Source organism: Polaromonas sp. OV174, from assembly GCF_900112285.1.
In the GTDB taxonomy this organism is placed as follows: Bacteria; Pseudomonadota; Gammaproteobacteria; order Burkholderiales; family Burkholderiaceae_C; genus Polaromonas.
Map to the genome: position 1 here is coordinate 56896 of NZ_FOKZ01000014.1, position 56942 is coordinate 113837.

Consider the following 56942-nt stretch of genomic DNA (forward strand, 5'->3'; position numbering starts at 1 on the left):
GTGCAAGTGCTGGCGCGCACCGAGGCGATTTTGCTGGACCCGGTTTATACCGGCAAGATCATGGCCGGCCTGATGGGGTTGGCGCGCAAGGGCTTTTTCCGTGCCGATGAAAACGTGCTCTTCATCCACACCGGTGGCGCGCCTTCGCTGCATGCCTACGAGGCGGAAGTACTGGGTTTGACCGAGCTGACAGCCTGAGTCGGAAAGAGGCGGCGGGCGTTGGCCCGCTGCCGGATCAGCCTTGCTGGCCGCGTTGCGCCCGAGCGCGCGCCAGGGCTGCTGCTATCACGGCCCGTTTTTTATCGATCACGGCCGGATCGGTGTGCTGGGTCTGGGCCGGCAGGTCGGCCAGCTTGGCCTCGGCCTTTTCTTCAAGCCTTTTAGCGGTTTCATCCTTGCTGCGCATGCGCTGAAGGCTATGAATTTCGTAGCGCGAGAGGGCCATCTGGGCTTCTGCGTCCGACCAGGCGCTCCAACCGGTGCGCGTGCCGCTGACGTTTTCCAGGCTGATGCAATCGACCGGGCAGACCGGCACACAGAGTTCGCAGCCGGTGCAATAGGGCTCTATCACGGTGTGCATCATCTTGTTGCTGCCCAGGATGGCGTCGGTGGGGCAGGCCTTGATGCACAGGGTGCAGCCTATGCACCAGGCCTCGTCGATGACGGCCACGGCACGCGGGCCTTCACTTCCGTTAGCGGGGTTGAGCGGCTGCACCGGCAGGCCGGTGATGGCGGCCAGGCGCTGCACGCCTTCTGCGCCGCCGGGCGGACACTGATTGATGTTGGCCTGGCCAGCGGCGATGGCTTGCGCGTAGGCCGCGCAGTCGGGGTAGCCACAACGCGTGCACTGGGTTTGCGGCAGCGCGGCGTTGATGCGCGCAAACAGCGCGGGCTCAAGAGGGGGGAGGTCGGCGGAAAGAGTCACCCGCCTATTGTCCCGCCTTTGCCACTCACCTGCGGCGGGAGGCCTTCTTGGCAAGCGTCTTTTTGACTGCCGGTTTGCGGGCCGGCGCGGCGTTAACTGCCGATGCCACTGGCTTGTGAACCGCTTTGGGCGCTGGGGCTTGGGCTTTCACCGGTGCTGGTGCCGATACGGTGACCGGTATGGTGACCGCTGCCGCGACTGGTGTGCTAACCACCTTGGTAACCGGTGCGGCTGCGCTGACCACCACAATAGGGCTTGGTTTTGCTATGGTTTCAATAGCTGCTTGCGCATGTTCTACGGGCGCTGGAAGCTGATTGTGCTCAAGAATAAAGCTTTTCACGGCGGGATAGGCAATCTCGCGCCAGCGGCGGCCGCTGAAGATGCCGTAATGGCCCGCGCCCTTGACTTCCAGATGTTTCTGGCGCGTCTTCGGGATGTTGTAGCAAAGGCCGTGGGCGGCTTCGGTCTGGCCAGAGCCGGAAATGTCGTCAAGCTCGCCTTCTATGGTGAAGTGGGCCGTGGTCTTGATGTCCTCGGGGCGCACGCGCTCCAGCTTGCCGTTGACGCCCATGACGTCCCAGTTGCCATTGACCAGCTTGAACTCCTGGAACACGGTCTTGATGGTGTCCAGGTAGTAGTCGGCGTCCATGTCCAGCACCGCGTTGTACTCGTCGTAAAACTTGCGGTGGGCCTCGGTGCTGGCGTCATCGCCCTTGATCAGGTCCTGGAAATAATCGTAGTGGCTGCTGGCATGGCGGTCCGGGTTCATGGCGACAAAGCCGCTGTGCTGCAAAAAGCCGGGGTAGACGCGGCGGCCGGCACCGGGGAAGTTGCTCGGTACGCGGTAAATCACATTGTTCTCGAACCACTCGTAGCTCTTGTTCATGGCCAGGTTGTTGACGGCGGTCGGCGACTTGCGCGCGTCAATCGGCCCGCCCATCATGGTCATGGACAGCGGCGTGGTTTCGCCGCGCGAGGCCATCAGCGAGACGGCGGCCAGCACCGGCACGGTGGGCTGACAGACGCTGATGACGTGGCAGTTGCCGTAAATGCCCTGCAGGTGGCGTATGAATTCCTGCACGTAGTTGACATAGTCGTCGAGGCCGAAGGCGCCGTCGGACAGCGGCACGGTGCGCGCGTTCTTCCAGTCGGTGATGTAGACCTTGTGGTCTTTCAAAATAGTCTTGACGGTGTCGCGCAGCAAGGTGGCGTAGTGGCCGGACAAGGGGGCAACAATGAGCACGGCCGGCTGGCCCTTGAGCTTGGTCAGCGTGGCTGGGTTGTCAGTAAAGCGCTTGAAGCGGCGCAGCTCGCAAAAGGGCTTGTTGATTTCTACCCGCTCATGAATGGCGACCTGGGTACCGTCCACATCCACGGTCTGAATATCAAAGGCCGGCTTTTCGTAATCCTTGCCCAGGCGGTAAATCAGGCTGTAGCCTGCGGCCACGCGCTGGGCCAGCGGGTTTTGTCCGAACGGCGAGGAGGGGTTGCCATAGAGCTTGGCAGCGGCCTGCGCAAAGTCAACAAAGGGCTCCATCCAGGTGCGCTGGGTTTCATAGATTTGATACAGCATGGAAGAACCCTTTTTATGAGTGAATCTCAGTTGAAATGAAATATGTTGCAGTGCAATATAACAGGCGCCGGTGGCCGCTGGTTAAGGATGAATCCTCATTTTTCGTGTTTTTTTCACGTTATGGCGTTCATCGTGTCCATGCTCGGCGCGTCCTGGTGGTCAGCCCGGATAAGGTTGACGGGACAGGCTATTATTTAAATTGACCCGTTGCCATCGCCACTGACAGGAAAACCATGCTCACCCCTACGCTAGACCTTGCGGCGCTTGACCGGCTCCCGGCACTGAAAAAATCCGATCGCATGCCGGTGCTGTTTCTCGGCCATGGCAGCCCCATGAACGCGATTGGCGACAACGAATACCGGCGCAGCTGGCAGGCGCTGGGCGCCGAGTTTGGCGCCAGCCAGCCCAGGCCGCAGCTGATTCTGTGTATTTCGGCCCACTGGCTGACCGAGGGCTGGTGGCTGACCGCCATGGACAGGCCCAAGACCATTCATGACTTTGGCGGTTTTCCGCAAGAGCTGTTTGACCAGCAATACCCCGCGCCGGGTGACGCGGCGGCGGCGCAGGCCATTAGCTTGCTGGTGCGGCAGCGGGCCTCGGCGCCGCTGGGCCTGGATCAGGGCGAGTGGGGCCTGGACCACGGCGCCTGGTCGGTGCTCAAGCCCATGTTTCCAGACGCCGACATCCCGGTGATCCAGCTCAGCATGGACTATGCAAGGGCGCCCGAAGATCATTACGCTTTAGCCAAGCAGCTCAAGGCCTTGCGCGACCGGGGCGTGCTGATTGTGGCCAGCGGCAACATCGTGCACAACCTGCGCCAGATGCAGCGCGGCGCCACCGGCAGCCAGGCTTACGACTGGGCGCTGGAGTTTGACCAGACCATGGGCGGCTATATCCAGCAGGGCAACCTGGACGCCTTGCAGAATTTCCTCAAGCTGGGGCAGGTGGCCAAAATGGCTCACCCCACGCATGAGCATTTTTTGCCCCTGCTGTACGCAGCGGGCGCGGTCGAGTCCCGCGAGCCCATGCGCTTTTTCAACACCAGCTTCCAGGCCGGCTCGATTTCCATGCGATCCGTGTTTTGGGGCTAGTCAAGACCAGAGGGTGATGAAAACGTCAGGCGCCGGCCAGGCTTGCGTTGGCCGGCGCTGCGATATAGCGTTCACTCCACATCGCAATCAGATTCGCCGCATAGATGGCATCGCTCTTGCGGCTCAGCAAGTGGTCGGCATTGTCCAGGGATATAAAACTTTTTGGATGTTTGGCCGCGCCGAAGATATGCGTAGCATTGACGATATCGACCGTGGTATCGCGCGGTGAATGCATCACCAGCAATGCCCGGCGAAGGTGGGCAATTTTGTCGGTCAGTCGGTGTTCGGCGGCATCTTCCAGGAATTGGCGCTTGATCCGGAACGCTCGCCCGGCCAGTTGTACTTCTGCTTCGCCTTCCTTTTCGATGGTGGCCAGGTGCTCCCGGAACAGCCCGGTGACATGCGACGGGTCGCTGGGTGCGCCTATCGTCACGACCGCGCGCACCTCCGGCATGTCGGCCGCTGCGGCAAGCACCGCCGCGCCACCCAGGCTATGGCCAATCAGCAGCGTCGGTGCCTGGTGGTTTGTCCGTAAATGATTCGCCGCGCCGACCAGATCGGCCAGGTTGGAGGAGAAATTGGTGTTCGCGAACTCTCCCTCGCTTGCACCCAGGCCGGTGAAATCAAAGCGCAAAACGGCTATGCCGTGTTCTGTCAGTGCTTGGGCGATTCGGCTGGCGGAAAAAATGTCCTTGCCGCAGGTAAAACAATGGGCAAACAAGGCAAAAGCGCCTACCGGGCCGTCCGGTAAATCCAGGCGCGCTGCCAGCTTTTGCCCGTCGGATCCGATAAATTCAGTGCGTTCAATTTTCATATCAACCACCTTGAAGTAAAAACTACCAATCGGGACGAAAAAATTGCCTGAATGACCGCTGGGGGCTGGCGCTGCTGTTTATCTGCCCGTACTTCAGAAATCAGGACTCAAGGGGGTAGCCTGCGGCCACCCAGGCATCGATGCCACCGGTCAAGGGGCGTACGTTTTTGTAGCCCAGTTTCATAAGCCGCTGGGCCACCCGTGCAGCGGAAGCTTCATTCGGACAGGCGCAATACACAATGACTTCGCTGTCAGCGGCCATCTCGAAAGCTGGGGGCGCCGGGTCCTCGACCGACATCGTCACAGCACCCGGAATACGACCTTCATCCTGGGCGAAGGGGGTGCGGACATCGATGATGGCGGGGGCCGCACCTTGTTGCAACAACTGGTGAAGTTCATCGACGGATATCCGTGCCATGAACAGCGATTTCAGAAAGCGGTCACGCTGCCACCATTTTCTTGCAATAAATGCAAGTAAAGCCACTGCGACCAACAACAAGCCCCATTTGCCAAGCTGAGCCAGTACATCCAGCAGCTCATCGATGGCCGTGCTGAAGAGTGAGCCCAGATAGATCGCTGATCCGGCCCACAGCGCGGCGCCCAGGCCGTCGAAGAAAATAAAACCCAGGCGCCTGGTGCCCAGCGCACCGGCCAGCGCGCTGGCAAGGGACGCAAAGCCGGGAATAAACTTCGCGACCAGCAGGGATGAAACACCCCAGCGCAGATAAACCGATTCAGTCTGCCTGACACAGGAGTCCGGCGACAGCGAAATGCGGCAGAGCCGGGCCATCACTTTGCGGCCATAACGTTTGCCGGCCAGATACCACGCATAGTCGGCGATCAAGGCCGACAGCACGGCGGTTAGCAGCAGCATGGCGGGCGAGTAGCTGCTGCGCGCCAGCAAGGCGCCGGTGATGACCAGGGTGGGGTAGGCCGGCAGGGGCAGACCTAATTGCTCAACGAGGACGTTGATAAAGACAACGGCGAGGCCGTAGCTATCAATGAGCTTTAAAAGAAAATCCATCGCAGTGCTCAATCGGCGGCGTGTTCGATCGCTTCATCAATGCTCATTCCAATAGAGGCAAGTAGAGATGATGGCCTCTTCTTCAAGCTTCGGATACCACCTTGGCAGCTTCAGGCCTGAGGTACAGGGGAAAGTCCAATCTAGGGTGCATAAGCTGTCAGGCCAAACCCTGCGTATCGACGAACGGGCGCACCAACTCTGGTGGAGCGGCTTTTGCTATAGATTGAATAGCTGCTTGTGCAGAAGGCATAAGGGCTACAGGCGTATTTCATGCCTGTAAACGAAAAAACCGCCGGGATGGCGGTTTTTTCACGATGGCCATTGACCGGCTGATTTAGATCACCTTGGCAATCGAAGCGCAGACGTAGTCGATGTTCTTGCTGTTGAGCGCGGCCACGCACATGCGGCCGGTGTCGGTGCCATAGACGCCAAATTCATTGCGCAGGCGCACCATCTGGTCTTTGGAGAGGCCGGAGTAGCTGAACATGCCGATCTGGGTGGTGATGAAGCTCATGTCTTCCTTGACGCCGGCCGCCTTCAGTCCGTCCACCAGCTTTTGGCGCATGGCCTTGATGCGCACGCGCATGCCGGCCAGTTCTTGCTCCCAGACCGCGCGAAGTTCTGGCGTATTGAGCACCATGGCGACCACGGCGCCGCCATGGGTGGGCGGGTTGCTGTAGTTGGTGCGGATCACGATCTTGAGCTGGCTCAGCACGCGGTCGGCTTCGTCCTTGCTGGCGCACAGCACGCTCAGGCCGCCGACGCGCTCGCCATACAGGCTGAAGCTCTTGGAGAAGGAGGTCGAGACAAAAAAGTTCAGGCCGGCGGCCACGAACTTGCCAATCACGGCGCCGTCTTCGGCGATGCCGTGGCCAAAGCCCTGATAGGCCATATCCAGGAAGGGCACCAGATTCTTCGCCTTGACGGCGGCGATGACTTCATCCCACTGGGCGGCGGTGATGTCGTAGCCGGTCGGGTTGTGGCAGCAGGCGTGCAGCACCACGATGGTGCCGGCGGCCGCAGCATTGAGCGCCGCCAGCATGCCGGCGAAGTTGATGCCGCGCGTTGCCGCGTCGTAATAAGGGTAGCTTTCCACGGCGAAACCGGCGTTGCTGAACAGCGCGCGGTGGTTTTCCCAGCTTGGGTCGCTGATCAGGACCTGGGCATTGGGGTTCAGGCGTTTGAGGAAATCGGCGCCAACCTTCAGGCCACCGGTGCCGCCTATGCACTGCACGGTTGCCACGCGACCGGATTTGACGGGCTCGCTATCGGCGCCAAACACCAGGCCCTTGACGGCGGCGTCGTAGGCTGCAATGCCGTCAATCGGCAGGTAGCCGCGTGGCTTGGGCGTTTCCATCATCTGTTTTTCCGCAGTCTGCACGCAGTCCAGCAGCGGCAGCTTGCCGTTGTCGTCGTAGTACACGCCCACGCCGAGGTTGACTTTGGCGGGGTTGGTATCGGCGTTGAACTGCTCATTGAGACCCAGAATCGGGTCACGCGGGGCCATTTCGACAGCGGTAAACAAAGACATGGAAATATCCTCAGAAAGTAAAGTAAAGGCTCGAACAAGGCGGCTGGCCCGGCTTTTTGGCCGGACCGGTAACTTCAGCGGGGGCAATGGGCTTGCAATTTCCATTTTCGCCCGGATGTCGTATTCTGTTTGGTTGCCCCGAATTTTAGCGGGGCTTGATCGGGGTTTTATGCCAGAAGCAATCGAAGACATCAGCGATAGCGCGGAATCAGGGGTTTCGGCCGGCGCGGGCCAGTTCGTCCGCTTTCCGGATTCGCCGTTTGAGCTTTTTCAGCCCTACCCGCCGGCAGGAGACCAGCCCAAGGCCATTGAGGCGCTGGTCGAGGGTGTGAACGACGGCGAAGTGTTTCAAACCCTGCTGGGCGTGACCGGTTCCGGCAAAACCTTCACCATGGCCAATGTGATCGCCCGACTGGGCCGGCCGGCCATTGTGTTTGCGCCCAACAAGACGCTGGCGGCGCAGCTCTACAGCGAGTTCCGCGAGTTTTTTCCCAAGAACGCGGTGGAGTATTTCGTCAGCTACTACGACTACTACCAGCCCGAAGCCTATGTGCCGCAGCGCGACCTGTTCATCGAAAAAGACTCGGCCATCAACGAGCACATCGAGCAGATGCGGCTTTCCGCCACCAAAAGTGTGCTGGAGCGGCGAGACACCATCATCGTCGGCACCGTCAGCGCGATTTACGGCATAGGCGCGCCCGAGGATTACACCCAGATGCGTTTCATCGCGCGTATTGGCGACAAGATGGGACAGCGCGATGTGATCGCGCGGCTGATTCGCATGCAATACCAGCGCAACGACCAGGATTTTTCGCGCGGCACCTTCAGGGTGCGGGGCGATGTGATTGACGTGTTCCCGGCCGAGCATTCCGAGCTGGCCATACGCATAGAGCTGTTTGACGATGAAATCGAGTCCCTGCAACTGTTTGACCCGCTGACCGGCCGCATCCGGCAGAAAATTCCGCGTTTTGTGGTCTATCCGAAAAGCCACTATGTGACGCCGCGCGACAAGGTCATGATGGCGGTGGAAACCATCAAGCTGGAGCTGTCCGAGCGGGTCGGCCAGTTTATTGCCGACGGCAAGCTGGTGGAGGCCCAGCGCATTGAGCAGCGCACCCGCTTCGACCTGGAAATGCTGAGCGAGATCGGCCACTGCAAGGGGATTGAAAACTACACCCGCCACCTGAGCGGCTCCGCTCCGGGTTCCGCGCCATCCACCTTGTGCGACTATTTGCCCAAGGATTCGCTGATGTTTCTGGACGAGAGCCACGTCATGATTGGCCAGCTCAACGCCATGTACAACGGCGACCGGGCGCGCAAGACCACGCTGGTCGAGTATGGTTTTCGCCTGCCCAGCGCGCTGGACAACCGGCCGCTCAAGTTTGAAGAGTTTGAGACCAAGATGCGTCAGGCGGTTTTTGTCTCTGCCACGCCCGCAGCCTACGAAAAAGAGCATTCCGGGCAGGTGGTGGAGCAGGTGGTCAGGCCCACCGGGCTGGTGGACCCGCAGGTGGAAGTCAGGCCGGCCACGCATCAGGTCGATGATGTGCTGCAGGAAATCCGGATACGGGTCGAGAAGAATGAGCGCGTGCTGATCACCACGCTGACCAAGCGCATGGCCGAGCAGCTGACAGACTATCTGGGCGAGAACGGCGTGAAGGTGCGCTATCTGCACAGCGACGTGGAAACGGTGGAACGCGTCGAGATTTTGCGTGACCTGCGCCTGGGGGCTTTTGACGTGCTGGTGGGCATCAATTTGCTGCGCGAAGGACTGGACATCCCCGAGGTCTCGCTGGTGGCGATTCTGGATGCCGATAAAGAAGGTTTTTTGAGGTCTGAGCGCAGTCTGATTCAGACCATTGGCCGCGCCGCCCGCAACCTGAACGGCCGGGCCATTTTGTATGCCGACCGCATCACCGACTCCATGCAAAAGGCCATGGGTGAAACCGAGCGCCGTCGCAACAAGCAGATCGCCTTCAATCTTGAGAACGGCATCACGCCGCGTAGCGTGGTCAAGCGCATCAAAGACCTGATCGATGGCGTCTATAGCGAGAAATCCGGCAAGGAAGCTGAAAAACTCGAGCTGCAAAAAGCGCTGGTCGAAGACATGAGCGAGAAAGACATCGCGCGCGAGATCAAGCGGCTGGAAAAACTCATGCTAGAGCATGCGAAAAACCTGGAATTCGAAAAGGCTGCCAGGGTGCGGGATCAGTTGCATGTGCTCAAGCAGCAAGCTTTTGGTGCGCCGGGAACGGATAACTTGCCGCCCGTCGCGCAGCCAAGCTGAACTTGCACTTGCACTTGCACTTGCACTTGCACTTGGTCTGGACGGCTGGACGGACGAGCTTTTAAAGCCCCTGTGCTGGCGCTGACTTGGCTTTTCACCTGTTCGGGTTAGCCCTTGGTTTTTGTCGTCCCGCCCAGTGAAAAATCGAGGCCGTGGTATACTTGACGAAAATAGTCAACAACAAAAGAACCTTGAAAAGCCCGCGATAGCCGGTTGACTGCCTTGGGCCGCTGGAGGATGAGTTCCCTGATGGCTACAAGCTATCAGGGTGAAAACGACAGTCAAGCAAACTTTAAAGGAGCTTGTTATGCGCCTCACGACCAAAGGCCGCTTTGCGGTCACTGCCATGATCGATTTGGGATTGCGCCAGAATAATGGCCCAGTCACCTTGGCCGCCATCAGCCAGCGTCAGCAGATTTCCCTGTCTTATCTTGAGCAATTGTTTGGCAAGCTGCGCCGCCATGAGCTGGTGGAGTCCACTCGCGGTCCGGGCGGTGGGTACACCTTGGGCCGTAAAGCCTCAGAGATTACCGTTGCCGATATCATTGTCTCGGTGGATGAGCCTATTGATGCCACTCAGTGTGGCGGCAAGGAAAACTGCCTGGGCGAAGGCGGCCGCTGCATGACCCACGATCTTTGGGCTTCGCTAAACAGCCGGATGGTGGAGTTTCTTGATTCCGTGACCTTGCAAAAACTGGTGGATGACCAGCTCGCCAAGGGTGTGGTGGTTGAAACCACGCCTCAGGTGAAGAAGGCGATTTTTGCCTCACCAGTCGTCAAACCCGTTCGCGTGAATGCGCCCAATTCCGTTTTCGCCCTGGGAAATGCCTTTTCGAAATCCTGATGGACTTGGGACCGGATTGCATAGACCTGATTGTTTTATTTAGCTGCCAGCCAGCCTGCGAAGTAAAGAGCTAGCCACATGGATACCCCACATTTCCCGATTTACATGGACTACAGCGCTACCAATCCCTGCGATCCGCGGGTGGTAGACGCCATGATTCCCTGGTTGCGCGAGCATTTCGGCAACCCTGCTTCCCGCAGCCATGCCTGGGGTTGGGAAGCCGAGGCCGCCGTCGAAAAAGCGCGTGAGCAGGTCGCCGCGCTGATTGGCGCCGATCCGCGCGAGATCGTCTGGACCAGCGGTGCGACCGAGTCCAACAATCTGGCGCTCAAGGGGGCGGCCCATTTTTATAAAACCAAGGGCAAGCACATCATCACGGTTAAGACCGAGCACAAGGCCGTGCTCGATACCTGCCGTGAGCTGGAGCGCCAGGGCTTTGAGGTGAGCTATCTGGATGTGCAGGCCGACGGTCTGCTTGATCTGGATGTGTTGAAAGCCGCAATCCGGCCCGACACTATTTTGGTCAGCGTGATGTTCGTCAATAACGAAATCGGCGTGATCCAGGATATTCCGGCGATCGGCGCCCTGTGCCGCGAAAAAGGCATTATTTTCCATGTGGATGCCGCACAGGCCACCGGCCGCGTCGACGTCGATCTGGCTACCTTGCCAGTTGACCTGATGAGCCTGACCTCGCACAAGACTTACGGCCCCAAAGGCATAGGCGCGCTGTACGTGCGCCGCAAGCCGCGTGTGCGCCTGGAAGCGCAAATGCACGGCGGCGGCCATGAGCGTGGCATGCGTTCTGGCACCTTGCCTACGCATCAAATCGTCGGCATGGGCGAGGCTTACCGCATTGCCAAAGCCGAGATGCATGAGGAAAACAAGCGTATCCAGGCCCTGCACGATCGCATGCTGAACGGCCTCAAGGACGTCGAGGAAGTGTTCCTCAATGGTCATGTCGACAAACGCGTGCCGCACAACCTGAACATGAGCTTCAATTATGTGGAAGGCGAGTCGTTGATCATGGGCATCAAAGGCTTGGCCGTCTCCAGCGGTTCGGCTTGCACTTCGGCCAGCCTGGAGCCCAGCTATGTGTTGCGAGCCCTGGGCCGCAGCGACGAGTTGGCGCACAGCAGCCTGCGCATGACCATAGGCCGCTGGAGCACCGAAGAAGAGATCGACTACGCAGTCGCCACCATCAAGGAAAACGTGGCCAAGCTGCGTGAGCTGTCTCCGCTGTGGGAGATGTTCAAGGATGGTGTGGACCTCTCCACCATCCAGTGGGCGGCGCACTAAATCAACAGGTTCGAGGGCGTTCTGTAGGAACGACCCGCCGGTTAATCAGAACTCAGGAGTTAATCATGGCATACAGCGAAAAAGTGGTAGACCACTACGAAAACCCACGTAACGTCGGCTCTTTTGAAAAGGGCGACGAAACGGTTGGCACCGGCATGGTCGGCGCGCCGGCTTGCGGCGATGTGATGAAGCTGCAGATCAAGGTGAATCCGACCACGGGCGTGATTGAAGATGCTCGCTTCAAAACCTACGGCTGTGGCTCGGCCATTGCCTCCAGCTCGCTCGTGACCGAGTGGGTCAAGGGCAAGACCCTGGACGAGGCAGCCAGCATCAAGAACAGCGCGATTGCCGAAGAACTGGCCTTGCCGCCCGTCAAGATTCACTGCTCCATCCTGGCGGAAGACGCCATCAAGGCCGCTGTGAACGACTACAAGCAAAAGCGCACCGAAGCTGCGCACTAATCGCCTAGTTTTATTTTCGAGTGATTTAAATGTCCGTTACTCTCACCGATGCCGCCGCCCGCCACGTGACCCGCTACATGACCAAGCGCGGCAAGGGCGTGGGTGTGCGTTTGGGGGTCAAGACCACGGGATGCTCGGGTCTGGCCTACAAACTCGAATATGCCGATGAAATCGCACCCGAAGATGTGGTGTTCGAAGACAACGGCGTCAAAGTTCTGGTCGACCCCAAAAGCATGGCCTACATTGATGGCACCCAGCTCGATTTTGTGCGTGAAGGTTTGAACGAGGGTTTCAAGTTTATCAACCCGAATGAGAGAGACCGCTGCGGTTGTGGCGAGAGCTTTCGCGTCTGACGGGCCAGTTAGGCTGCGTCTGTTCCACGCGCAATAGCGCGCCCCTTCTCTCAGAGCCGCCCTCACTGACCGTGCCGGCGGTTTTTTCTTGATATGAATCTGCAATCCACTGACTTTGAACTCTTCGGCATTCCCATGCAGTTTGCGCAAGACCGCGCCGTGCTGGATGCGCGCTGGAAAGAGTTGCAAAGGCAGGCTCATCCCGACAAGTTTGCCGCCCAAGGCGCGGCCGCCCAGCGCGTGGCCATGCAATGGTCGGTACGCATCAACGAGGCCTACCAGCGGCTCAAGAATCCGCTCAAGCGAGCCAGCTATTTGTGCGAGTTGCACGGGGCGCCCATCAGTGCCGAAAACAATACGGCCATGCCGGCCGCTTTTCTCATCCAGCAAATGCAATGGCGCGAAGCGCTGGATGACGCCAAGACCCTTCAGGATTTAGATGAAATAGCACTGCAGGCCAATGTTGATGAGCGCAAGCAGCTATCAAAAATAGAGCAATCGATTGACGTCAAAAAAGACTTCTCAGCTGCCGCTCAGCAGGTCAGAAGCCTTATGTTTATTGAGCGTTTTGCCAGTGAGGTGGATGCCCGCATCGACCAACTGGGACAATAACGCATTACAAAAGTACAGCAAAGAAACGCGCATGGCACTCCTGCAAATCTCCGAACCCGGCCAGACGCCCGACCCGCACCAGCGACGCATTGCCATCGGCATTGATCTGGGCACAACGCATTCCTTGGTAGCCAGCGTGCGCAACGGGGTGTCCGAATGCCTGCCTGACGCGCAGGGGCGCGTGATTTTGCCCAGTGTGGTGCGCTACCTGGACGCCGAGCGGCGCCAGATCGGCTTCGATGCCCTGGCGGCCCAAGTCGAAGACCCGGGCAACACCATCTCCTCCGTCAAGCGCCTGATGGGACGGGGCATTGACGATATCGGCAACCGTGCACAACTGCCTTATCAGCTTAATGACAAGCCAGGCATGGTGACGCTGCAAACCATTGCCGGCGAGAAAAGTCCGGTTGAAGTCAGTGCCGAAATCCTGGCTGCGCTGCGCCAGCGCGCCGAAGACAGCTTTGACGATGATGTTTACGGCGCCGTGATCACGGTGCCGGCGTACTTCGATGAGGCCCAGCGCCAGGCCACCAAGGATGCGGCGCAGTTGGCCAGATTGAATGTGCTGCGCCTCATCAACGAGCCGACGGCGGCAGCCATCGCCTACGGCCTGGACAATGGCAGCGAAGGCGTTTATGCCGTCTATGACCTGGGCGGCGGTACTTTTGATATTTCCATATTGCGCCTGTCGCAGGGGGTGTTTGAAGTGGTGTCCACCGGCGGGGATTCTGCCTTGGGCGGCGATGACTACGACCGCGCGCTGGTGGAGTGGGCGCTGGCCAAGGCCGGTCTGGCGGCAGACACCCTGACGCCGGCCGACAAGGCGGCCTTGCTGCGCACCGCGCGCGCCAGCAAGGAGGCGCTGTCGGCATCCGCCGCCGTGCCGTTCTCGGTCCAGCTCGCCAAGGCACTGATCAATTTTGAGCTCAAGGCCGAAGACTTCGAAACGGCTACCGCACACCTCAGCCAGCGTACGCTTACTGCCGTGCGCAAGGCGCTACGTGACGCCCAGCTCAGCAAGGAAGATATCAAGGGCGTGGTCATGGTGGGCGGCTCGACCCGCATGCCGCAGGTGCGTAAGGCCGTGGCCAGCTTCTTCGGCCGCGAACCGCTGATCAACCTCAATCCAGATGAAGTGGTGGCCCTGGGGGCCGCCATATCCGCCAATCAGCTGGCGGGCAATCACAGTGGCGACGATTTGCTACTGCTGGACGTGATTCCGCTTTCCCTGGGCATTGAAACCATGGGCGGACTAGTTGAGCGCATCGTGCCGCGCAATCAGACCATTCCGACGGCCATGGCGCAGGACTTCACCACCTACCAGGATGGCCAGACGGCGCTGGCCCTGCATGTGGTGCAGGGCGAACGTGACCTGGTCGCCGATTGCCGCAGCCTGGCTCGCTTCGAGTTGCGCGGCATTCCGCCCATGGTGGCGGGCGCAGCGCGCATCCGCGTCACCTTTACGGTGGATGCGGATGGCCTTCTCAGCGTTAACGCGAAAGAGCAGGTCAGCGGCGTTGAAGCAAAAATTGACGTCAAGCCCTCCTATGGTTTGTCGGATGACGAAATCGCCCGCATGCTGCAAGACAGTTTTTCCACGGCGCAGCAAGACATGCAAGCGCGTGCGCTGGCCGAGGCGCAGGTGGATGCCGATCGCATGATTTTGGCGACGCAAAGCGCCTTGGCGGCCGATGCGGATTTGCTCAGCGTCGACGAGCGGAGCCAAATCGATGGCCTGATGGCCGGCGTCAGCCAAGCGCGTGCTCATGGTGACGCCGCTACGATAGAAGCCGCCACCCAGGCCCTGGCCAAAGGCACGGAGGCTTTCGCCGCGCAGCGTATGAATCGTGGCATCCAGAAAGCATTGGCTGGCAAAAATATCGAGATGGTCTGAAACTCCGCTCAGTCAGCCCTCAAGTCCCCGCAACATCAGATCGACACCATGCCCATCATCAAAATACTGCCTCACCCAGAATACTGCCCGCAAGGCGCTGAAATCACGGCACCCGCAGGCACATCCATCTGCGAGGCCATGCTGGACCACAAAATCAATATTGAGCATGCTTGCGACATGAGCTGCGCCTGCACCACTTGCCATGTGATCGTGCGTGAAGGTTTCAACTCGCTCAATGAGCTCGATGAAAGTGAAGAGGACCTGCTGGATCGCGCCTGGGGGTTGGAGCCCAACTCTCGGTTGAGCTGCCAGGCCTTTCTGGCGCAGAGCGATGTAACGGTGGAGATTCCCAAATACTCCATCAACCACGCCAAGGAAACTCACTGAAGGCGCATGCTCCCTGATCGCTTGTAGGCGGCGGGGAGTTGTTTGTTGAGGCGGTTGTTTTCCTCTTGTTTTTCTTGGCCCTGCCGGCAGGCTGGGCCGCAAAGTGATAATCCGGGTCATGCGCCAAATTGTTCTAGACACTGAAACCACGGGTCTTTCCGCTGCAAACGGCGACCGCATTATTGAAATCGGCTGCGTCGAGTTGGTGGCCCGCAAGCTGACGGGCAACAACAAGCATTTCTATCTGAACCCCGAACGCGACAGTCATGAGGATGCGCTCAAGGTTCACGGCATCAGCAACGAGTTTTTAAAAGACAAGCCCAAGTTTTCGGCTGTGGCGAAGGAGCTGCTGGACTACCTGCAGGACGCCGAGATCATCATCCATAACGCGCCTTTTGACGTGGGTTTTCTGAATAAGGAACTCGAACTATTGGGCAGGGCGCCGATTGAGCAGTGCGTGGCCAAGGTCACAGACACTTTGATGATGGCCAAGGAGATGTTCCCGGGCAAGCGCAACTCGCTGGATGCTTTGTGCGGCCGGCTGGAAGTTGATAACTCGGGTCGTACCCTGCATGGAGCATTGCTGGATGCCGAGTTGCTGGCCGATGTGTACATCAACCTCACGCGTGGGCAAAACAGCCTGATGATGGATGTGGACGTTCCCGGCAAAGACAGTGCTGAGGACAATGTCCCCTTGCTAGACTTGAGCGTGTTTGATCTGCCGGTGCTGGTGGCCAATGAGCTGGAAACCGGCGAGCATGAGAAAGTATTGACTGGTCTTGATAAGGCCAGCAAAGGAAAAACGGTCTGGCGCATAGAAAATAGCGGAGCCGAGAAAATTCACTGAATATCGGCATATAATAGAAAGCTGACCGATAGGGCGGTTAGCTCAGGGGTAGAGCACTGCATTCACACTGCAGGGGTCGCAAGTTCGAAACTTGCACCGCCCACCAAAAAACAAAATGAAATCAAGGACTTAGCAGGAATGCCAAGTCCTTTTTTGTGCCTTCGCTCTTCTGATACGCAACTTTTACGCAACTTCGCTTTTTTCTGTCTTCAGCTTCTGCTGTAGATTTTTTTGAAAATACGTGTTTTTTCCGCTCAGGTGACTGACCGGCCTGGGCCTTAACCTCGCTGCCTAGGTCGAAGCCTTCTCCCGCTACGCCGGCACGTTGGCATCGCCGGACGCCAAGCAATAGCCTCAAGCCATCAGGAATAGCTTCTACTCCTGCCGTTGGCGCCTTATGGCAGTGGTGACGTGCTCAACCAGGCTTGTTGGCATTTTTCCGGCTTTCTTCGGATTTAAAATGCCAGCCGGTCAGAACTCCTCGGATGGTGTCCCAGTTTGGTACCTTCCTCGTTCGACCCTCTCTGCGCTCAATCAAGCTGATGCGTTTTGCGATTTCCTTGGCAATCGCGCCGTTCGATGTTTTCCCCTTGTTGCGATGCAGAGTTTCCCCAATGTTCTGCGCCAACACCAAAATATCGTATGGTTCCTTCTGCCACCAAGGCAAATTTTCTTTAGCTGTTGTCAGTTCGCCAGATAGGCTGTTGTCTTCTATTTGGACATCAATGCCGGGGTATGTCTTCTTGACATAAGCACGGAAGTCGTCAATCTTGACGTACGCATCGGCAATGTCGTCTTGGGGGGAGTACTGCATTCCGGTCAGCCTTGATATAGCCGCGAGCCCACCCGCCTTGCCACGCAGAGCCGATTGCAGAGCGGCGGAGTGCTCCTTTACCTGTTTGTAAAGCTGAGCATTTCGGAAGAGCTCGCCCTCGTCATCTGTCAGTTTGGGGTACGTCTTACCTGCCAAATAGTGCAATTGCCCGCCAATATTCTCAACCGTAGCTTCACTTAGAAGAGCACCTTTCGCCTGCAAGCTGACATACAGTGCCTGCGCGATAAGTGCTGGAATATCGCTTACCGCGACCAATTGAGTGCCAGCAGGAAAAACAATCTCATTATTTTTTTGCATATCAACACGCTTTCAATGCCCGCTTTGATTTACCTGCCTCAGCAGGCCGGTGAGGGGGCCCCGCTTTTCAGTGGTTAATTTGGCTGGAGGGGAAACTCTCTCAATCGTACAACCCATGCTCAAGTTTCCCGTCTTGCGTGAACTAAGGTCGTCAGCAACTGCAGCAACTGCAGCAACTGCAGCAACTGCAGCAACTGCAGCAACTGCAGCAACTGCAGCAACTGCAGCAAGGTCAGCAGCAGTGTGGGCGAGTTAATTTGCTTCCAAATTTGCCGTCACCCTGAGCTTATGGTGCTTTTGTAACTGGCGCTTTCGAAAATGGGCTTTTCACCGTCGGCGCCATGTCCGTATTGGCTGCCTCTTTTTTATCGAAACCTGCCTTTTCTTGGCGGCGACTCTGGAAACCCTGAAATTTGTCCTATGCTAGTGAAGTAATAGCGTTTTACATACATGGAAATCGAATGATGACGTTGAAGACGGAGGCGGTCAGTGTCAGGGTCCGGCGTGTCGTTTGACCAGAAGGACGGCGTCAACATCATGAAGGGCTATATGGAGTCCGGAGAGTTCTCGCGCGGCAAGGAAAGCATCCGCGCCGATGGCTCCATCGTCCTGGTCGGCAACTTCGAGGTGGATGTGGAGCACCAGCAGCGGGTAGGCCATCTGTTTGGCCCTTTGCCGCCAGAAATGCGCGACGACACCGCTTTTATGGACCGGATTCACTGCTTTCTGCCAGGCTGGGACGTGCCCAAACTCAACCCTGGCATGTTCACCAACCATTTCGGCCTGGTGAGCGACTTTCTGTCGGAGTGCTTTACCCAGCTGCGCGGCCAAAGCCGGGTAGCCACCTTACAGGGGCGGGTGTTTTGGGGCGGGGCGTTGTCGGGCCGGGACCTGAACGGCGTGAACAAGACCGTCAGCGGCTTACTCAAGCTGATTTACCCCGACGAAGGTGCGCAGGTCAGTGATGAGGACCTGGAATGGGCGGTGCGCCTGGCGCTGGAAGTGCGGCGCCGCGTCAAGGAGCAGCAAAAACGCATCCGCGCGGCCGAGTTTCGCAATACCCACTTCAGCTACACCATAGGCACCGAGGGCGTCGAAAAGTTTGTCTCCACCCCTGAGCTGCAGAGTCAGAGCGGCATTGGCGACGAGCCGCTGGAATCTGGCCAGATTTGGACGCTCAGCCCCGGCGGCCAGGAAGAGCACCCGGGGTTGTTCCGCCTGGAAGTGACCGAAGGGCCAGGCAGTGGCGTTCGCGTGCTCAACAACCCGGTGCCAGCGGCGTTCCGGGAGTCGATTCGATGTGCCGAGCAAAATTTGTATGCACGCGCTGCCCAGCTGGTCGGGGACCGTGACCCTCGCGCCCACGAGTTTTCGGTCCAGATACGCGGCTTTGATGCCGCCAAGTCTGGCGCCAAGACCGGCGTTGCATCCCTGATTGCACTGGCCAGCGCGCTGCTGCGCAAGTCGGTTCGCGGCGGCCTGGTGGTGGTCGGGGAGGTCACCTTGGGCGGTACCATCGAACCGGTTCACAACGCCGTGACGCTGGCCGAATTGGCGGTAGAGAAGGGTGCCAAGGCACTGCTGCTGCCCGTGGCCTGCCGCAAGCAGCTATTTGACCTGTCGGACGACATGGCGACAAAGCTGGACGTCGAGTTTTACCAGGATGCGCGCGATGCGCTGCTGAAGGCGTTGGCGGACTGAATGCCCCGAGCGCCGAGAGACCTTATTCATTCGAGAGCTGCAATGACCGATATCTATGCGACTGGAAATGTATGAACTATGAAAAAACCCAGCCTCAAGCGCTGCTGGAACCCGAAGTAGTTCTGAACCTGTGGGCTTACGCTGGTGAGGATGGTTATGTGATGCGTTTGTCGGCGAAGGCCTATGTCATGCAAGGCGACGACAAGCACAAGTTATCACTATTGCACGACTTGTCTTCCACTGACTTCCTTTCTGCTGCATGGCAAAAAGTTCCAGAAAATTTCAAGATGAACGGACCAGATGGCGAAGAAATGAAAGGGGTTGCTCATGCTTCAATGCTCTCGAACGAAGCTGTCCATGGGCATCTATTCGGTTCGCTGATGGAAGAGATGGCTGAAAATTTGCCTATGCAAGTCCGAAGCCTGGATGGCGAATACATTCAATTTAAGCTCGACCTGCCACAAAATCCTCTCGCTGTAACCACGCTGGTAATCGAATATGAAGACGGCCGATTAGTGCCAATGGTGTCTAACCAGGAAAAATAGGGGGTGTCGCAAGAAAAGGAGTCAGGCTTTCTCTGGCTTTTTTCCTTGTCGGTCATTGTGCGTTTTTTCCTCTTGTTGAATCAGGGCAAGCTCGCGCATTACGCCGCGTAGGCGATTGCCAAATGTATGAGCGGCATGCGGCCCCACCACAAAAAGGTAGCTATGCATAATTTCAGCCTTGATGCTCCAGCTGGTGTGCACTTCAGCTTTAGGGATTTCATTGAATGCGGTAAGACTTGGGAGCGTTCTGCCAGGGAAGATTCGACTTTTGATAACAGGCCAGTGCAAAACGAATCATGGCTCGCCATAGCCCAACTGGGAGCGGTCGTTCTTGATGCCGTTTGGACTCAATTCGGGGAGCTTTCGTTAACCTACGGGTTCACCTCAGGGCATCTTTCCCAACTTATCGCCAAAAGTTCGAATCCTCAAATCGCGCCCAGCAATGACCAACATGCGGCCTGCGAACTAAATACAAAGGGCAACCCTATTTGCCGTTACTTGGGTGCTGCATGTGACTTCCGTGTGCAGGGAAAAGAGCACGGAATGCATGACGTTGCACGTTGGATTGCCGACCATGTGCCGTTTGATAGCTTGTACTATTACGGCGATGACCGTCCGGTCCATGTAAGCTGGGGTCCATTACAGAGGCGAAGCGTCGTGTTGATGAAGACACACAATCTCACCGGCAAAAGAAGTCCTGCTTTTCATGCTCGCGGTGACAAGGGCGTTGCCATTTTGAATGCTGCGGCTTACTGACAAAAGTTTTGGGTCTGTCGCTCGGAACTGGCCTGCCTCTCATCCCGCGTCCTCAACATTGCTCGAATGGCGGCTTAGGGCACGTTTGAGTCCGTGGCGAATGTCAGGTTTTCGGCGATGCCATCATTCAATTTCTAGCCTCCTGATATCTGGGCTATTGCCGCTTACTTCTTCCTCTTCGAGCGGCAGGTCAACGTGGTGCATCGGGCGGCCCCTGGCGCCCGAATCTGCTTCAACACCAAGCCGAGCGACACCGCTGAAGCCGTCCAGCGTTGGGCATAGCTCTACGTTTCGCGTGCTTTTGAACCACTGCGCGCTTAACCGCCAAGGTCCAATGATGACTGAATATCGCTTTGAGCACTCTCGACCGGGCCTGTCGTGAACTCTGTTTCATCAAAGAGCTGAATCAGCGTGCGTGCATCCTCATCCGATTTCGCGTCCAGCCAAGCGTCATACCGGCTCGGCGGCAACACCACAATTGAGCGCTTTTCTTTGCCCGGCTTGTGAAAACGCCTCATGAGGGGGTGTTCATCCGCATTGAGTGTTGGCAAGGTGAACGACCAGTAAATCTCCCCTTCAGCCGAGGTCCAACGGTCGTACAGGCCGGCGACCGCCATCACCCCACCATCTTGGCGCCCGATTTGCCACCACTGAGACTTTCCTGATTCGTAGTTGGGCTCGACGAAGGCCTGCATGGGTACCAAGCAAAACTGCCGGCGGCGCCAGGGAAGGCGGAAGCTGTCCAAGGTCGCAATCGTTTCCGACCGGGCGTTAAAAGTGTCGTATTTCAGCTTGGTCGATTCGGCAAAAAACGGAACCAACCCGAAGTGCGCCTTTTCTAGCATCAGCCCTGTTGAGTCCTCGGCCGCGCGGCGCAGCATAGGGGCCACGTAGCCCTTGTAAACATGCTCAGGGTACTCAAAGTCCGGGGCGGGGACGCCAAATCGCGCGGCAATTGATGACGGCTTGGGTGCTGTGTACTGGTTGCACATGGCGTTGATTTTCGCCACTGGGAGCGACGCGCGCAATCCTTGCCCGTCTTTGGCGGGGCCATAGGTGTACTTTACAAATTCGACTTTGGGTAAAGCCTGGCTTTAACTATACTGTGTATTTGTACAGTATCAATTCAACCTATGTCCGCCGTTCCTCAATCTCGGGAAGAGCTTGTCTCGTGTCCTGGAGATGCTTCATCTCACCATTTCGACCTGGCGCATCTGCCAGGTCGGGTGTCCAAGGCTGTCTGGCGCGGCACCGAGATTGGCCGGGCGGAACAAGCCGTCGTTTCAAGCGGTTTCCCGGCGCTTGATGCGCAACTGCCGGGCGGCGGCTGGCCCTGTCAGTCCTTGACGGAGCTGCTGCAAGCTCAGCCCGCGCTGTGCGAATGGCGTCTGCTGGCTCCTAGCCTGGCCCAATTGGTGGGCGATGGTGGGCAAATCCTGCTGGTCGGTCCGCCCAAGCGGCCGCATGCCTCCGGTCTTGCCCAATTGGGCCTCCATGAAAAGAACCTGGTTTGGCTGGCGGCTGACACCCCGAGCGAGCGCCTTTGGACCACGGAGCAGTTGGTCAAGGCCAATCCTCGTGGTGCGGTCCTGGCCTGGCTACCGCAGGCCCGTGCCGAGCAGCTGCGTCGGCTGCAGGTGCATGCCCAAGCCTGCGATTGCCCGGTGTTTCTGTTCCGCCCAGAACAGGCGCAGCGCGATGCCTCGCCGGCGCCACTGCGGGTGTTGGCCTCGCTCGGCCTTGACTGGCAGCTCCATGTCCAGATTCTCAAGCGCAAAGGCGGTCAGCATGAGGGAACGCTGGTGCTGCCGTCCATTCCCGGCACGCTGGCCCAGGTGCTGACGCCGCGGCTGCTGCGGCCCAGTCAACTCATGTCCAGGACGGAGGCTTCCGATGTCAATGCATTGGGCCGCGCTGTTGAGCAACCCTCCCGCCGACAGTTCGCTCGCCACTGACCCCGCCGGTATTGCGGTCTGGGCCCTGCAGTTCACGCCGCGCGTGGCGTACCGGGACGAGGCCGTGGTGCTGGAACTGGCGCAAAGTGTGCGGCTGTTTGGCGGCGAGGAACCTCTGCACGAACTCGTGGAATCGAGCGCCGCGGAGATGGGAGTGACCTTCATCGCCTGGGCGCCGACCAGCCTGGCCGCCCTGGCTTTGGCCCGAGCCGGCATCCGCGATGGTTTCGCGCGCCCCCTGGCCAGGCTGCTGGACCCCTTGCCGTTTGAGCATCTGAGCGCCGTCAATGCCCATGCGGCGACCCTGTCACGGCTGGGCTGCCGGACCCTCGCCGATGTGCGCAGGCTGCCCCGGGGCGGCATCAGCCGGCGCTTCGACAAGGAGTTGCTGATGGCGCTGGACCAGGCTTACGGCCTCAGCCCGGAGGTTCACAACTGGGTGACGCTGCCGGAAACCTTTGCGGCACGGCTGGAACTGCCCGGCCGTGTCGAGACCAGCCCTGGCCTGCTGTTCGGCGCCAGGCGCCTGCTGCTGCAGATGGGCGGCTGGCTGGCGGCCCGCCATGCCGGTGTGACGGCGTTCAGGCTGCGCTGGTGCCACGATGCCATGCGCGCCCGCGACGCGGGTGACGGCGGGGAAATCACGATTCGCACCGCCGAGCCCACCCAGAACGTCGACCACCTGTGCCGTTTGCTGGCCGAGCACCTGGCCAAAGTGCAGCTGCTGGCTCCCGTCTCGGACATCGAAATCTCAGCGACCGAGGTCACCGCCATCGTGGAACACAGCCACTCACTGGTGCCCGACAAGGTCAGGCAAGGCGAATCGCTGGTTCTGGTACTCGAGCGCATTGAGGCGCGTCTTGGCAAGACGCGGGTCTTGCGGCCGGTGCTGATGGAAGACCACCGTCTCGAATGGATGCAGCGCTGGCAAGCCCAGGACGCAGCGCGGCCGAACGCCACGCGGCGGCAAACGACGGTGCCGCAGCCGGCCTGGATTCTGCGCACACCGCTGAAGCTGGCCATCGTCAAAAACCGGCCAATTTACCAGGGCCCGCTGCAGCTGCTGCTCGGTCCCGACCGGGTCGAAGGTGGCTGGTGGCATAGAGCCCAGGGGGAGGAGGGCTGCCGAAACCTGAATGTCCAGCGCGATTACTGGGTGGCCTTGAGTGCGCATGCCGGTGCGCTCTGGATTTTTCAGCAGCGGCTAGGGACCGACGAGACCGCGTGGTTTCTGCACGGGCACTTCGCGTGAGACGCTGCCATGGCCGCTTTACCCAAGCTACCCAAGCTACCCGACTACGCCGAGCTTCGGTGTCTCTCCAACTTCTCCTTTCTCAAGGGCGCCAGCCGACCTGAGGAACTGGTGCTGCGTGCCAAGGAGTTGGGCTATGCCGCGCTGGCTCTGACGGACGAGTGCAGCATGGCCGGTGTCGTGCGCGCCCACGTGCAAGCCAAGGAGGCCCGGCTCAAGCTGCTGCTGGGCTCGCAGTTCCATGTCGAATGCGACACGCCGTTCACCTTGACCGTGCTCGCCTGCAATCTGAACGGTTACGGCAACCTCTGCGAGTTCATCACGCGCCTGCGGCGTTCCTCCGACAAGGGCGCCTACCGGCTGGCGCTTGAGGGCGTGTCCGGTGCCGACCTGCTGGACTGTGTTGTCCTGGTGTCGCCGGACCGCGGCTCCAGTCCAGAGCAACTGATAGCGCTGGGGCGCTGGACGCTGCAGCAGTTCACTGGGCGTTGCTGGTTCGGCGTCGAACTGCTGCGCGCCATCGACGACGACCTGTGGCTGCACCGGATGGACGAGCTCAGCCACGCCACGGCGATACCCCTGGTAGCGACCGGGGACGTGTACATGCACATCCGCTCGCGCAAGCCGCTGCAGGACGTGCTGACCGCCACCCGCATCAACCAAGCGCTGACACGGTGTGGCTTTGCGTTGCAGCCCAATGCGGAGCGGCACTTGCGCAGCCGGCTTCGCCTGGCGCAGACCTACCCGCCTGAGCTGCTGGCGGAGACCCTCAGGGTGGCTGACCGCTGCGACTTTTCACTCGATGAACTCAAGTACCAGTACCCGCAGGAGGTGGTTCCCGAGGGGGAAACACCCGCCTCCTATCTGCGTCGTATGACTTACGAGGGGGCCGGCCGCCGCTGGCCGCAGGGCATAAGCGCTAAGGCACAGCGTCAGATTGAGCACGAACTGGAGCTGATTTGTGAGTTGCGGTACGAGCAGTATTTTCTGACCGTCTATGACATCGTCGCCTTTGCCCGCTCGCGTCACATCCTGTGCCAGGGCCGTGGCTCGGCCGCCAACAGTGTGGTTTGCTACTGCCTGGGCGTGACCGAGGTGGACCCGGAGCGCATGAGCGTGCTGTTCGAACGCTTCATCAGCCGGGAGCGCAACGAGCCGCCCGACATCGACATTGACTTCGAGCATGAACGGCGCGAAGAGGTCATTCAGTATCTGTACCAGAAGTACGGCAGGGACCGGGCGGCCCTGACGGCCACGGTCATCACCTACCGGCCCAAGTCGGCGATTCGGGATGTCGGCAAGGCGCTGGGCTTTGACTTGGACACCCTGGACAGGCTCGCCAAGTCGCACCAGTGGTGGGATGGCGGTACGGTGAACGCAGAGCGCCTGGCGGAACTGGGCCTGTCCAAGGACGACCTGGCGGTCCAGCAGCTGGTGGAATTGACAACACAATTGATGGGCTTTCCGCGGCATCTGTCGCAGCACACAGGGGGATTCGTCCTGACGCGGGGGCCGCTGTCGCGCATGGTTCCTATCGAGAACGCCTCGATGCCGGACCGCACGGTGATTGAGTGGGACAAGGACGACCTCGATGCCATGGGTCTGCTCAAGGTCGATGTGCTGGCCCTGGGCATGCTCACGGCGATTCGCAAGTCGCTCGAATTCATCAGCGAGCGGCGTGGCCATGAATTTGAGATGCAGGACATCCCGCCGGAGGACCCCGCCACCTACGACATGATTTGCCAGGCCGACACGGTCGGGGTGTTCCAGATTGAGTCCCGGGCCCAGCAGGGCATGCTGCCGCGCCTGCAGCCACGTTGCTTTTACGACCTCGTGGTCGAGGTGGCCATCGTCCGACCGGGGCCGATTCAGGGCGGCATGGTGCATCCCTACCTGAACCGACGCCAGGGTAAGGAGCCCGTCACCTATCCCAGTGAGGCGCTGAAGGCGGCGCTGGGACGGACCCTGGGGGTGCCGGTTTTTCAGGAACAGGTGATGCAGATTTCTATCCTGGCCGCAGGCTTTACGCCTGGCGAAGCGGATGGACTGCGGCGGGCCATGGCAGCCTGGAAGCGCAAAGGTGGGCTGGAGAAATACTATGACCGCATCGTTAATGGCATGACAGCGCGTGGTTACGAGAAGGCATTTGCCGAAGCCATTTTTGAACAAATCAAGGGATTTTCTGAATACGGCTTTCCGGAGTCGCATGCCGCCTCATTCGCCTTGCTGGTCTATGCCAGTTGCTGGATTAAATGTGCCGAGCCGGCCGCCTTCCTGGCCGCCATGCTCAATTCCCAACCCCTGGGCTTTTACTCACCCAGCCAGCTGGTGCAGGACGCCAAACGCCATGGCGTGGAGGTGCGGGCGGTGGATGTGATGGCCAGCGAGGTCGACGCCACACTGGAGGACATGCCGCATGAGCCGGCGGTGCGACTGGGCCTGCGCCTGGTTTCCGGGCTCAGGCGGGAATCGGCAGTGCGCATCGTGGTGGCACGGGCGGAGGGGCCCTTTGAGAATGCGGAGGACCTGTCGCGCAGGGCCAATCTGGAGCAGCATGAGATGAAGCTGCTGGCCGCGGCCGATGCCTTGGCGAGCCTCTCGGGACATCGCCGGCAGCAGGTCTGGGATGCCGCCGCGCTGCACGCACCGCCGGAGCTGCTCCGGGAGGCGCCGGTGGACGAGGAGATTCTGGAGCTGCCAGAGGCCCCCGAAGGCGAGGCGATTACCTGGGACTATGTGTCAACCGGGCTCAGCTTGCGGCGCCATCCCCTGGCGCTGCTTCGCCCACGGCTGGCCGCGAAGACATATCTGGCATCCGGTGAACTGCGCGACCATCCGAACGGGACGATGGTCCGGGCCTGCGGCATTGTCACGCTGCGGCAGCAGCCGGAAACCGCCGGCGGGACGATTTTTGTGTCGCTGGAAGATGAGGACGGCGCCATCCAGGTGATTGTCTGGAAGCGCGTGCGGGAGAAGCAGCGCTCCGTGTTGCTGGAGGCCAAACTGCTGGGGGTTTATGGCGAGTGGCAGCGTGATGGGGATGTGCGCAATCTGATTGCCCATAGGCTGGTAGACCTCAGTAGTTGGCTGGGCAGACTGGCAACAACCAGCCGGGACTTCAGATGACCGATGGACCAAGAGCTACGCTAAACAGGGGCAAGGGCAGGGGGCCTTACACTCGTCGCCTCAATGACTAAGAAGAAGCCTCGTAAGAGCCGTAGCTCAAGCAGGAGCCGGCCTACCGACAGCCTGCGCCGATTTGGCGTCGCGCTCATCATCGCAGGCGCAGTTGCACTTCAGACCACGAGTTGTGGGCTCCAGCCAACCACCTCAGAGCCCAGCGTAGAGCGCCTCGGCGCTGCTGCTGCCTCCGGTTTTGCCGCCTGCCCGCAATTTTTTGCGGGTGGGGTCCCTCCCTTTGCGCCAAGGGTTCCTAAGCAGCGTGAGCTTTGTTATGAAGCGTTCGCCATACTGCACAGCGGCAGTACGCGCACGCCGGTTTTCGTGGCAGAACGTCTGAACCGCCAGCTCTTGCTGCAAGCACGTGACCAAAAGCGTTCGGACAGGTTCTTCGCGGATGCGCGCCTACCTCGTGCCGAGCGGGCCGAGCTCAGTGATTACAAGGGGTCCGGCTACGCTAGAGGCCATATGGCGCCAGCCGGAGACATGTTCAGCCCCACCGCCATGGACCAGTCGTTCAGCCTGGCCAATATGGTCCCGCAGAACTCGCAACAGAACTCGGGTTCTTGGGCAAAGATAGAGAAGGACACCCGGTCCTACATCATGCGCGCCAAGGGCGACGTGTATGTCATCACCGGCCCTGTTTTCGAGCCAGGTGGCCCAACAATCGGCGCCAACCAGGTGCGCGTACCAACGCACATGTTCAAGTTGGTGTACGACGCGACGACCCAGAGGGCCTGGGCACACTGGCAACCGAATTCTGCCGACGCTCGCCCGGGGAAGCCCATCAGCTATGGCGAGTTGGAGCGACGCACGGGAATGGAGTGGCTGCCGGGCGTTGGAATTGCAGATGCTGGTAATCACTGACCATGATTTCGGCAGATGCTGACCACTTCGCTGGTATTGAGCATTGAATGTCAGCTTCGGTGAAGAGACAACTTTCCCTTTGGACCCACTCCGGCGGCGGTTACCATGCCGACTATCGGCCAGGACCGGACGTTCGTTGGTGACGCTCAATTCGCCCGATATCAGACGTAATAAGGACAAAAAATGACGGTTCGCATCGACTATAACCAAGTGGCCCCTCTCGGCGCCAAGGCACTCGGCGGTGTGTACGGCTATGTGATGAACAGCGGCTTACCCGCTGAGCTGGTGGAGTTGGTGTACCTGCGCGTTTCGCAAATCAACAATTGCGCGTATTGCCTGGACATGCACACGCGTGACCTCCTCAGTAAGGGCGTGAAGGTGGAAAAGTTGGCGTTGCTTCAGGCGTGGTCCGAAGTCGGGAAGCTCTTTGACGCGCGTGAACGTGCTGCGCTGGCGTGGGCCGAGTTGGTGACACGTGTCGCATCCACTGGTGTGCCCGACCAAGCCTACGAAGCGGCACGCACGGTGTTCAGTGAAAAGGAGCTCGTGGACCTGACGATTGCAATCAGCTTGATGAATGCGTACAACCGCATGGCCATCAGTTTCCGCAATACGCCTAAGGCGGCGGCAGAGTAGCGGTCAAGAGCCACACAAGTTCGATTCTTTTTATGTCTCGGTGTGGCCTACTCACGGTAACCTTGACTTAGGCACCTGCCGGAATTTGCTCATGAATCAAGTCGAACATACACCGTAGCTATCGGTCATGAAGGGCTGCTATGGGCGGCGGATTCAACCGGTCGTTCGACTATCAAAGACGAACGTCCCTTCATCGGCCTTAGGAGAGAAGCGCACCGATGATCGCTCGAAGATGCAGATTGACCATTCGACGGGCCCATCAACGAGTGGCTGTTCTCGCCACCTATGAAATCATGCGTGCTACTACTATGAAGAGTCGCACGGTATGGAACTTCTTCCATCAGGATAGTTGATCTGATGGACTGTCTGAGTTGGGGCTCCATAGCCGGCTCTCGCGCTTCCTATCTGTCAGTGCGCAGGCGATTCAGTTCCTCCGTTGCAGCAGCTAAGACTGCGAAGTGATCGTTCTTCGCGGTTTCCCGACAGCTTTGCCGCCATTCCTGAAAGCTGGTTTTCAGCAAGACGATGTCCTTCTCGAGCGCATCGAGAAAACAGGGTATTTCACGATTTGGCCAGAGTCCTTGTCTGCCTAGCAGTTGAGCTTCCAGAATAGCAAGAGGTGAATTTGGCACAGACAGAACAACCGCGGTATCGATGTCTTTGGAAAGAGCCTGGTTTGGTGTGGCTATCAGCCTAGTTCCAATAAAGGTTGAAGCAAGTTGCTGCGGCGTTAGAGATTCAAACCGTTTTCGAGAGCGCAACCGATATGGCCACTCTCCCGGGGTGCCATCTGGTACTTTAATCGACTCTCCGTCTTCTATCACGAAGCTAATGTCGCCAATTGCTCCATTTGTGAACGTCTCACCCGAGATGTGAAGGTCAAAGAGCGGCCTGCGACTCTCGAGTCCAATTGGTTCTACTGCCAATCCCGGCAGATACTCCAAGTAGCCGACAATCCATCCCGATGCACACCAGCCAAGCGTGAGGAATACCTGTTCTATCGCGTGTACCTGGCCTCCTACTTCCACATCAATGTTGTCAACAGTGAGGCGGGCCGAAGCGCTTGAACGAATGACTGCGCATAAATAGACGGTCGGCCAGTAGGAGGTGGAAAGACCGACTGAGTCCTGCTCCCAGGTGTTGGGCTTAAAGATGTCCTCGTCGTAGACTGCAGAAGCCGCATAAGCATCCCGGAAGTACTGCTTCAACTGATGACGTTCAGCGATAACCGCCAGCTTGGCCTTTAACAGGCGCCATACGGCTTGAGTCGGTGAGAAAAGTTCTTCATCAATAGCGTCTTGAGCGCTGAACGCGTTTGACCCTTCCGTGAGCCTCATAATCGCATCATGAGGCGCCATCCCCATCAATTCTGCAGCCGCCAGAGCTAATCGCAGGTAGGGTTGCGGGTGGGCACACAGGCGTGGGTTTTTCGTTCGCCTGCTTTTGGCTTCTGGCAAAAGGCAGTACTCGCCTAGGGCGTTAACTGGTGCATCGGGATTGTGTCGAATCCCTGACTTCACAACAATGTCATTTTTCTTGACAGCTTGCTTTTTGGCTTGAACCAGCAGTTCACCTAAATTCTGGGCGAGCGTTTTCTTCTCATGCAGCGGCATCACGCCGCTGTACTCGTTGATCTTCTTTTCTACAACTGCCGCGAGATACAAACTGTTCCGTATCAAAGATTCGGCGGAAGTCGTCATGTTTCTTTCTCGATCAAATATTCAGCCGCGATAGGGTTGCTGTGCACGGATATAACGTGCACGGCTAGCGCGCGCCCGTGAGACCTTCCCGCTCACCGGCGTCTGGACACGAAGCCACACTTCAGCACGCTCGTCCCACTCGAAACCGATGATTACCCATACACAACCGAAATCTGTGCCCTTCAAGTGAACCTTCATCCCAACGGCCATCGCGTGCAGTGGAATTGGAACACCTTCGTTCAGTCGCCAACGTCGCATCTTTACCTCCTTAAGAAAACTTGCGCTACAGGAGGAAGTATGAGGAGAGAACAGTAAGGAGTCTCTATGCAAGCATGAGATTTCATAACAAATTATGCGTAGATTTTTTTGTAGTGATTACGTAGATTGAAAGCCTCACTCCTTGGGCATAACAAAGCCACAGTTCACCTGGCAAGGGTTGTGATGCAGAGTGCAATTGCTCACTTTCATAGTTTGCCGACAGACGCGCCTGCGCGAACGACTGTTGCACCTTGAAAGCCGCCGTTAGTTGTCAAGAGATTGAAAGGCGGCTGAGGGTAGAGAGCGGCGTCGAGCGGCTGCTTTCGGCATCCATACTGAAGGGCGGTGATGGCCGGTTGCCGGAGCTGCGGTCATCGAAATCGTCGCTACATTGTTGATGGTCAAGTTGCTGGTTCCAATGTTGGGGATGGAGCAGCAGGCCATGGGGCCGGGCACAACAAATTACGCCACCGCCCGTTCCCGAATCTCATTCAGCACCTGAATCATCTCCGTCACCCTGACCGGCAGGAACAACGCCTCCGGCCCCTGCTGGCTGATGTCGGTGAACGGCGACTCGTAAAGCCGCGCGGTGTCCATCACGCCGTTTTCGGTCAGGTACTGCACGATGAGGTCAATGAACTCCAACTGGCTGGCCGTGGCGGTCGTGCCAATGACGAACTGGCTGAACGCTTGGCTTGCCGCTTCCCGGTCCAGCCCCACCAGCGACCGAATGAAGATGCCCAGGCCCTGGCTTTGCTCTGTGGCCTGCTGGATGACCTCCTGCGAGCCCCCAGCCTCCACCAGCATGCGCCCCAGCGCTTCCAGGTCTGAGAGCGTCAGGGGCTGGTTGCGGCGCAGCCGCTGCAAGGACAGGTGGCTTTCATGGGCCTTGAGGAACTGCCGCGCCTTGTCCTTGAACTTGGCCAGGTTCATACCCGTGCCGACTCCCGGCAGTTCAATCGTCGCTCCCTCGCCAAGCTCATCCTCAAAATCGGTGTAAACAACGACCCTCTTGCCCTTTTCAATCAGCTTGACCAGCGCCCGCAGCTTCTTGCGCGCCGCCTCCAGCATGGCCACGGTTACGCCTTCCCACCATTCGTCACCGGCGATGGACTGAATCAGCACCATGTGCGCCTTGATGGCCGGTATGGCGTCCTGCTCTTCCAGGGCGCTGGCAATGGCCTGCAGGCGCTCGCGCAGAGCCACAAAGTCGCGCCTGGCTTTCAGGATGCTGAGCTGGGTGCGCAGCACCAGCATGTCGAAGCGCTTGGCATCCTCATCGTTGTCCACCAGCGCCGTGGGCAGGCCCGCGACTTTTTGCGCCAACTCGGTGAAACTGTCACCGTCCAGCTGGTTCCACGATTCGAGCTTGGCAAATTTCTCGACCGGCTTGCGCTGGGGCCGAACGACAAAGTTATCCAGGTTCATGGCCGCCACCTGCTGGTGCAGCAAGCCCGCCAACTCATCGCGCAACTCCACATCGTTGGCTTGGCTGCCATCGGTGGTAATCAGTCGGTCCAGCTCCGCCATCATCCCCAGCCGCGCCTTGAACAGCCGAGTGCTGAGCGATTCGGTGTTGGAACCCTCCGAATGGTCCGGGTTCTGGCTGAAAAATTCCAGGTTCTGGCAGTAGTCAAACACGTTGAAAAACTGCTTGTGCTGTCCCGGCCCATACAGGTCCAGGCACAGCCGCGTGCCGCGCCCCACCATCTGCCAGAACTTGGTTTTGGAGCGGATGGCCTTGAAGAGCACCAGATTGACCACTTCGGGCACGTCGATGCCGGTATCCAGCATGTCCACCGAAATGGCGATGTGCGGCATGCCTTCCTTGCTGGAGAACTCATCAATCAGGCTTTGCGCGTACTCGGTCTTGTACGTCACTACGCGGGCGAAATGGCCCTTGTAGTGCGGGTAGTTGAGGTTGAAGCGCTCGGCAATGAATTCGGCGTGGGCGTTGTTCTTGGCGAAAACAATGGTCTTGCCCAGGCGGTCGCCAGCGGCCACTTTCTCGCCTTGGGTCATCAGGTGTTCCAGCACCTTGTCCACTGTGTCGGTGTTGAACAACCACTGGTTCAGCGCGGCCGAATCCACCGCATCGGGCACCGTGCCATCTTCGGCCCACTCCAGCGCATCCCACTGCTCCTGCTCGTCATCGGACAGGTCGTCGTACTTGATGCCTTCGCGCTGGAACTTGAGCGGCACCGAAATCGGCCGGGGCGGCACCAGATAACCTTTGGCCACCGCTTCATCGAGCCCATATACATCGGTCGGCACACCACTCTCCAGGTCAAACAAGCTGTAGGTGTTGTGGTCAATCTCGTCCTTGGGGGTGGCGGTCAGGCCGACCAGCATGGAATCAAAGTAATCAAAGATGGCGCGGTACTTCTGGTACACCGAGCGATGCGCCTCGTCGATGATGATGAGGTCGAAATGCCCGACGCCAAAGCGGCGCTGGCCATCGGCCGCGTCGTCAATCAGCCCCATCATCGTCGGGTAGGTCGAGACAAACACCCGGCCCTCGGTGCTTTTCTCGCTCACCAGATTGACGGGTGCTGAATCGGGCAGGTGTGTCTTGAAGGCGTTCACCGCCTGCCTGACCAGTGCCACCCGATCGGCCAGGAACAGGATACGCTTGGCCCAGTTGCAGCGCATCAGCACGTCGGCCAGCGCGATGACCGTGCGCGTCTTGCCGCTGCCCGTGGCCATCACCAGTAGCGCCTTGCGCTGGTTGTCCACCTCAAAGGTTTCGCCAATGCGGCGCACGGCACGGTTCTGGTAATAGCGCTCGATGATGTCGGCATTGATGACGGCGTCGGCCAACTTCTTGCGGCTGCTGCGGCGCTGAATCAGGAGTTCGAGTTCGGGCTTCTTGAAGAACCCCTGCACCGCCCGCGGCGGGTAGCTGGCGTCGTCCCAAATCCAGTGCTCATAGCCGTTGGAATAGAAAATGATGGGCCGCTGGCCGTACTGGGCTTGCAGGCAGTCGGCGTACAGCCTGGCCTGCTGCTGGCCATCAGTGGCGTCCTTGCGGGTGCGCTTGGCCTCCACCAGCGCCAAGGGCTTGCCGTCGTCGCCCCACAGCACATAGTCCACAAAGCCAATGCCCTGGTTGTTGGGCATGCCGGCGACTTCAATTTCAAAGTTCTTGGCGTCCAGCGCCCAGCCGGCTTCCTTGAGCAGCAGGTCGATGAAGTAGTCGCGTGTTTCGGCTTCAGAGTAATCGTGCGTGTCGGGCTGGGCGGTGTTGGCCTTCTTGGCGGCGGCCACTTCCTCGCGCAGCTTTTTAAGTTCGTCGTCGAGCGCGGCCCTGTCGGACAGCAGCACAGAGAGCTTTTCGTCGCGGGCCTGGAGTTGGGCTTCCAGCTTCTGGAGTTGGTCAATCGACTGGGGCGGGACCGGCGATGCTGGGATGGCTGTCGGCAGCAGGGCGGGGACAAACCGCAGCCCCGGCTCGGGCCTGGCCTGTTGGCCGTAGGTGCGCGCCAGCCAGTAGCAGACGTGAAACAGCTCGCGGGTGGCCGTGACCGCATCCACCGGCAGTATTTTTCGGGTGCTGTGAACTGCCAGATTGCCCAGGTCCTTGATGAGCTTGGCCTTGGTGAAAATCGCATCGCCCGCCGTAGCCCGAAAGCTAGGTTCGTGAATCAGTGCGCTCAGGTGGTCCTGGTACGGCAGGCGCAGGGACTTGTCATGTTTGTAGAGCCAGTCCACCGCCAGTTCCAGCGTGCGCCGGGCATAAAAGCAGGAGGCCCGGGCATCCGTATTCGCCATTCCTTCGGCCTTGACGGCCGCTCCGTAAAGAACTGACCATTCAGACTGGAGGAAGGCGAAATTGCTCATTTACAGTTCGCCTTTGAATGCGCGATGTTGGATGGATGCGAAAAGTTCGTCGAGTTCGGAAAGCGCAGCACGGTGGTTGGCCTTGATGTCATCAATAGCTTGAATACGTGTGGCGAAAGTTTGCTGCAAGACCATGGAGGGGAGAAGAATCTCGAAAGCGCCCAAAAGTTGAAGATTAAGGTTTTCCTGATTCCCCCCGCGTCCCAATGCGCGCAACTCACCATATGCGATTTGAATTTGATGAAACATAAAAGTCGGAGAAAAATCTTGACTTGGATAAATCACTCCACAAGCTTGGTTGCATGTGGCTTCGACTTTCAAGAGGGCGCTGCGACCCCGAGTTTGACCTTGTCCATACATAGCGACAATGATTGAATTTATCGGGTGCAACTTGCCACGAATGGCCTTGAAGCCAGTATCTGTAAGTTTTTCCTCTGTGGTCCAAATATCTTCGCCTGCAATCTCAGTGGTTTTCACCCAAGGAATTTCCCCGCCGTAATAGCGTTCTTCGCTTCTACTTGGAGTACTGCCTGTGGAGATTTTTGCAATGCTTCCGATTGAAAATTTCGGAAAGACTTTGGGATTTGTCGCCCGGTCCCCGAACATCTCCATGAAAATCGACTGCGTGAGGCTGTCCATTTGCGCCAAGGCTTCCCGGCGCTTGGTTCTGAGCGCATCGGCTTGGTCAAGGATGGCGGCGATGCGGTGTTGTTCGGGGAGTGGTGGGAGTGGAACCTGAAAGTCCCAAAACGCGCTCATCACCATACGAGGCATTTTTGCACCAGCCACCACCTCCGTGGCGAATCTCAAAAATTCTTCTGAACGTAAGAAATAGGCCAGATATTCAGGGTGAACTTCGTCTGGATTGCATCTGAGCGGAACAAGTTCAGTAGTGGCGAAGCCAGCCTCATCCGCAACGACAACTTTGTTCAAATAGGGACGCAACTTTGAATACAAAACCGTTCTTGGCTCAAAAGCAAAAGTAGAAGGCCCTAGCTTTTTTGGGCTGATATAGACCTTCTCAAGAACGCGCCCGCCATGAGCTTCAATCTGGTCGAGGTTGAGATTCCAAACGTCTGTAGCGCTTGAGGGCTGTTTCGCCTTTGATGCAGCATTGACGAGAGTCTGGATGGAGCGGGTTGGCCACCCTTTCACGCCAACATCCCCTCAAGCTCTTTCATCCCCGCTTGAATCTCCGCTTCCAGCACCGCCAGCTTGGCCAGAATGTCCTTCGGCGGCAGATGCTCGCTCACCGCATGCACTACCTCCTTGTAGCGGTTGATGGACAGGTCATAGTCGTTGCCCACAATGTCGTCCTTGGGCACGCAAAAGCTCTGGTCGGTGCGGTCGCGTTCCAGCTCCGTGCCGTCGCGCTGGCTCCAGCGTGTCAGCACATCCGGCAGATTGTTCTTTGAATGCTCCGTTTCTGATAGCTGGCTGCGGCCGTCCTTCATGCCTTGGAAGCCTAATTTATCTTCAGGCAACAGCGGCTGCCGCTTGTCGTCCAGACTCCAACCGTCGGCCATCATGTCGTAGAACCAGACGTGGTCGGTGCCGCCCGAGTTGGTTTTGGTGAACAGCAATATCGCCGTGGACACGCCAGCATACGGCTTGAAGACGCCCGAGGGTAGCGAGATGACGGCATCGAGCTTTTGCTCTTCCACCAGCATGCGGCGCAGTTCTTTGTGCGCCTTGCTGGAGCTAAACAGCACGCCATCCGGCACGATGACCGCCGCCCGGCCGCCGGGCTTGAGCAGGCGCAGGAACAGCGCCAGAAACAGCAGCTCGGTCTTTTTGGTCTTGACGATGGCCAGCAGGTCCTTGGCCGTGCCCTCGTAGTCGAGCGAACCGGCAAAGGGCGGATTGGCCAGAATCAGCGAATACTTCTCCGTGTCCCCCGCATGGTCCTGCGCCAGCGAGTCCTGGTAGCGGATGCTGGGGTTGTCCACACCGTGCAGCGCCATATTCATGCTGCCGATGCGCAGCATGGTGTTGTCAAAGTCGTAGCCGTGGAACATACCGTGGTGGAAGTGTTCACGAGATATGGCATCACGCAGGATTTCTGGGTGTTTCTCGCGCAGGTACTCGCCCGCCGCCACCAGAAAACCGCAGGTGCCGCTGGCCGGGTCGCAAATCACGTCCCTGGCGGTGGGGGCGGTCAGTTCCACCATCAGCCGGATGAGGTGGCGCGGCGTGCGGAACTGGCCGTTTTGCCCGGCGCTGGCAATTTTGCCCAGCATGTACTCGTAGATGTCGCCCTTGGTGTCGCGGTCTTCCATGGGCACATGGTCCAGAAGGTCCACCACCTTGGCCAGTAGGGCCGGCGTCGGTATGGTGAAGCGGGCATCCTTCATGTGCTGCGAGTAGGTCGAGCCGTCGCCGCCCATGGTGCGCAGGAAGGGGAACACATGCTCGCCCACCACGGTGTACATCTCGGCGGGCGCGAAGTTTTTGAAGCGCGACCAGCGCAGGTCGTTGTAGTCGCGGCCCTTGGCATCCTGGCCTTCGGGGAAGGTGCGACGCTCCATTGGCTTCCTAAGGCGCAGCGACTTGTTTTCTTCCAGGGTGTGCAAGTCGTCCATGCGGCGCAAGAACAGCAGGTAAGTGATTTGTTCTATCACCTCCAGCGGGTTAGCGATGCCGCCGGTCCAGAATGAATTCCAGATGGTGTCGATTTGGTTGCGTAATTCGCCGGTGAGCATGTATTTCAGACCTGTACGTAATTGTTTCGCTGCCATTTTTGCACGGCGCGGACACGAACCCGTGCGAACGCCCCGGGCCGTTGACATTCGTGTAGTTTCCCAGGATGTCTTGGCTCATCTGTCAGTGCCTGTTTCTCTGGATGCAGGTCTGGCTTGGCAGGGACAAGCTCGGAAGTCCATCCAATAATCACGCATCGGTATCCCGAGACTGGTGTGTCCCAGCTGCGAAATAGCCTGATTACATAGGTAAAAAGACAGAGGTAGCGATGCCAATGAGGAGAGTTCCACCGAAAAATATTGGCACCCATGTATGAACACCACCAGTGCTACATAGACTCTTGCTGACCCAAAATGATTCTTTGTACAACCTCTTGGCTAAAGCAATTCGGGCTTTGATTTTTGCGTGGTACAGGGAGTTGGAAAAAATCGAGAACCCTATCCAAAACACAATTGCAAGTAAGATATTTAATTTAAAAAAATGCCCTTTTAAGGTTGCTGCCCCAGTGGCCAACAACCCCCACATCAAAAACCAACCATACATCTTTCGATGTAGCGCCCAAAAACCACCGCCCACGAATGCTGCCCAGTTCCAATCAATTTTTAAGCCTGGCCCCTGCTGGTCAAATTGCCTGAATTTATTAAGGTAGTAGTCGTTGTTCTTTCGCCCAATAGCCGCCTCGTAAAACTCAGTCGCAATGTGCTCAATGGGTGATTTTTGACGAACACTAAGCCCGTCTAACTGGTTTTTGGGTCTGGTAGTGACGTTCGTCTTCAAAAAGATAAACCCGCCAAATACACAAACCACTGTTAACGCGATGAAGAACACTGTTTTCCATGAACCTAGGCCTGATTTTCCCCATTCGTTTGCAGCGAGAAAACCCGATACCAACGCCATAGAGAGACCGATGCGAAACGTCCCGAACCGAGGATCCGCCTTGCCAGAATAGAACCAATACGAAAGATAGCCAAAGAATGCCGCCCACAACGCTGAACCAATCTCTTTGAAAATCTTATTCGGTAGGTCTGGCTCGGCGATGGTGAAAAGCATCGCTAACACCAACAGGCCCATAACGGACAGTGCAAGGCTAATGAGCCCCCCCATCCGACCTGATGGAAGGGTCTCTATCTCACTCGCTATCTTTTGCATTAAATCAGGCGAAGAAGTGTGGGGCGGCGCTGCTACGGAAGTGGGAGTTGGGCGCTCGGTTGGTATGGGTTCGTCAGCGGTTCTTTGCTGTTTCAGCGGAAACGGCTGCTGCAGTGCCTCAACGAGCCCCCGATTTTTTGGAGGCTGCACCCCTACGACATAGGCGTCGTTCCCAGCCCTTGCATTGGCCGCATTGGAGGAAACAACTCGTCTGGCGGGTTTGGAGCTGCGGTCCAACAAGCGACCCGTCAGGCTGCCCGCGACCATAAACCAAGTTCCCGCCACTAGAAGAGAAAGAAAGCAAAATACTATTGATGACTTATGGATATTCAAGTCTACAAGCGACAAGCTATTTGGTATTTCTTTTCCAATTCCCTGCATGACCAAGTGGGAAATAACCCAAAAAATCCACCATGTCAAAAGGGCTCCTGAGCCAGATGATTTTTTCCAATCATCAATTTCAACGCCATTGATTGCACCAACCTTGTAAATCTCATTGAGTACTTGGTAGGGCTTAAACAGGTTTATAAATGGGAGCCAACCCCAAGTTTTCCATCTCTCTTGAAGCAAGCCGGTCGCTTTTAGAGATCCTTTTGCGTATGTGTAGCAAGCATCCAACCAATGTATCAGTGCCCAACCGACACCAAACATTGTCAAAATAATCGTGTTGAAAAAGTTGTCCCAAAACGTGATGTAGCCAACAACGGACGGGCTTGCAGCTGGTCCACCGGCCGCAATATCATTTAATACACCAACCATCCAAAAATTACTTGCCAGAACTACCGCGGTGACTGCCATATCAATACCAAGCGCTATGAATAATGCGTTCTTGGCATTTTCAAGTTTCTCAGCATTCATTTTTTCCCCCGGGCTGTAAGAAGCGCGGTCATGGAAATATTCACGCTCACAACTCTCTCCCTCATCGAGTTGTGTGGTGTGTCCCCGCTTCTTGTTGACGTTCTATTGGAAAGCTCTGGAACCAGTTTATACAGTGACGGGCCATCCAATCAAAATTATTTCCCCCAGTCAGCATTTACTACAGCAAACGCATTCGGGTGCCGCAACACCAACGCGACATCACCGGTCAGAACGAAGATGCCAGCAAAGCGCAGCTGGCGCCATCATGGTGTGCATCCGCACCAGCCCGTTTTGAATGCAGGATGCGCAGTACAGCCGTAGCGTGACGGTTTCTCTGGTGCACCTCAGCAGCGACACGGCGGTGCTGGTGAGCGCCGCACTGGCCGGCATTCGGCTCAACTACCGGCCCGGCGTTCTCTACGCCAAGGCCGGCGTGATGCTGGTCGAACTGCAGTTCCAAGGGCTCCGGCAGGGCAAGCTCGATTTCTGGTCGGCAGGTGCGCTCATGGGCGGGTTGACCGAGCAAGGTGAGAAGGGCGATGGGACAGCGACAGCAGGCCCTGCGCTGCGCGACCGCATCCGGCTGATGGCCGTGCTCGATGACCTCAACAGCCGCGACGGCCGCGGCACGCTGCACTTTTCGGCCGCCGGCTTGGCCGTTAGCCTGCAGGCCTGGGCGATTTAGCAGGTGCGCTGCTCTCCGGGCTACACGAGGTGCCGGGAAGAGATGCCGACCGTGCGAATGTAGCGCTGCCCGGAATTTTGAAATCTGAGCCTTTTATTTTTAGAGGTTCAGCGCCTTTGCTGGCACCATGAATTTGACTGCGGACTGCGGACTGCGGACTGCGGACTGCGGACCTCGTTACGGCATCCCGTCAAGACGCTCGACGCACTGCGCCAGCAACTCACGCAACGCCTTCAACTCGGCCAGGGTGTCCGCCGACCGCCCGCCGTGCTTCACCGCGTTGCGGGCCACAAGCGCCTTACCCGCGTCGGACTTTGGCCCGGTGGACTTTGTCCACGGCTGCCACGACCGGATAGCCAGTGATTGCCGGGCTCGCTGCTCGGCTGTCCTCAAGTAGCTCATGGTTCGCCCCTGATAGTTTGTTTGTCGAATCGGGAAATTCTTCTTGCGCGAGTGTGGGTGAAGTAGACGCGGGCGCAACGCCATTGTTCACCTGCTGCTGACCCTGCGCGATGTTGGCCTGCTTCACAAAAGTAGTGTGACGCGGATTCTTCAACTCTCCAAGCGTTTGCAACGTCGCCCGGCTTCCATTCTGGGCCCGAAGCGCCAGCCCCAGCAGGCACTGGGTCTGGTCCAGGCCTTTGGCATGGATGGCCCTGACGGCCAGCTGGGAGAAAATGGCATCCAAGGCCATCGCCTGGCTCATGAGCATGTTTTCGGCCTGCACCAGACTGTCGGCGGCAAGAATCGCATGCTGGGCTTCAAGCTGCGCCATGATGGCAAGGAAATCGAGTTTGCCCTCGGGGCGGTACGCATCCACGACCAATGCCGCCGAAAACTCCGGGGACATGGCCGTTTTGGCCATGTAGTTGTTTTTCGCCTCAATCTGGGCCTCGGACGGCTGCAAAGCAGGGCGGTTCTCGCCTTCTGCGGGGATGTCGGTTTTGGGAAGGGTATTGTTCTTGGTCATATCGGTCAGTGCTCCATGGTGGGTGATTGATTCGTCAAAAGCGGCAACTCGGGCACGGCTGGGCGCCCGAGCTGCCTTCACACCTACCGGCTTTAGGTCAAGCCAGGGGTTTTCAGCGTCACCATGAACTCCTTGTCCAAAAGCTCGGCAGGCGGGATCAGATTCCCCAGCGCATCGCAAAACTGATTGACCGTTTCGAGGTACTGCTTTTTCATCAGAACAACCCATGCATTCAAATGGACTGGAGGGGTAGGGTGGCTATCCCTGCACGTGTACCTTTTGTCAAAGGAATCGAGGCCGTCTCGCAACGTCGACAGTCGAACGCGGAGAATGGTGATGGTTCGGGGGAACGGTGAGTTGGCACAGCGCAGTTTGCCGATTTTTTCTGACATGTAGCGCAGGTCGGAGCGGCGGATTTTCACGCAGGTCTCGGTGTCGCCATCGTCCTTTTTCACGACGAAGTAGCCTTTGCCAAAATAGTCGATTTCGTAATCAATGCTTGTGAATGGAGAATTTTCATTCATGATATTTGTCCTTAAATGAGTGCTTCAACTGCGGTTGCAGATGGCACCAATTTTTAAATTGGCTCACCGCGCCGGTTGGCGCTGCAGCGGCTGTCATGAGGTCTTTGGCGTCACTGCTATTGGTGGCCTTTCAAAGTTACTTTCTTGTTTTCAGTCCGCTCGACCGTTGCCGTGGAATAACCGGAGGGCGTGCCATTGCTGCCAGGGGCCTGAGCGCCAGTCAGTTCGCGCAGCACATCACCCAGGTCACGGGCTACCAAGTCCTCTGCGCCGGCAGTCGGCACTGGCATCGAGAAAATGGATAGGTTCGGGCTTGGCTTTGCGGTCGCACTTTCGACTTCCACGCCCAGCAGGTGGTCACCCTTCAATGGGCTCCGCACGCTCGGGCTACTCTGGCTACCGAAACGAACGAGATGGCCGACCAAGCTGGTAGCGTCACGGTTCAGCTGTTTGCACCAGGCCAGGTCAGCATGGATGGCAAGGGATTTCAGGAAGTTCAGCAGGGCGGCGGCTTCGAGGCAGTCGTTGGTTCGCACGGATTGCTGTACTGGACTGACAACATCAGTCGCGGCTACCTCTGCAAACTTCCCCTCAACCATCCCCTCCCTATAGGGGGAGTGGAGGATTTCGGCGTTGAAATTCTCCGTTTTCGATGTTTTTGACGTTTTCGGCGGATTTCGACGTTTCAGGCTTTCCATAAAAAACCCTCGCTCAAACCCAGCGCACCACGTTTGACCAACCCTGCGATTGCCGCTTTGGCGCGTGACGTTCGTTTGTCGCTGGAGCAGGGCAGCAGGGCAGCGCCGGTTATCACGGCGGTCTCCAGTGCAATGCACGGATGCCCCTTCGGCGCGCCGGAATAGTCTGTCGAGCCTGCCTTGAACAGTGGAAGCAGCGCATCAAAAACCAGTCGCTGATTTCCACCCTGGGGCAGCTTCACGGCGGACACCGACTTGGCAGCGGAGTCGCTGAGCACCACGCACGACGTCATCGGGTCGCCATGGGCGTCATTGCCCAGCGTTTCAATCTTCAGCGTGAAAGGATGAATATCGCCATCCCGACCGTCCTTGCTTTTGGCGACTTTCCATTCACGGCGCTGGCCCTTGCGCGAGACCTCCACGGCCGCATCGAGAGCAGCGTAGAGCGAACTGTGGCCGCGCATGCCGGCAGCCGTATTTTTTCCGGTATGGTGAGCCAGCACCACCAGCCCCTTGGTGAGGTTTTGCAGTTCCTTGGCACGGCTCAAAATCTCGCCCATGTCCTTGGAGCTGTTTTCATCGGCCATCGGCGCGGCCCGGTTCAAGGTGTCGATGATCAGCACGGCGCCAGGCGGCACCACGGCGGCCAGGTCGGCCACGTCTTGCGGCTTTGTCAATTGGAACGGCTGCAGCACCAGATGCAGGTCAGCAGGCAAGGCGCGGCCATGGTGCTGTTCCCAGGCGGCCGCTCGCAGCTTGAAGCCGGCTTCACCTTCCAGGGCGCAATAGACCACTGGCGCGGCCTTGGTCTGGTGGCTGAACCATGGGCGGCCTTCGGCAATGGCAGCGGCCATGTCGAAAAGAAGGAACGATTTACCACAGCCACTGGGACCAAATACGGCCGCCAGCCCCATTTCGGGCAGCACGCCCTGCACGCTCCAGGCCAGCGGCGGCAGGTCGCGCAGGTCACTGGCACCCAGCAGCTTGTAGCGCGGCGCAGGCTGGGGCGGCTCGCTGGCAGACGCCAGCAGCACGGTCAGTGCGGCCAGCCCATCGCGCTGCGCCAGGTCGTTGACGTCGCTGTTGTTCGCCCAGCCCTCGGGCATGTTAACCACGGCAGCGCCGACCTCCATCGCAATCGTGGCGGCAGCGTGTTCCTTGCCGACATCGGGCATCAACACCAGGCGGGCGCCCGGGTCACGCTGGCGCAGGTCAGTGGCGACCTTGCGAACGCGGCCCCAGCCAAAGCACACTACGGCGGCCTGTCCGCTTGCCTGCCAGCAGCTCCAGGCGGCACCGATGCCTTCCACGAGGTAAGCGACGCCACCGGGCACCAGCTCGCCCACGGTATAAAAGCCTTCCATGATGTGGTTGGGCAGATTCAATTTACCGGACATGCCTTTGGACTTGAGTCGGGCGGCCACCTCGTGCGAAGTGATGAATTGCTGGCTCGATGCCGTGCCATCCGCACGCAGCACCGGCACCACCAGCGCGCCCGCCATCGACTCGCCGCCGATGCGAAGCGCATCACCATCGGGCAGCACGAGCAGCCCGTCCAGCGGCACGCCAGCAGCACCTTTTGCGACGATGTAGGGATGCCCGTCAGTAGCGGCTAGGCAGCGGCTGAGCACCTCGGCAGCGTTCATGCCTGGGGCCGGCTCCACGGCCTGTTGCAAGGCTGGGGTGGCTACCGACTGCGGCTTGCCGGCACATTGGCGACCCTCGCATTGAGCTGCCATCATGAACAAGGTGCCAGGGCCGATACCCTTGCCAGGCTTGAAGCTGTTCCAGGTAGCGCGGGCCGCGCGTTCGTCGTAGTTGTCAGCGCCGGCGCTCCAGTCGTTAAAGGCGGCAAAATCAATGCCGACCGCATGGGCCGCCATGCCAACTCTCACCCAGTCGGGACGAGGTAGGCTGGGCGGAATCGAATAAAGCGCCTCAAGGGCGCGGTCGAGCTCCTTAGGCATAACCGTCCTCCGAAAACAGGTCGCCCTGATTAGGGTTGAACTTGGCGGCAGCGCGGTCCGCGTTGCGCTTGGTTGCCTTCGCCTTTGCCTCGGGAGCCTTCTTGCGCAGCTTGGCCCTGGCCTCTTTCACACTTTGGCAAAACTCGTGGGCGCCGTTTTCGAAAGCGAGGCCAATCGTTGCAGGGTCTAGGTAGTAAGAGGAAATTTCAGTCACGCGGCCGTCATTGGTGCCCACCTCCTTCTCGTCAGATTTGATAGGCCAGCCATTTTTTCGGAGAGTATGGATAGGCGATGAAAGGCGTGTGGTGCTGGCGATGAAAACGGCCTCCATACCCGTCAAAAATTCGCCATTGAGAATGCGGGAAAGAACCTCAGCAATAATGGTGTTACGACGTTTCGGGAAAGTTCCAATCGTTGGTGTTTTTGCTATAAAATTTGTGGTGTTATCTGTGTTTTTCTTGGCGGGTCGGTCGTTTGCGTCGTCCGGCCCGTTGCCTTTTGTGGCGCTCATTATTTGACGTCCACAAAAAGCGGTTGCAGTAGGAGTGCACCCAGTGGCGCAAAATTGGCGTAAGGCAAAAAGTGCCAAGCCAGAGAAGTAACGTGGGCCATCAGTTCTTGCGTGAAATCAAGGACTTTGAAGACCAGGTGTTGGTCGCGGTTCATTACGACACCTCCCGCGATTCAATCCAGGAGTCGATTGAGTCCGACTTCCAGCCCACAGCCTTAGCGGTCAACTTGACGGGCTTAGGGAAAAGGTTTTTTGCCATCAGCGCGTAAATTGAGCTACGGCTCAAGCCCGTACGCGCCTCCACCTGTTTGCGTCGCAGAATTGCGAGTGCGGTTTGAAGTTGGGCAGTCATGGTTACTACTTTTCGTAAAAACCTCTAACAGCACAGGCCAGAGGTCTAGTAATAATCCAAGGGCGTTTAAGGATTGAGCGGGAACATCGAGGATTGCTAAAACCTAGCATTGACGCGGGGTTGCAGAGCTTTTTTGCTGCTCGCCCAAACGCCCAATTGGACGCGCCCAAACGCCCAACGCCCGAATGTCAAGTTACTTGCGGTTTTGAATCTCAAAACTGTCAGCAAGCCACAAGCGCATCGAGAGGTTTATCTAGCGGCATCCCTTTGTGCGTGTCTGGCTCCGGTCGGACGCTCGCAGAATGTTGTGCCGGTAGGTCACATGTAGCGTTTGGTCCGTGCCTTGCCGCAGTCCCTCGGGCTCGATTCTGCGGCTGGACCTCACTTTTTACCGCCATGGATGGCCGTCGCCACTGCCGGCTCGGTGTAAGCGCCGCAGGACGCCCTTGTGTAGCCGGCCTTACGCTCCAGCTCCGTAGGCGTCTCGCGCGGCCTGCCCAGCAGCTCACAGCCGAGCAGCAGCCCATCGCCAAGGGCATACGTTCCATCCACGCCAAGGGTAGGCAGAAATACGGCTGGGTGCCAAAAAGTTAAATCATCTCTACAGCATCAAGTCGGGCGCGTGTCTGAATATGGCGAAGGTGACCGTAGTGCTTGTCTATCATGGTGGTAGAGGTACCAGCCAGCCGCGCCACCAGGAATGTGTCCACCCCTCCGGCAATCATTTCGCTGATGGCCACATGGCGAAGCGTGTACATCACGACTTCATCAGGTAGTTTTGCGGCCTTTACCGCGTTCTTGAATCTTTTTTTCCAGCTATCTTTATTCCATCGATTGCCAAAAGAATCAGTCAGCAGCGGAGCGGATGGAAGCTTGTTTTGTGCTTGAATTTTCAAAAACTCAATGGCCGTGGTGGACAGCGTGACCAAGCGTCTCCCTGTTTTTCCGGTAAGGGTTAACGTGCCTTGCTCTTTGTTGAGGTCACCCACATTCGCGTTCGCTATCTCACCCGGTCGTAAAGCAGTCAGTAAGAGAGTTCTGACCAGTGCGGCCAATTGAATATCGCAATGGGCGAGTAGGACGGCTCGCTCTGGCGAAGTCAGGTCGCCCGTGCGGCGCTTGCTGGCCTTAGGGTAGGGGGTAACCGTCTTCCAGCCGGCGTCTGTCAGGATGAGCCGGTCTTTCAAGGCGAGATTTAATGCGGCTTTTACTGCGGCCAGATTACGATTGGCCGTGTTTTTCGAGCGGCGCATATCGTCTTCATCGCCGTCCTCATTCAGTTGAGCCACGAGCCATTCACGCAGGTGGTTGGTACGCAGCTTGTCCAGTGGCATGGCCCCAATGGGTTTGCCATGCACAAGGCGGTTGAAGCGCCCTTCCACATCAGCGGCACTGGCCTTACTATTTTCGGTTTTTTTGTGTGTTACCCAGGTGTTACATACTTCGTCCACAGTGATGGCTTTATGGGTTATCCCCATATCCACAGCCCCCGCCCATGCTTCAGTGAGCCGCACGGCCTCTTCATATCCCGACAGAGTGCCAAGGGAGCGAAACTCATAGCTTTTTGTACCCTCCTTCAACCTTCGGGCTATCCAAGTACCCGTTCCCTCATCGGCGCGACGGTAGCCAACATACAGACCGATTCTTAGGCAGTGGAAGTAGGGATTGCGACGGGGCTTAAGGGCGTCTCGTGCGGAGGTGCTTTTGAGATTGACTGCCATGGTTACCTTGCCTGAGTTTGGTACGCAACTAAGTACGCAACTATTGTATGGCACATAGTGGAATGTGCAGGTATTAAATCATATATAAATCAACTACTTATGATGTTTAATGGAACGTTGTGGATCATTGTTCCGGCATTCACACTGCAGGGGTCGCAAGTTCGAAACTTGCACCGCCCACCAGAATTTAGAAGAATCAAAAAAGCCAAGTCATATGACTTGGCTTTTTTGTTGGCCGACTAGCTTTTACCGCCTTTTATTTCCTGCGGCCTTGCGGCCGCAGGAAATACCTAGACAAAGATCAAAGTACCTCGCTGGCGAAATCCGCCAGGCGTGAGCGCTCACCGCGAGCCAGCGTGATGTGCCCGCCGTGCGGCCAGCCTTTGAAGCGGTCCACGGCAAAGGTCATGCCCGAAGAGCCTTCGGTGAGGTAGGGCGTGTCAATTTGCGCCAGATTGCCCATGCAAACAATTTTGGTGCCCGGGCCGGCGCGCGTGATGAGTGTCTTCATCTGTTTGGGCGTCAGATTTTGCGCCTCATCGATGATCACGTACTTGTTGAGAAAGGTGCGGCCGCGCATGAAGTTCATGCTCTTGACCTTGATGCGCGAGCGGATCAGCTCATTGGTTGCGGCGCGCCCCCACTCGCCTGAGCCGCTGTCGGTCTTGCCCAGAACTTCCAGGTTGTCGTCCAGCGCACCCATCCAGGGGCCCATTTTTTCTTCTTCGGTACCGGGCAGGAAGCCTATGTCTTCGCCAACAGACACAGTGGCGCGCGTCATGATGATTTCGGTGTAGCGCCTGTCGTCGAGTACCTGGGTCAGGCCGCTGGCCAGGGCCATCAAGGTTTTTCCGGTGCCGGCCGTGCCGGCCAAGGTGACGAAGTCCACTTCCGGGTCCATGAGCAGGTTCATCGCGAAATTTTGCTCGCGGTTGCGCATGGTCACGCCCCAGACGGCATTTTTCAGGTGGGTGTAATCCTTGAGGGTTTTCAGGACCGCCGTTTTTGCCTGTATTTCCGTGACACGGGCATACAGCGGCGGCTCGCCCGGTGCTTCAAAAAAGACGAACTGGTTGATCAGCAAGCTACCGACAATGGGGCCCGCAATGCGATAGAAGGTGTGGCTGCCTTGCTGCCAGCTTTCTATGGTTTTGCTCTGGCGCGTCCAGAAGTCTGTGGGCAGGGCCAGTGCGCCCGAGTAAAGCAGGTCGCTGTCTTCCAGTACCTTGTCGTTTTGGTAGTCATCGGTGGGTAGTCCAAGTGCGCGTGCCTTGACGCGCATATTGATGTCCTTGGAGACTAAAACAACCTCGCGCGGCGCGTATTCCTTGCGCAGGGCCTCGACCACGCCCAGGATCTGGTTGTCGGCCTTGCCCTGAGGCAGGCTCATGGGCAGTGTGTAGTCCAGTGGCTTGGTTTGGAAAAACAGGCTGCCGCCGGCCTCGGGGTGACCGGTGGTGTCCAGTTTCAGGCCCTTGGCGATGTCGGCGCCCTGCGCGCCTGCCAGCGCATCGAGTGTGCGGCTGGTCTGCCGGGCGTTGCGGGCCACCTCGGTCATGCCTTTTTTATGGCCGTCGAGCTCCTCAAGCACGATCATGGGCAGAAAGATGTCATGTTCTTCAAAGCGGAACAGGCACATCGGGTCATGCATCAGCACGTTGGTGTCCAGCACAAAGAGCTTGGTGGGGCCTGCATGCTTGGGTTTTTTGGCTTTGACCGCCGGTTTGCTTGGTGCGGCGCTCTCTTTTTTGGCGCTAACCAGGGCTGTCCTTGCGGGGCTGGCAGGCTCTTTTCCTTTGTAGGCCACGGGATGGTTGGCAGCATCGGCGGTGCGGCTGTCAAACAGGTCCAGGACTGGTGGGCTGGGCGCTGCTAGGGTGCTTTCCGTCTTTCGTGCGGCTTTGGATGGCGAGCGGGCAGGCGCATCAAGCGCGCTGGGAGAGAGCAGGGCGGCACGTTTGGTCGGGGCAGGGGGCAGGGGCATGGTGCGTGGAACTCTCTTTATAAAGGTTTCGGAAATAAAAAAGCCGCCTTGAAACCAGGGCGGCTTTTTCTTTTCAGCGCAGTTGCGAAGGTCAACAGCATGAGTTCATTATGCACAACTCATGTGACGGGGCAAGCTGCGCTTGCTAAGTCACCTCAGTTGCGTGATGACTTGCTATCAAGCGGCTTTCTTCAGACCCTTGACGGCTTTCAGTACATCGTCGACATGGCCAGGCACCTTGAGGCCGCGCCACTCTTCCTTTAGCAGGCCATCGGCGCCGACCAAAAAGGTGCTGCGCTCAATGCCCTTGACCTTTTTGCCGTACATGATCTTGTTTTTGACCACGCCGAACATGTGACACATTTTTTCTTCGGTGTCGGCAATCAGCTCGAACGGGAGTTCCAGTTTGGTCTTGAACTCATCGTGCGACTTCATGTTGTCGCGCGATACGCCAAAAACGGTGGCGCCGGCCTTGACGAAATCCTTGTAGCGATCACGAAACTGCATGGCCTCGGTGGTGCAGCCAGGGGTGTTGTCCTTGGGGTAAAAGTACAGCACAACGACATTGCCAAGGTGCGATTGGTTTGAAACTTTGAGGCCACCAGTGGCATTCGCTTCAAATTCGGGGAGTGGTTTATTGACGACGACTGCCATACTGAGTAGACCCTGACGAAAGTAGTTGTAATTAGCCGTGGCCGTTGATACGGACCCCGGGCGGCAAGCCTGGGTTTGGTACCAAGTGCAACCCTAGATTTTACTCTGAAAGAGAAGTTACTTCAGGCTTCTATTCCTTTGTCCTCAATCAGCAGGGCTGCAATCACCTGACGGCCTTCGCCCGCCAGGATGTTGTAGGTGCGGCAAGCCGCCAATGTATCCATGGTCTCAATGCCTATGCGTTGGGCCATCAGCGCACGCAAAAAAGCCGGGTTCGGAAAGCGCAGACGGCTGCCACTGCCGAAAATAACCAGCTCAGGCCGGGTATCGGCGAGCACCGAAAAATGCTCTGCCGTGAGATCTTCAAAGCGCGTGCAATTCCAGGGAAATTTTTCGCCACGCGAGCCGATAACGATGCTGTGCTCGATTTTTTCTGCCACGCCCTTGTTCCCCAAGCCGACCCAGCCGGGGCCGTAGCCGAGGATGGATTGAACATCGAGACGGTCAGGTTGGAGTTTCATGGGGATTGAGTGCGTTGAGAGGACGGGGCAAGGGCGATGCCTAAGCGCTGTGCGCCAGCGAAAATCGCTTTTTATGTGGTCAAATTATAGATTCCGCCCGAATCTCTCGCTGCAGTGCTGATGGCTTACCGTTTGCCCGCTAGCGTGATTGTCGAAATGGTACTTGCCTTCTATCCAAAAAAGCTTCATGAAACCGATCACTAAATCCGCCAAGCTGGCCAATGTGCTCTACGACATCCGTGGCCCCATCATGGACGCGGCCAAGCAGATGGAAGATGAGGGGCAAAAGCTCATCAAGCTCAATATTGGCAATCTGGCGGTGTTCGGTTTCGATGCGCCGGAAGAAGTCCAGCAGGACATGATCCGCAATTTGCCTGCCTCGGCCGGTTACTCCGACAGCAAAGGCATTTTTGCGGCGCGCAAGGCGGTGATGCACGAAACGCAAAAGCAGGGCATCAAGGGCGTGACGCTGGACGACATCTACCTGGGCAACGGCGCCAGCGAACTGATCTCCATGGCGACCAATGCCTTGCTCGACAACGGCGACGAGCTACTGCTGCCTTCACCCGACTACCCGCTCTGGACCGCCTCCGTCAGCCTGGCGGGCGGCACGCCGGTTCACTATGTTTGCGACGAAAACAATGGCTGGATGCCAAACCTGGACGACATCCGCGCCAAGATCACGCCCCGCACCAAGGGCATCGCGGTCATCAACCCCAACAACCCCACGGGCGCGCTGTACTCCGATGAACTGCTCATGGGCATTGTCGAGATTGCCCGCGCGAACAATCTGGTGATCCTGGCCGACGAGGTGTATGACAAGGTGCTGTATGACGGAGTGAAGCACACGGCGCTGGCCAGCCTGTCAAGCGACGTGCTGACGTTGACCTTCAACTCGCTTTCGAAAAGCTACCGATCCTGCGGCTACCGCGCTGGCTGGCTGGTGGTGTCTGGCCCGAAAAAGCAGGCACAGGACTATATCGAAGGCCTGAACATGCTGGCCAACATGAAGCTGTGCTCCAACGTGCCCGGCCAATGGGCGATCCAGACGGCGCTGGGCGGCTACCAGAGCATCAACGACCTGGTGTGCGAGGGCGGCCGTTTGCGTCGTCAGCGCGATCTGGCCTATGAGCTGATCACTGCGATTCCGGGTGTCAGCTGCGTCAAACCGAGCGCGGCGCTTTACATGTTTCCCCGGCTCGATCCGCAGGTGTACCCCATCACGGACGACCGCCAGTTTTTCCTCGAACTGCTCAAGGAAACCAAGGTGATGCTGGTGCAAGGCACCGGCTTCAACTGGGCGGCGCCTGACCACTTCCGCATCGTCTTTTTGCCGCATGAGGAAGACCTTCGCGAGGCGATTAACCGTATTGCCAAGTTTCTTGAAAACTATCGCAACAAGCGGCTCTGATTTTTAATAACCCCGCCCTTTTCTCAGGGCTACAAGCAGTAAAAACGACAGGCAGGACTCCGTGACCATGAAAACGACGACGAATTTGAGCCCCATCAGGGTTGGCCTCTTGGGCCTTGGCACCGTGGGCGGCGGCACCTTTAATGTGCTGCAGCGCAATCAAGAAGAAATTCGCCGTCGTGCCGGCCGCGGCATTGAAATCACCATGGTGGCCGACCTTGACGTGGCGCGCGCCCGGGCTTTGGTGGGCGAGGGCGTTCAGGTGGTCGACGATGCGCGCAAGGTGGTTGCCAGTCCTGACATCGACATCGTGATCGAACTCATAGGCGGCTATGGCATTGCCAAGGCGCTGGTGCTCGAAGCCATTGAGTCAGGCAAGCATGTGGTGACGGCCAACAAGGCGCTGCTGGCGGTGCACGGCACGGAAATTTTCGCGGCGGCCCAGCGCAAGGGCGTCATGGTGGCTTTCGAGGCTGCGGTTGCCGGTGGTATTCCCATCATCAAGGCGCTGCGCGAGGGCCTGAGCGCCAACTCCATCCAGTGGATTGCCGGCATCATCAATGGCACGACCAACTTCATCTTGTCCGAGATGCGCGACAAGGGCCTGGACTTTGATGTGGTGCTGAAAGAAGCTCAGCGTCTGGGTTATGCCGAAGCCGACCCGACCTTTGACATTGAAGGCATAGACGCGGCGCACAAGGCTACCTTGATGAGCGCGATTGCCTTTGGCATTCCGGTCCAGTTCGACAAGGCTTATACCGAGGGCATCACGCATCTGGCGGCGCAAGATATCCGCTACGCCGAGCAACTCGGTTATCGCATCAAGCTGCTTGGCATCACCAAGCGCGCTGCCAACGGCATTGAGCTGCGCGTGCATCCCAGCCTGGTGCCGGCCAAGCGCCTGATCGCCAACGTCGAGGGCGCCATGAACGCCGTGGTGGTACATGGCGATGCCGTCGGCACGACCTTGTACTACGGCAAGGGCGCGGGCAGCGAGCCCACCGCCAGCGCCGTGATTGCCGACCTGGTCGATATCACGCGTCTGCACACCGCTGACCCCGGCCATCGTGTGCCGCACCTGGCCTTCCAGCCCGATGCAATGAGCGACCTGGCCATCGTGCCCATGGCTGAAGTGGTGACCAGCTACTACCTGCGCCTGAAGGTGGCCGATGAGGCCGGCGTGCTGGCCAATGTGACTGGCATTCTGGCCCAGAACGGCATCAGCATAGATGCCGTGCTGCAGCGCGAAGCCGATGAAGTGGGCGGTGAAGGCTCCACGCAAACCGACCTCATCATCCTGACGCATGACTGCGTTGAAGCGAAGATGAACCAGGCGCTGGCTCAGATGCAGGCACTGGCTACGGTGCTGGCGCCCATCACCCGCATCCGCAAGGAGGAGCTGGCTTGATGCGTTACCTCTCCACCCGCGGCCACGCAGACCGCAAACAATTTTGCGAAATCCTGCTCGAAGGCCTGGCGCCCGACGGTGGCTTGTACCTGCCCGAGCACTATCCGCAGGTAGACGCTGCGATGCTGACGAAATGGCGCGGCCTGTCTTATGCCGATCTGGCGTTTGAAGTGCTGTCGCTGTACATCGACGACATTCCCGCCGCCGACCTGAAGGCCATTTGCGCCAAGACCTATACCGAAGAGGTGTTCGGTAGCCGCGAAATCGTGCCGCTGAAAAAGCTCGAAGACGGCCTCTACCTCGAAGCCCTGTCCAACGGCCCGACGCTGGCCTTCAAGGACATGGCCATGCAGTTGTTGGGCAACCTGTTCGAGTACGAACTGGCGCGCCGCGGCGAAGAACTCAACATCCTGGGCGCTACCAGTGGCGACACCGGCAGCGCCGCCGAATACGCCATGCGCGGCAAACACGGCGTGCGCGTCTTCATGCTCTCGCCCCAGGGTCGCATGAGCCCCTTCCAGCAGGCACAGATGTTCAGCCTGCAGGATGAAAACATTCACAACATCGCTGTTGAAGGTGTGTTTGACGACTGCCAGGACATCGTCAAGGCGGTGTCCAACGACCTGGACTTCAAGCGCCAATACAAGATAGGCACCGTCAATTCCATCAACTGGGCGCGCCTGATGGCCCAGGTGGTTTACTACTTCGCCGGCTATTTTCAAGCGACGACGTCGAACGCCGAGAAGGTCAGCTTCACCGTGCCCTCGGGCAACTTCGGCAATGTTTGCGCCGGCCATGTGGCGCGCAGCATGGGCTTGCCCATTGCCAAGCTGGTGGTGGCCACCAATGAAAACGACGTGCTCGACGAGTTTTTCCGTACCGGCGTTTACCGCGTGCGCGGCAGTGCCGACACGCATGAAACCTCCAGCCCGTCCATGGACATTTCCAAGGCCTCGAACTTCGAGCGCTTTGTGTTTGACCTGCTGGGCCGTGATGGCCAGAAAACCAAGGCGCTGTTTCACGACCAGCTCGCCAGCCAAGGCCGTTTTGACCTGAGCGCGGACGCTGCCTTCGCATCCGCCGCCCAGCGCTACGGCTTTGTCAGCGGCAAGAGTGTTCACGCCGACCGGCTGGCGACGATTCGTGACACCTGGCAGCGCTTTGCCGCCATGATAGATACGCATACCGCCGACGGCGTGAAAGTGGCGCGCGAGCAGCTTGAGGCCGGCGTGCCCATGATCGTGCTGGAAACCGCTTTGCCCATCAAGTTTGCGGCCACAATTGAAGAGGCGCTGGGCCAGTCGCCCACGCGGCCGGCCAAGTTCGAAGGCCTGGAGGCCTTGCCAAAGCGCGTCAAGCTGCTGCCGGCCGATGTGGCGCTGATCAAGCGTTATATTGCCGAGAATGTGCATTAAATCGAGCTCTAGCCCTTGCTGCATAAGCGCAACAAGCTATTTAATTAATAGCAAATACCTGTTCCTGAGGGCCTACGCATGAAGGTAGTCGGATTTGCCGGGTACTCCGGCTCGGGCAAGACAACGCTGGTGGAAAAGCTGATTCCGGCCCTCAAGCTGCACGGCTTGCGGGTGTCTGTGGTCAAGCATGCCCATCACAGTTTTGACATTGACCTGCCGGGCAAGGACACCCACAGGCACCGCGAGGCCGGTGCCTTCGAGGTGGTGGTGGCCTCGCAAAACCGGCTGGCGCTGATGCGCGAGTTCGAACAGTCTGCCGAGTTGACGGTGCATCAGCTGATTGCCGAGCTGTACGAGGGCGTGGACTGGGTGCTGGTCGAAGGCTTCAAGCACAGCGATCTGCCAAAGATTGAAATCTGGCGTGCTTCGTCCGGTCAGCCCACCCGCTATATGGACGACGAGTTCATCGTCGCCATCGCCACCGACTCGCCCGAACAGTTGCCAGAGGCAACCCTGCGTCCAGTGCTGGATTTGAACAATCCGGACGCCGTGGCCGATTACCTGCTCAACAATCCAGATCGTTTTCGCTATTGCTTTGAAGATCGCCTCGCTTGAGCCGCCTGGCTCAAGCCTCCAACAAGGACTGGTTCGCCATGAAATTCGGTTACACCATTGTTTACGTGCCCGATGTCCAAGCCTCATTGAGTTTCTTCGAGGCCGCTTTTGGCCTGCCGCGCCGTTTCCTGCACGAGTCGGGCAGTTACGGCGAGCTGGAAACCGGAGCCACCACATTGGCTTTTGCTGCCCATGAGCTGGGCCACATGAATTTTCCCGCCGGTCATGTCGCCGCCCACGACTCGCCCCAGCCGTTGGGGATGGAGATCGCCCTGGTCACGCCCGATGTGGTCGCCGCCCACGCAGCCGCCTTGAAGGCCGGCGCGCGCGAGCTCGCCGCCCCGCAACAAAAACCCTGGGGCCAGCTGGTTTCCTATGTCCGCTGCCCCGATGGCACGCTCGTCGAGCTGTGCACACCCGTTTCCAACACCTAGCCATGAGCCTGATACCTACCCCTTCCGCCAGCGCCCGCGCGCCCCTCAAACCGCTTGACCTGGCGCTGACAGAGCTGCTGGCCCATGCCCAGCCCTTGCCGGGCGCCGAAAGCGTTTCCACCTTTGAGGCCGATGGCCGCGTGCTGGCGCAAGATCTGCTGTCCAGCCTGGACGTGCCGGCCCTTGATAACAGTTCCATGGACGGCTACGCCGTGCGTTGTGCCGATTGGGCTGATGCCGACACGCTGTTTCCTGTCAGTCAGCGCATCCCGGCCGGCAGCAGCGGCCATACCTTGGCCGCCGCGAGCGTGGCGCGGATTTTCACCGGTGCCCCGATTCCGCCTGGCGCCGATGCCGTGGTGATGCAGGAAGACTGCGACGTGCTGGACAACGGCATTCGCATCCGGCTCCAGCCCGCGCCCGGGCAGTGGATTCGCCGCCGTGGCGAAGACGTTGCCGCCGCAGCGGTTGTCTTGCAGCGCGGCGAGCGTCTCAGCCCGGCATCGCTGGGGCTGGCCGCCAGCATAGGTTTTGGCCAGCTGCAAGTGGCCCCGCGCGTGCGGGTGGCCTTGTTTTCCACCGGCGACGAACTCGTGATGCCCGGCGATGTGGCCCCTGCCGATATGAAGCCAGGCGCCATCTACAACTCCAACCGTTTCTTCCTGCGGGCCCTGTTGCAGCGCCTGGGCTGCGTGGTGACCGATCTGGGTATAGTGCCCGACCGGCTGGATGCGACCATGGACGCGCTCAGGGGCGCGAGCCAGCAGCACGACCTGATTCTGACCAGCGGCGGTGTTTCGGTCGGCGAAGAAGACCATATCAAGCCAGCCGTTCAGGCGCTGGGCGCGCTCAACCTGTGGCAAATCGCCATCAAGCCGGGCAAACCCTTCGCCTACGGCCAGATTGGTGCAGCGCACTTTATCGGTTTGCCGGGCAATCCGGTGTCCAGCTTCGTCACTTTTTTGCTGTTGGTGCGGCCCTTCCTGCTCAAACTCCAGGGCGTGACCGAGCTTGCTCCTGAATCAATAGCGCTTCCCGCCCATTTCACCTGGCCTAAAGCCGATAAACGTCGTGAATTCTTGCGCGTCAGACAGAATGTGGCGGGTGGGCTGGATTTGTTCGGCAACCAAAGCTCGGGCGTGCTCACCTCAGCCGTCTGGGGCGATGGCCTAGTGGACAACCCGGCCGGCCAAACCATCGCTCACGGCGATACGGTGCGTTTCATTCCCTTCTCGGCCCTCTTGTCATGAAAATCAGTATCAAATACTTCGCCTCCATCCGCGAGGCTATCGGCCAAGGCAGCGAGCTGCGCGATACCGCTGCCACCACGCTGGCCGGCCTGCGCGATGAACTGCTGGCTGCCAGCCCGGCCCATGCCGCCAGCCTGGCGCGCGGCCGGTCGGTGCGCATGGCGCTGAATCAGGTCATGAGCGACGAGGCCGCCGCCCTGAGCGAGGGCTGCGAAGTCGCTTTCTTTCCGCCGGTCACCGGAGGCTAGGCCTCGCTCCCTGGCGGATGTAAAACCCGCTGTGCAGTTGCGCCGCTGCCGAGCTTTGGCTTTAGGTGTCAAGATGAAACGATGGCCCAGGCCAGTCGAAAATCACCCAAAATCCCGATGGTGCGTGTCTAACAAAAGGAGAGTTGATCATGGCTACTGGTACCGTCAGACTTCATCGCGTGCTCCGTGCCAAACCCAACAAGGTCTACCGGGCATTCCTGGACGTGGACGCCATGGCCAAGTGGCTGCCACCCTATGGATTCGTCTGCAAGGTCGAGCATTTGGACGCTCAGGTCGGCGGAACCTTCAAGATGTCCTTCCAGAACTTCTCAACCGGCAACGGACACTCGTTCGGTGGACGCTATTTGGAGCTGGTGCCGGATGAGCTCATTCGCTACACCGACAAGTTCGATGATCCGAATTTGGCTGGCGAACTTCAAGTCACGGTGTCCTTGAAGGCGGTCTCATGTGGAACCGAGATAGCCATTGTGCAAGAAGGCATTCCGGAAGTGATACCGGTTGAAATGTGCTACCTCGGTTGGCAAGAATCGCTGGCCCAGCTTGCCAATCTGGTTGAACCGGACATCCCTGGCTAGCGCCGTGACGCCTGGCGTTTCCATCGAGTGGATCTGCCCCGGCAAGTCGGACTGGGCGCCTCATGTCTAGCCTTGGAACTATGGGTTGACCATGGAAAATTTCCCCAAAGATATCTACACGGAACCCGAGCCGGACGTCAATACGCTCGCCAATTTGGGGCCACTCACCGGGATGGCAGGTATCTGGACCGGCGCGCGTGGCCTCGACATCAACCCCAAGCCTGACGGCCCCGAAAAGCAGGCTTTCATCGAGCACGTGGAGTTGCAGCCTATCGATGCGCAGACCAATGGGCCGCAACTGTTCTACGGACTGCGTTACCACACGCGTATCGTCAAGCCTGATGAGGTCGAAACGTTTCACGATCAGGTCGGCTACTGGCTATGGGAGCCGGCAACGGGCGCCGTGATCCAGACGCTTTCGATACCGCGCGGGCAAGCGGCGATGGCGGTCGGTCGAGCGGCGGCTGACGCGAGAACCTTTCGCCTCCAGGCGGTCCGTGGGTCCGAGAC

52 protein-coding genes and 1 tRNA gene (2 of these 53 only partly in view) are annotated in these 56942 nt (G+C 58.4%); 30 read left to right on the forward strand and 23 right to left on the reverse strand.

Annotated features, from left to right (window positions below):
• Positions 1-198 carry the end of a D-cysteate sulfo-lyase gene (locus tag BM160_RS13610; protein WP_092006366.1) on the forward strand. The gene continues 840 nt to the left of window position 1, outside the view, so the window shows 198 of its 1038 coding nt (coding positions 841-1038); its start codon lies off the left edge, out of view; it ends in the stop codon at positions 196-198.
• A gap of 37 nt (positions 199-235) precedes the next feature.
• On the opposite strand, the gene rsxB is transcribed toward BM160_RS13610, so the two are convergent.
• The gene (gene rsxB, locus BM160_RS13615) at positions 236-925 is read right to left on the reverse strand and encodes an electron transport complex subunit RsxB (protein ID WP_092006369.1); all 690 of its coding nucleotides are present in this window, start codon (positions 923-925) and stop codon (positions 236-238) included.
• A gap of 25 nt (positions 926-950) precedes the next feature.
• Positions 951-2498 carry a polyhydroxyalkanoate depolymerase gene (phaZ, locus tag BM160_RS13620; RefSeq protein WP_092006372.1) on the reverse strand — a complete coding sequence of 516 codons (1548 nt, stop codon included), beginning with the start codon at positions 2496-2498 and terminating at the stop codon, positions 951-953.
• A 233-nt stretch (positions 2499-2731) separates the two neighbouring features.
• Here phaZ and ygiD point away from each other — a divergent pair, with 233 nt between their 5' ends.
• Positions 2732-3589 carry a 4,5-DOPA-extradiol-dioxygenase gene (ygiD, locus tag BM160_RS13625; protein WP_092006376.1) on the forward strand — a complete coding sequence of 286 codons (858 nt, stop codon included), beginning with the start codon at positions 2732-2734 and terminating at the stop codon, positions 3587-3589.
• A gap of 25 nt (positions 3590-3614) precedes the next feature.
• On the opposite strand, the gene BM160_RS13630 is transcribed toward ygiD, so the two are convergent.
• From BM160_RS13630 to BM160_RS13640, 3 genes are all read right to left on the reverse strand, one after another.
• Positions 3615-4403, reverse strand: a complete 789-nt coding sequence (locus BM160_RS13630; RefSeq protein ID WP_092006380.1) for an alpha/beta hydrolase family protein — start codon at positions 4401-4403, stop codon at positions 3615-3617.
• Positions 4404-4503: 100 nt separating this feature from the next.
• A complete protein-coding gene (locus tag BM160_RS13635) occupies positions 4504-5427 on the reverse strand; it encodes a DedA family protein/thiosulfate sulfurtransferase GlpE (RefSeq protein ID WP_092006383.1) in 924 nt (307 codons plus the stop codon).
• A gap of 334 nt (positions 5428-5761) precedes the next feature.
• The gene (locus BM160_RS13640) at positions 5762-6958 is read right to left on the reverse strand and encodes an amino acid aminotransferase (RefSeq protein WP_092006386.1); all 1197 of its coding nucleotides are present in this window, start codon (positions 6956-6958) and stop codon (positions 5762-5764) included.
• A gap of 169 nt (positions 6959-7127) precedes the next feature.
• Here BM160_RS13640 and uvrB point away from each other — a divergent pair, with 169 nt between their 5' ends.
• The 10 genes from uvrB (at position 7128) to BM160_RS13690 (ending at position 16045) form a co-directional block, all read left to right on the forward strand.
• Positions 7128-9245, forward strand: a complete 2118-nt coding sequence (gene uvrB, locus BM160_RS13645; protein WP_092006389.1) for an excinuclease ABC subunit UvrB — start codon at positions 7128-7130, stop codon at positions 9243-9245.
• Between the two features lie 307 nt (positions 9246-9552).
• The gene (iscR, locus tag BM160_RS13650) at positions 9553-10089 is read left to right on the forward strand and encodes a Fe-S cluster assembly transcriptional regulator IscR (RefSeq protein ID WP_092006392.1); all 537 of its coding nucleotides are present in this window, start codon (positions 9553-9555) and stop codon (positions 10087-10089) included.
• Positions 10090-10167: 78 nt separating this feature from the next.
• Positions 10168-11385, forward strand: a complete 1218-nt coding sequence (locus BM160_RS13655) for an IscS subfamily cysteine desulfurase (RefSeq protein ID WP_092006395.1) — start codon at positions 10168-10170, stop codon at positions 11383-11385.
• A 65-nt stretch (positions 11386-11450) separates the two neighbouring features.
• On the forward strand, positions 11451-11846 hold the full coding sequence (gene iscU, locus BM160_RS13660) for a Fe-S cluster assembly scaffold IscU (protein WP_092006398.1): 396 nt from the start codon (positions 11451-11453) through the stop codon (positions 11844-11846).
• A 29-nt stretch (positions 11847-11875) separates the two neighbouring features.
• Positions 11876-12199 carry an iron-sulfur cluster assembly protein IscA gene (gene iscA, locus BM160_RS13665; protein ID WP_011801674.1) on the forward strand — a complete coding sequence of 108 codons (324 nt, stop codon included), beginning with the start codon at positions 11876-11878 and terminating at the stop codon, positions 12197-12199.
• A gap of 93 nt (positions 12200-12292) precedes the next feature.
• Positions 12293-12811 (forward strand): Fe-S protein assembly co-chaperone HscB, encoded by a 519-nt coding sequence (gene hscB / locus BM160_RS13670; protein WP_092006400.1) that lies wholly within the window; start codon positions 12293-12295, stop codon positions 12809-12811.
• Between the two features lie 31 nt (positions 12812-12842).
• The gene (gene hscA, locus BM160_RS13675) at positions 12843-14705 is read left to right on the forward strand and encodes a Fe-S protein assembly chaperone HscA (protein ID WP_092006406.1); all 1863 of its coding nucleotides are present in this window, start codon (positions 12843-12845) and stop codon (positions 14703-14705) included.
• 48 nt (positions 14706-14753) lie between these two features.
• A complete protein-coding gene (gene fdx, locus BM160_RS13680; RefSeq protein WP_092006409.1) occupies positions 14754-15092 on the forward strand; it encodes an ISC system 2Fe-2S type ferredoxin in 339 nt (112 codons plus the stop codon).
• A gap of 118 nt (positions 15093-15210) precedes the next feature.
• The gene (gene dnaQ, locus BM160_RS13685; RefSeq protein WP_092006412.1) at positions 15211-15939 is read left to right on the forward strand and encodes a DNA polymerase III subunit epsilon; all 729 of its coding nucleotides are present in this window, start codon (positions 15211-15213) and stop codon (positions 15937-15939) included.
• A gap of 31 nt (positions 15940-15970) precedes the next feature.
• Positions 15971-16045 (forward strand) — tRNA-Val (locus tag BM160_RS13690).
• 309 nt (positions 16046-16354) lie between these two features.
• Here BM160_RS13690 and BM160_RS13695 read toward each other — a convergent pair.
• Positions 16355-17071: a hypothetical protein gene (locus tag BM160_RS13695; RefSeq protein ID WP_092006416.1), complete on the reverse strand. Its 717-nt coding sequence runs from the start codon at positions 17069-17071 to the stop codon at positions 16355-16357.
• Between the two features lie 489 nt (positions 17072-17560).
• Here BM160_RS13695 and BM160_RS13700 point away from each other — a divergent pair, with 489 nt between their 5' ends.
• The 3 genes from BM160_RS13700 (at position 17561) to BM160_RS22295 (ending at position 20073) form a co-directional block, all read left to right on the forward strand.
• The gene (locus BM160_RS13700; protein ID WP_255368888.1) at positions 17561-18772 is read left to right on the forward strand and encodes a BREX system Lon protease-like protein BrxL; all 1212 of its coding nucleotides are present in this window, start codon (positions 17561-17563) and stop codon (positions 18770-18772) included.
• Between the two features lie 71 nt (positions 18773-18843).
• The gene (locus BM160_RS13705; protein WP_092006419.1) at positions 18844-19317 is read left to right on the forward strand and encodes a hypothetical protein; all 474 of its coding nucleotides are present in this window, start codon (positions 18844-18846) and stop codon (positions 19315-19317) included.
• A gap of 162 nt (positions 19318-19479) precedes the next feature.
• Positions 19480-20073 carry a hypothetical protein gene (locus BM160_RS22295; RefSeq protein WP_143093258.1) on the forward strand — a complete coding sequence of 198 codons (594 nt, stop codon included), beginning with the start codon at positions 19480-19482 and terminating at the stop codon, positions 20071-20073.
• A gap of 317 nt (positions 20074-20390) precedes the next feature.
• Here BM160_RS22295 and BM160_RS13710 read toward each other — a convergent pair whose 3' ends face one another.
• Positions 20391-21065: an SOS response-associated peptidase gene (locus BM160_RS13710; RefSeq protein ID WP_092006422.1), complete on the reverse strand. Its 675-nt coding sequence runs from the start codon at positions 21063-21065 to the stop codon at positions 20391-20393.
• A 141-nt stretch (positions 21066-21206) separates the two neighbouring features.
• Between BM160_RS13710 and imuA the strand changes: the two genes are divergently transcribed.
• The 5 genes from imuA to BM160_RS13735 all read left to right on the forward strand — a co-directional run bounded on the left by imuA (position 21207) and on the right by BM160_RS13735 (position 27963).
• Positions 21207-22028 (forward strand): translesion DNA synthesis-associated protein ImuA, encoded by an 822-nt coding sequence (gene imuA / locus BM160_RS13715; protein ID WP_092006425.1) that lies wholly within the window; start codon positions 21207-21209, stop codon positions 22026-22028.
• Positions 21973-23280, forward strand: a complete 1308-nt coding sequence (locus tag BM160_RS13720; protein ID WP_092006427.1) for a Y-family DNA polymerase — start codon at positions 21973-21975, stop codon at positions 23278-23280. Before imuA ends, BM160_RS13720 begins: the two co-directional genes overlap by 56 nt.
• 9 nt (positions 23281-23289) lie before the next feature.
• A complete protein-coding gene (locus tag BM160_RS13725) occupies positions 23290-26406 on the forward strand; it encodes an error-prone DNA polymerase (RefSeq protein WP_092006430.1) in 3117 nt (1038 codons plus the stop codon).
• Positions 26407-26469: 63 nt separating this feature from the next.
• Entirely contained in the window at positions 26470-27327 is an 858-nt protein-coding gene (locus BM160_RS13730; RefSeq protein WP_092006433.1) for a DNA/RNA non-specific endonuclease, read from the forward strand.
• A 183-nt stretch (positions 27328-27510) separates the two neighbouring features.
• Entirely contained in the window at positions 27511-27963 is a 453-nt protein-coding gene (locus tag BM160_RS13735; protein ID WP_092006436.1) for a carboxymuconolactone decarboxylase family protein, read from the forward strand.
• Between the two features lie 401 nt (positions 27964-28364).
• Here BM160_RS13735 and BM160_RS13740 read toward each other — a convergent pair whose 3' ends face one another.
• From BM160_RS13740 to BM160_RS13760, 5 genes are all read right to left on the reverse strand, one after another.
• The gene (locus BM160_RS13740) at positions 28365-29663 is read right to left on the reverse strand and encodes a hypothetical protein (RefSeq protein ID WP_092006439.1); all 1299 of its coding nucleotides are present in this window, start codon (positions 29661-29663) and stop codon (positions 28365-28367) included.
• 720 nt (positions 29664-30383) lie between these two features.
• Positions 30384-33761 (reverse strand): DEAD/DEAH box helicase family protein, encoded by a 3378-nt coding sequence (locus BM160_RS13745; protein ID WP_092006441.1) that lies wholly within the window; start codon positions 33759-33761, stop codon positions 30384-30386.
• Positions 33762-34916, reverse strand: a complete 1155-nt coding sequence (locus BM160_RS13750; RefSeq protein WP_092006443.1) for a restriction endonuclease subunit S — start codon at positions 34914-34916, stop codon at positions 33762-33764.
• Complete coding sequence (locus tag BM160_RS13755; protein ID WP_092006446.1) at positions 34913-36463, reverse strand: type I restriction-modification system subunit M; 1551 nt, start codon at positions 36461-36463, stop codon at positions 34913-34915. Before BM160_RS13755 ends, BM160_RS13750 begins: the two co-directional genes overlap by 4 nt.
• Before the next feature lie 238 nt (positions 36464-36701).
• Positions 36702-38468, reverse strand: a complete 1767-nt coding sequence (locus BM160_RS13760) for a DUF4328 domain-containing protein (RefSeq protein WP_092006449.1) — start codon at positions 38466-38468, stop codon at positions 36702-36704.
• A 322-nt stretch (positions 38469-38790) separates the two neighbouring features.
• Here BM160_RS13760 and BM160_RS13765 point away from each other — a divergent pair, with 322 nt between their 5' ends.
• On the forward strand, positions 38791-39153 hold the full coding sequence (locus BM160_RS13765; RefSeq protein ID WP_177219023.1) for a DUF4113 domain-containing protein: 363 nt from the start codon (positions 38791-38793) through the stop codon (positions 39151-39153).
• A gap of 298 nt (positions 39154-39451) precedes the next feature.
• Here the strand turns inward: BM160_RS13765 and BM160_RS22300 are convergent, their stop codons facing one another.
• The 11 genes from BM160_RS22300 to BM160_RS13820 all read right to left on the reverse strand — a co-directional run bounded on the left by BM160_RS22300 (position 39452) and on the right by BM160_RS13820 (position 49055).
• A complete protein-coding gene (locus BM160_RS22300; protein WP_143093260.1) occupies positions 39452-40123 on the reverse strand; it encodes a hypothetical protein in 672 nt (223 codons plus the stop codon).
• 92 nt (positions 40124-40215) lie between these two features.
• A complete protein-coding gene (locus tag BM160_RS13780) occupies positions 40216-40647 on the reverse strand; it encodes a hypothetical protein (protein ID WP_092006460.1) in 432 nt (143 codons plus the stop codon).
• A gap of 116 nt (positions 40648-40763) precedes the next feature.
• A complete protein-coding gene (locus tag BM160_RS13785; RefSeq protein WP_143093261.1) occupies positions 40764-41345 on the reverse strand; it encodes a hypothetical protein in 582 nt (193 codons plus the stop codon).
• Entirely contained in the window at positions 41333-43312 is a 1980-nt protein-coding gene (locus tag BM160_RS13790; RefSeq protein WP_092006466.1) for an AAA family ATPase, read from the reverse strand. The genes BM160_RS13785 and BM160_RS13790 overlap by 13 nt, the downstream gene beginning before the upstream one ends.
• Entirely contained in the window at positions 43305-43823 is a 519-nt protein-coding gene (locus tag BM160_RS13795; RefSeq protein ID WP_143093262.1) for a hypothetical protein, read from the reverse strand. The genes BM160_RS13790 and BM160_RS13795 overlap by 8 nt, the downstream gene beginning before the upstream one ends.
• Positions 43823-43978, reverse strand: coding sequence for a hypothetical protein (locus tag BM160_RS22640; RefSeq protein ID WP_177219024.1), 156 nt, complete (start codon positions 43976-43978; stop codon positions 43823-43825). The genes BM160_RS13795 and BM160_RS22640 overlap by 1 nt, the downstream gene beginning before the upstream one ends.
• Positions 43978-44175 carry a helix-turn-helix transcriptional regulator gene (locus BM160_RS13800; protein WP_092006472.1) on the reverse strand — a complete coding sequence of 66 codons (198 nt, stop codon included), beginning with the start codon at positions 44173-44175 and terminating at the stop codon, positions 43978-43980. The genes BM160_RS22640 and BM160_RS13800 overlap by 1 nt, the downstream gene beginning before the upstream one ends.
• A gap of 590 nt (positions 44176-44765) precedes the next feature.
• Complete coding sequence (locus BM160_RS13805) at positions 44766-45896, reverse strand: tyrosine-type recombinase/integrase (RefSeq protein ID WP_092006474.1); 1131 nt, start codon at positions 45894-45896, stop codon at positions 44766-44768.
• Between the two features lie 301 nt (positions 45897-46197).
• Positions 46198-47880: a PhoH family protein gene (locus BM160_RS13810; RefSeq protein WP_092006477.1), complete on the reverse strand. Its 1683-nt coding sequence runs from the start codon at positions 47878-47880 to the stop codon at positions 46198-46200.
• Positions 47881-48057: 177 nt separating this feature from the next.
• Positions 48058-48534, reverse strand: a complete 477-nt coding sequence (locus BM160_RS13815; protein ID WP_092006480.1) for a peroxiredoxin — start codon at positions 48532-48534, stop codon at positions 48058-48060.
• 122 nt (positions 48535-48656) lie between these two features.
• On the reverse strand, positions 48657-49055 hold the full coding sequence (locus BM160_RS13820; protein ID WP_092006483.1) for an Mth938-like domain-containing protein: 399 nt from the start codon (positions 49053-49055) through the stop codon (positions 48657-48659).
• Positions 49056-49242: 187 nt separating this feature from the next.
• Here BM160_RS13820 and BM160_RS13825 point away from each other — a divergent pair, with 187 nt between their 5' ends.
• The 9 genes from BM160_RS13825 to BM160_RS13865 all read left to right on the forward strand — a co-directional run.
• A complete protein-coding gene (locus tag BM160_RS13825; RefSeq protein WP_092006486.1) occupies positions 49243-50466 on the forward strand; it encodes a pyridoxal phosphate-dependent aminotransferase in 1224 nt (407 codons plus the stop codon).
• 85 nt (positions 50467-50551) lie between these two features.
• Positions 50552-51874 (forward strand): homoserine dehydrogenase, encoded by a 1323-nt coding sequence (locus tag BM160_RS13830; protein WP_092006489.1) that lies wholly within the window; start codon positions 50552-50554, stop codon positions 51872-51874.
• Positions 51874-53289, forward strand: coding sequence for a threonine synthase (gene thrC, locus BM160_RS13835; RefSeq protein WP_092006492.1), 1416 nt, complete (start codon positions 51874-51876; stop codon positions 53287-53289). Before BM160_RS13830 ends, thrC begins: the two co-directional genes overlap by 1 nt.
• Before the next feature lie 78 nt (positions 53290-53367).
• Positions 53368-53904 (forward strand): molybdopterin-guanine dinucleotide biosynthesis protein B, encoded by a 537-nt coding sequence (gene mobB, locus BM160_RS13840; protein WP_092006495.1) that lies wholly within the window; start codon positions 53368-53370, stop codon positions 53902-53904.
• 38 nt (positions 53905-53942) lie between these two features.
• On the forward strand, positions 53943-54338 hold the full coding sequence (locus tag BM160_RS13845) for a VOC family protein (protein ID WP_092006578.1): 396 nt from the start codon (positions 53943-53945) through the stop codon (positions 54336-54338).
• Between the two features lie 2 nt (positions 54339-54340).
• On the forward strand, positions 54341-55588 hold the full coding sequence (glp, locus tag BM160_RS13850; RefSeq protein WP_092006498.1) for a molybdopterin molybdotransferase MoeA: 1248 nt from the start codon (positions 54341-54343) through the stop codon (positions 55586-55588).
• A complete protein-coding gene (locus tag BM160_RS13855) occupies positions 55585-55836 on the forward strand; it encodes a MoaD/ThiS family protein (protein WP_092006501.1) in 252 nt (83 codons plus the stop codon). Before glp ends, BM160_RS13855 begins: the two co-directional genes overlap by 4 nt.
• Before the next feature lie 149 nt (positions 55837-55985).
• Positions 55986-56432 carry an SRPBCC family protein gene (locus BM160_RS13860; protein ID WP_092006504.1) on the forward strand — a complete coding sequence of 149 codons (447 nt, stop codon included), beginning with the start codon at positions 55986-55988 and terminating at the stop codon, positions 56430-56432.
• Between the two features lie 91 nt (positions 56433-56523).
• Positions 56524-56942 carry the 5' portion of an FABP family protein gene (locus tag BM160_RS13865; RefSeq protein WP_092006507.1) on the forward strand. The gene runs 235 nt beyond the window's last position, so the window shows 419 of its 654 coding nt (coding positions 1-419); its start codon is at positions 56524-56526; its stop codon lies off the right edge, out of view.

What these genes read in the sequence shown, in the direction of transcription:
- phaZ (WP_092006372.1), bottom strand. Translation starts at nt 2,498, where the DNA reads ATGCTGTATCAAATCTATGAAACCCAGCGCACCTGGATGGAGCCCTTT.
- ygiD (WP_092006376.1), top strand. Translation starts at nt 2,732, where the DNA reads ATGCTCACCCCTACGCTAGACCTTGCGGCGCTTGACCGGCTCCCGGCA.
- BM160_RS13630 (WP_092006380.1), bottom strand. Translation starts at nt 4,403, where the DNA reads ATGAAAATTGAACGCACTGAATTTATCGGATCCGACGGGCAAAAGCTG.
- BM160_RS13635 (WP_092006383.1), bottom strand. Translation starts at nt 5,427, where the DNA reads ATGGATTTTCTTTTAAAGCTCATTGATAGCTACGGCCTCGCCGTTGTC.
- BM160_RS13640 (WP_092006386.1), bottom strand. Translation starts at nt 6,958, where the DNA reads ATGTCTTTGTTTACCGCTGTCGAAATGGCCCCGCGTGACCCGATTCTG.
- uvrB (WP_092006389.1), top strand. Translation starts at nt 7,128, where the DNA reads ATGCCAGAAGCAATCGAAGACATCAGCGATAGCGCGGAATCAGGGGTT.
- iscR (WP_092006392.1), top strand. Translation starts at nt 9,553, where the DNA reads ATGCGCCTCACGACCAAAGGCCGCTTTGCGGTCACTGCCATGATCGAT.
- BM160_RS13655 (WP_092006395.1), top strand. Translation starts at nt 10,168, where the DNA reads ATGGATACCCCACATTTCCCGATTTACATGGACTACAGCGCTACCAAT.
- iscU (WP_092006398.1), top strand. Translation starts at nt 11,451, where the DNA reads ATGGCATACAGCGAAAAAGTGGTAGACCACTACGAAAACCCACGTAAC.
- iscA (WP_011801674.1), top strand. Translation starts at nt 11,876, where the DNA reads ATGTCCGTTACTCTCACCGATGCCGCCGCCCGCCACGTGACCCGCTAC.
- hscB (WP_092006400.1), top strand. Translation starts at nt 12,293, where the DNA reads ATGAATCTGCAATCCACTGACTTTGAACTCTTCGGCATTCCCATGCAG.
- hscA (WP_092006406.1), top strand. Translation starts at nt 12,843, where the DNA reads ATGGCACTCCTGCAAATCTCCGAACCCGGCCAGACGCCCGACCCGCAC.
- fdx (WP_092006409.1), top strand. Translation starts at nt 14,754, where the DNA reads ATGCCCATCATCAAAATACTGCCTCACCCAGAATACTGCCCGCAAGGC.
- dnaQ (WP_092006412.1), top strand. Translation starts at nt 15,211, where the DNA reads ATGCGCCAAATTGTTCTAGACACTGAAACCACGGGTCTTTCCGCTGCA.
- BM160_RS13695 (WP_092006416.1), bottom strand. Translation starts at nt 17,071, where the DNA reads ATGCAAAAAAATAATGAGATTGTTTTTCCTGCTGGCACTCAATTGGTC.
- BM160_RS13705 (WP_092006419.1), top strand. Translation starts at nt 18,844, where the DNA reads ATGAACTATGAAAAAACCCAGCCTCAAGCGCTGCTGGAACCCGAAGTA.
- BM160_RS22295 (WP_143093258.1), top strand. Translation starts at nt 19,480, where the DNA reads ATGCATAATTTCAGCCTTGATGCTCCAGCTGGTGTGCACTTCAGCTTT.
- BM160_RS13710 (WP_092006422.1), bottom strand. Translation starts at nt 21,065, where the DNA reads ATGTGCAACCAGTACACAGCACCCAAGCCGTCATCAATTGCCGCGCGA.
- imuA (WP_092006425.1), top strand. Translation starts at nt 21,207, where the DNA reads ATGTCCGCCGTTCCTCAATCTCGGGAAGAGCTTGTCTCGTGTCCTGGA.
- BM160_RS13720 (WP_092006427.1), top strand. Translation starts at nt 21,973, where the DNA reads ATGCATTGGGCCGCGCTGTTGAGCAACCCTCCCGCCGACAGTTCGCTC.
- BM160_RS13725 (WP_092006430.1), top strand. Translation starts at nt 23,290, where the DNA reads ATGGCCGCTTTACCCAAGCTACCCAAGCTACCCGACTACGCCGAGCTT.
- BM160_RS13730 (WP_092006433.1), top strand. Translation starts at nt 26,470, where the DNA reads ATGACTAAGAAGAAGCCTCGTAAGAGCCGTAGCTCAAGCAGGAGCCGG.
- BM160_RS13735 (WP_092006436.1), top strand. Translation starts at nt 27,511, where the DNA reads ATGACGGTTCGCATCGACTATAACCAAGTGGCCCCTCTCGGCGCCAAG.
- BM160_RS13740 (WP_092006439.1), bottom strand. Translation starts at nt 29,663, where the DNA reads ATGACGACTTCCGCCGAATCTTTGATACGGAACAGTTTGTATCTCGCG.
- BM160_RS13745 (WP_092006441.1), bottom strand. Translation starts at nt 33,761, where the DNA reads ATGAGCAATTTCGCCTTCCTCCAGTCTGAATGGTCAGTTCTTTACGGA.
- BM160_RS13755 (WP_092006446.1), bottom strand. Translation starts at nt 36,463, where the DNA reads ATGCTCACCGGCGAATTACGCAACCAAATCGACACCATCTGGAATTCA.
- BM160_RS13760 (WP_092006449.1), bottom strand. Translation starts at nt 38,468, where the DNA reads ATGAATGCTGAGAAACTTGAAAATGCCAAGAACGCATTATTCATAGCG.
- BM160_RS22300 (WP_143093260.1), bottom strand. Translation starts at nt 40,123, where the DNA reads ATGACCAAGAACAATACCCTTCCCAAAACCGACATCCCCGCAGAAGGC.
- BM160_RS13780 (WP_092006460.1), bottom strand. Translation starts at nt 40,647, where the DNA reads ATGAATGAAAATTCTCCATTCACAAGCATTGATTACGAAATCGACTAT.
- BM160_RS13785 (WP_143093261.1), bottom strand. Translation starts at nt 41,345, where the DNA reads ATGGAAAGCCTGAAACGTCGAAATCCGCCGAAAACGTCAAAAACATCG.
- BM160_RS13790 (WP_092006466.1), bottom strand. Translation starts at nt 43,312, where the DNA reads ATGCCTAAGGAGCTCGACCGCGCCCTTGAGGCGCTTTATTCGATTCCG.
- BM160_RS13795 (WP_143093262.1), bottom strand. Translation starts at nt 43,823, where the DNA reads ATGAGCGCCACAAAAGGCAACGGGCCGGACGACGCAAACGACCGACCC.
- BM160_RS22640 (WP_177219024.1), bottom strand. Translation starts at nt 43,978, where the DNA reads ATGAACCGCGACCAACACCTGGTCTTCAAAGTCCTTGATTTCACGCAA.
- BM160_RS13800 (WP_092006472.1), bottom strand. Translation starts at nt 44,175, where the DNA reads ATGACTGCCCAACTTCAAACCGCACTCGCAATTCTGCGACGCAAACAG.
- BM160_RS13805 (WP_092006474.1), bottom strand. Translation starts at nt 45,896, where the DNA reads ATGGCAGTCAATCTCAAAAGCACCTCCGCACGAGACGCCCTTAAGCCC.
- BM160_RS13810 (WP_092006477.1), bottom strand. Translation starts at nt 47,880, where the DNA reads ATGCCCCTGCCCCCTGCCCCGACCAAACGTGCCGCCCTGCTCTCTCCC.
- BM160_RS13815 (WP_092006480.1), bottom strand. Translation starts at nt 48,534, where the DNA reads ATGGCAGTCGTCGTCAATAAACCACTCCCCGAATTTGAAGCGAATGCC.
- BM160_RS13820 (WP_092006483.1), bottom strand. Translation starts at nt 49,055, where the DNA reads ATGAAACTCCAACCTGACCGTCTCGATGTTCAATCCATCCTCGGCTAC.
- BM160_RS13825 (WP_092006486.1), top strand. Translation starts at nt 49,243, where the DNA reads ATGAAACCGATCACTAAATCCGCCAAGCTGGCCAATGTGCTCTACGAC.
- thrC (WP_092006492.1), top strand. Translation starts at nt 51,874, where the DNA reads ATGCGTTACCTCTCCACCCGCGGCCACGCAGACCGCAAACAATTTTGC.
- mobB (WP_092006495.1), top strand. Translation starts at nt 53,368, where the DNA reads ATGAAGGTAGTCGGATTTGCCGGGTACTCCGGCTCGGGCAAGACAACG.
- BM160_RS13845 (WP_092006578.1), top strand. Translation starts at nt 53,943, where the DNA reads ATGAAATTCGGTTACACCATTGTTTACGTGCCCGATGTCCAAGCCTCA.
- glp (WP_092006498.1), top strand. Translation starts at nt 54,341, where the DNA reads ATGAGCCTGATACCTACCCCTTCCGCCAGCGCCCGCGCGCCCCTCAAA.
- BM160_RS13855 (WP_092006501.1), top strand. Translation starts at nt 55,585, where the DNA reads ATGAAAATCAGTATCAAATACTTCGCCTCCATCCGCGAGGCTATCGGC.
- BM160_RS13860 (WP_092006504.1), top strand. Translation starts at nt 55,986, where the DNA reads ATGGCTACTGGTACCGTCAGACTTCATCGCGTGCTCCGTGCCAAACCC.